Source organism: Stenotrophomonas sp. ZAC14D2_NAIMI4_7, assembly GCF_003086675.1.
In the GTDB taxonomy this organism is placed as follows: Bacteria; Pseudomonadota; Gammaproteobacteria; order Xanthomonadales; family Xanthomonadaceae; genus Stenotrophomonas.
Genome location: NZ_CP025995.1, coordinates 3,844,518 through 3,902,188 on the forward strand (window position 1 = coordinate 3,844,518; position 57,671 = coordinate 3,902,188).

Sequence of the window (57,671 nt, forward strand, 5' to 3'; positions counted from 1 at the left end):
GGCTTTTTTTATTGGGCGGGGCGGGTGGATTGCTCGGGACACGCCGCAAGTACGTCCATGTAGGCTCGTAGGCGCCATCCATGGCTTGTGTTGGCCGGGTGTGTGGGCGGGGGTTTTTTTATTTGGGTGGGGCGGGGTGGTGCCTGGGGACACCCCAAAGGTCCTCCATGATAGGCTCGTAGGCCCATCCATGGCGCCTGCGGTCCCGAGCAATCCACCCGCCCCGCCCTTCCCATTTCCGCGCGCGTGCCAGCGAAGTCAATATCCGCGCGCATGAGTTGAGTGGACATTGGATTTCATTGGTCCGCGGCCACTTCCACCCGGTTGCGGCCGGCGGCCTTGGCGCGGTAGAGCGCCTGGTCGGCCCTGCCCAGCGCCTGTTCGAGGGTGTCGCCGCCGTCGTCATGCCAGCGCGCCACGCCGATGCTGACGCTGACCACCGAGGCGGCATCGGAATCGGCATGGGCGATCGCCAGCGCCTGCACCTGCTGGCGCAACTGTTCGAACGGCGCCGACTGCGGCTGGCCCGGCTGCCAATGGCCCAGCGCCACGAACTCTTCGCCACCATAGCGCGCCACCACCGAATCCCTGTCATGCAGCTGCGCAGACAACGCCGCGGCCACCGCGTGCAGCACGGTGTCGCCGGCGGGGTGCCCGTGGTGGTCGTTGTAGCGCTTGAAGTAATCGATGTCGATCATGGCGATGCGCAGCGCGCCACGTGGGTGCGGCGTGCGCAGGTAGCGCTGGAAGATCTGCCGTGCACGACGGTCGAAGGCGCGGCGGTTCAGCAGGCCGGTCAGGCCGTCGTGGTTGGCCAGCGCGTCCAGCCGCTGCTCGGCAATGAAGGTGGCACGTGCCTGGCGCTCGGAGATGTAGCACCCCACCATGCCGGCCACGTGCGTGGCCAGCACGAACATCAACGCCTCGGCCAGGGCCGGCCCCGCGGGCAGCACGTTCACTTCGGCCAGCACGAAGGCGGCGCTGATGACCGTGCCGTTGAACGTGGCCACCCTGAAGCGCAATCCGCACAGGAAATAGTTGAACAGCAGGAACAGGCTGACGCCTTCGTAGGGGTAACCGGTTTCGGCGTGGTGCGCGGTCCACACCATGGCCACCAGCGCCAACCCGCTGCACAGCACCATGGCCCCGCCGATGTACTGCTGGTGGCGGCGCCAGGCCGGCAGATAGGTCATCACCACGCCCACCAGCAATGCCGGCAGCAGCACGCCCAGCCGCCAGCGCAGCACCAAGGCGCCGATGTCGGGCGGCAACCATTGCTGGTCCAGCGCAATGAACAGCAGCGAGAAGCAGGCCGCCACGGCGCAGGCCCAGCGCATGCGCCACAGCACCTGCGCATCGAAGGCGGCGGCAAACCCGGATTCGTCGATCGGTACAGCCGTAACGCGCCTGTCGGTGCTGGTCATCGCCGTCCCCATGCGTGGCCGCGCCAGCCTAGCGACACGCGGATCAACGCGGCGTCGGCAGCGGGTCGCCGCCGACGCGCCGCGTTGCGTCAATTCCCTGTCCCTGCCGCGCCGCTAGAATGGGCGGATGAAAGCCCTGCACTCCCTGTTCCTCGCCGCCGCGCTCGCCCCGGCCCTGCTGACTCTGTCCGCGCCCGCCCATGCCTGGGGCGCGCAAGGCCACCGCCTGGTGGCCGAGGTGGCCGAAACCCGCCTGAACCCCACGGCCCGTGCCGAAGTGGACCGCCTGCTGGCCACCGAACCCGGCGCCACCCTGGCCAGCATCGCGCCCTGGGCCGACCAGCTGCGCGCCAAGGACCCCGGCCTGGGCCGCCGCTCTGCCGGCTGGCACTACGTCAACATCGCCGAAGACGGCTGCCATTACGAAGCCCCCAAGCACTGCAGTAACGGCAACTGCATCGTGGAAGCCCTGAAGGCGCAGAGCGCGATCCTTGGCGACCGCCAGCTGACTGATGGCGAGCGCCTGCAGGCGCTGAAGTTCGTGGTGCACATGGTGGGTGACGTGCACCAGCCGATGCACGCCGGCTACGGCCACGACAAGGGCGGCAACGATTTCCAGCTGCAGTTCGGCAACCGCGGTACCAACCTGCATTCGCTGTGGGACAGCGGCATGCTCAATACCCGCAAGCTGGATGACAGCGGCTACCTGCCGGTGCTGCGCGCACTGCCGGCGCCGAAGCTGGCGCGCCAGTCCAACCCGCAGCGCGATCCGCAGCGCTGGGCCGAAGCCAGCTGCCGCATCTCGGTGCAACCCGGCGTCTACCCCGCTTCGCGCAAGATCGGCGATGAATACACCGCGCGCTACCGCCCGGTGGCCGAGGCGCAGCTGCGGCTGGCCGGTGAAAACCTTGCCCAGCTGCTGAACCGCGTGCTGGGCACACGCTGAGGAGGTTCCATGTCGGTCCAGGTCCAATCCTTCTTCCACCGTGACAGCAATACCTTCAGCTATCTGGTCAGTGATCCGGCCAGTGGCGAGGCGGCGTTGATCGATCCGGTCCTGGATTACGACCCGGACACCGACGCCAGCAGCGACGCGCCCGTGCGCCCGCTGCTGCAGGCCATCGAACAGCAGGGCCTGCAGCTGCGCTGGCTGCTGGAAACCCACGCCCACGCCGACCACGTGTCGGCCGGGCGCCGGTTGAAGGCGCGGTTCCCGCAGGCCACGCTGGCCATCGGCGAAGGCATCCGCGCGGTGCAGGCCACCTTCGCGCCGCGCTACGGCCTGGACTTACCGGCGCAGCACGCGCACTTCGACCATCTGTTCAGCGATGGCGAAACCTTCGCGCTGGGCACGCTGCAGGGCCGCATCATCGCGGTGCCGGGCCACACCGGCGACAGCATCGCCTACCTGATCGGCGATGCGCTGTTCACCGGCGACTCGCTGTTCATGCCCGATGGCGGCACCGCCCGCTGTGATTTCCCGGGCGGTGACGCGGCGCAGCTGTACCGCTCCATCCAGCGCCTGCTTGCGCTGCCCGATGCCACCCGCGTGTTCGTCTGCCACGACTACGGCCCGGGTGGCCGCGCGATCGCCAATGAAACCACCATCGGCGCGCAGCGTGCGCACAACATCCACGTGCACGACGGCGTGGATGAAGCCGCGTTTGTCAGCGTGCGGCAGGCACGCGATGCCACCCTGGCCGAACCGAAGCTGATGCAGCCGGCGGTAAAGGCCAACATCGTTGGCGGAGCCTGACGACAGCGGTGGAAAACCGCCGGGCGTGGCCCGGCGCTACCTTTACCTGCCCTGCGTGCGCACCACGTGCTGGCCCTTCACGATTTCGAAAGTGAAGGCGTACTGCAGGGTGACCGCCACCGGTTCGATGCTGTCGGCGCCCTGGCAGTCGCTGCGGTCCTTGGGCACCTTCCCGGGCGCGAAACGGCAGACCGCCGCCGAGGAATACTTCCACTGCGCGACCGCGTCCTGCGCGGCCTGCAGCAGCGGGGCATTCTCCGTCGCCGCACCCGCGCTGCATTCCGTGCGGTCGGTCAGCGGCATGCTGCGTTCAACCCCGCCCTGCGCGTCCACCACAACCTGCAGGCAGACCGTGGTTGGCGGCAACGCGGTGCGTGGATCGCGCTCGCCCACCACCGGGTCCGGTGCCGCATACAACTGCGGCATCCGGTAGCCCTCGCTGGCGGCCAGCGTGTACGGCTGGACCTGCCCTGCACCACCGGCCGCATCGGGCTGCAGGCGCTGGTGGCCGACGCTCTCGTTGCGCGTATCGACCGTGGTCAGGCGTTCATGGCTGGCGCAACCGGCCAGCAACGCGGCCAGCAGGCACAGCGGCATGCCTCTCACTTCCGGCCACCTTCGGAATCATCGTCATCCATGGCGAAGGTGATCGGCACCTTCACCGCGGCCGCCACGGGCACGCCGTTCTTCAGTGCCGGACGGTAGGTCCAGCTGCGCGCGGCGGCCTTGGATACCTCGTCGAACACGCCTGGATTGGTGGCGCTGAGGATCCGCACATCGGTCAGCTGGCCCTGTGCATCCACCTCCAGGCGCAGCGTGACCACGCCGGTCTGGCCGTTTTCAAACGCCGAGCGCGGATAGCTGGGCGGGGGCATCTTGTCGATCTGGATATCGCGATTGCCCGCGCCCGCTGCCGCGCCGCGCTCTACACCAGCGGCCCCCTGGCTGGCCCACGCCAACGCCGCCCCACCCATGCACAGACCCACCAGCAACAGCTGGCCCGACAACTTCGGCAATGCCTTCCGCTTCGACTGCTTCAACATGGCGATACGCTCCTTCAACACGGGTTGGCTGCGCCAATGGCAGGCCATCGGCGCAACCGGGTGGACCAGCTGCGCCTTCAGCAGCGTGCTGGCGTAGAGACGGCGCTGCGAGGGCTGTGCGGCAACGGTACGTGCGTCGCAGGCCAGTTCCTGGTCGCGCAGGAAACGGCGCGCGGCCCAGGGCAGCAACGGGTGGAACCAGAACACCGTGCGCGCCAGCAGCAGGGCCCCATTGGCCCAGTGGTCGCCATTGCGGCGATGGCTGCGTTCGTGCAGCAGGATAAGGGCCTGCTCGTGGGCATCGAACTGCTGGTCGAAGTGCGGGCCAACCACGATGCGCGGCCGCCACAGCCCCACCAGCGCGGGCAGGCCGGGGTCGGCGCTGGCCTGCCAGCTGCCATCGGCACGCGCCTGCAGTGGGCCCAGCGTCCGCTCGAAACGGCGTTGCGCACGCAGCGCGCGCAGCAGCTGCAGGCCGGCGCCCAGCCCCCAGGCCACGGCCAGCAGCCACGGCCACAGCAACACCTGCGCGGCAGGCCCTTCCACGGTGCCCGGCACCACTTTGAATGGCAGCGTGGGCACGTGCTGCAGCACCGGCAATGCCGGCACGGGCAGCAGCAGGGCCAGCAACAGCAGCGGCAACAACCACCAGCTGCGATAGGCCAGTTCCGCACCGCCCAGCGTTACCAGCACGGGCCGCACGGCCGCCAGCAGCAGCACGCCCAACGCCAGCCCCAGGCTGGCCTGCCACAGTCCATCGAGCAGCTCATTCATCGTCCATCTCCTGGATCAGCTTCTTCAGTTCGGCAATGTCCTGTGCGGTCAGCTGCCCGCGCTCGCTGAAGTGGGCCACCAGCGGCGCCACGCGGCCATCGAACACGCGGCCAATGAAGTCCTGGCTCTGCGTGTCCACCCACGCCTGGCGTTGCAGCAGGGGCAGGTACAGGTAGCGACGGCCGTCGCGTTCGGCGGCAATGGCGCCCTTGGTCAGCAGGCGGTTGAGCAGGGTCTTGATGGTCGGCTCGGCCCAGTCGCGGTGGGCCAGCGCGGCGACCACATCGTCTGCGCTGCGCGGCGACTGCTGCCACAGCACCTCCATCACGATGGCTTCGGCTTCACTGATCGGGCTCATTGTTTACATCCGTAATCGACAATTCGATTACGCGCGTAATCGACCCGGCTGTCAAGCCCCTCGACATGCGGTTCATCTGCCCCGGACCAGCATCGAAGCCACCGCCCACGGAGCCTGCATGAAGCCGCTGCGCAAGAAGGACTACCCCGTCGAGGACGCACGCCGGTACCTGGAACCGGGGCCGATCGTGCTGGTCAGCACCGCGGCGCAGGGCCACCGCAACCTGATGACGATGGGCTGGCACATGGTGGTGGGTTTCTCGCCGTCGCTGGTGGCCACCTACCTGTGGAGCGAGAACCACAGCTTCGCCCTGGCCCGGGACAGCGGCCAATGCGTGATCAACGTGCCTGGCGTGGATCTGCTGGACACGGTGGTGGACATCGGCAACTGCAGCGGCCGTGACCTCGACAAGTTCGCCCACTTCGGGCTGGACGCGCTGCCAGCGCGCGACGTGGCCGCGCCGCTGGTGGGCCAGTGCCATTCCTGCTTCGAATGCCGCCTGTACGACGACAGCCAGGTGCAGTCGAGCAATCTCTTCATCTGGGAAATCGTGCGCGCGCACGTGGCGCCGCGGCCGAAGCTTCCGCGCACGTTCCACTATCGCGGCGATGGCCAGTTCATGCTGTCCGGTGCCGAAGTCTCGCGTCGACGGCGGTTCAAGCCCGACATGCTGTAATGCCCGCACTCCCCCGCACGCAGGACCTTGCCGCATGACCGAACACCTGACCGACCTGGACGCCGCCGTTGATTGGCTGTTCGCGCGCGTGGACGGGCCGCTGCGGGTGGGGGCGCCGCTGGCGCTGGGCAAGCCGCACCGGCTGTTGAATGCCTTGTATGCACGGGTGGAGGCGGATCCGTCGCGGCCGCTGCAGCTGTACACCGCGCTGTCGCTGAACCCGCCCAAGGCGCGCGGCGATGGCCTGGAGGCGCGCTTCATGGCGCCGTTCGTGCAGCGCCATTTCGGCGAGGATTTCCCGCGCCTGGCTTACGCCGATGCCATCGCCCGCGATGCGCTGCCGGCGCATGTGCAGGTGGAAGAGTTCTACATGCAGTCCGGCGCGCTGCTGGGGTCGCGGCAGGCGCAGTCCAGCTATACCAGCCTGAACTACACGCACGCGGCCGATGCGGTGGCCCAGCGCGCGCCGCAGGTGATCGTACAGAAAGTGGCCATGCGCCCGGATGATCGCCGGCTGTCGTTGTCCTGCAACAACGACATCACCCAGGACACGCTGGATGCGATGGCCGCACGCGGCCTGCCGCGCCCGTTGCTGGTGGCCGAGATTGATCCGCAGCTGCCCTACCTGGGCGGTTCGGCCACGGTGGATGTGTCCTTCTTCGACCTGGTGATCACTCCGCCGCCGCCTTACCCTGCGCTGTTCGGCCTGCCGCGGCAGCCGGTGGCCGACGCCGACTACGCCATCGGCCTGTACGCCAGCACCCTGGTGCGCGATGGCGGCACGCTGCAGATCGGCATCGGCACCCTGGCCGATGCACTCAGCCACGCGCTGGTGCTGCGCCATACCGACAATGCGCGCTACCGCCGCGTGCTGCATGCGCTGGACCCGCAGCTGGCCAGCCATCCGCTGGTGCAGGAAATCGGCGGGCTGGAGCCGTTCGAGGTCGGCCTGTATGGCTGCAGCGAGATGCTAAATGAAGGCTTCCGCCGGCTGGTGCAGACCGGGGTGATCAAGCGCAAGGTGCACGACGACCTGGCCCTGATGCAGCGCATCGAAAACGGCAGCACGCTGTCGATCGACCACGCCACGCTGGCTGCCGAGGGTGAATACCTGCACGGCGCGTTCTACCTGGGTTCGCCGGAATTCTACGAATGGCTGCGCACCCTGCCCGAAGACGAATGCCGCGCGATCGGCATGCGCCGCATCAGCGAGATCAACCAGCTCTATGGTGGCAACGAGACGCTGGAGCGCCTGCAGCGCCGCCATGCGCGCTTCTTCAATTCCTGCATGATGGCCACCGCGCTGGGCGCTGCCGTATCCGACGCGTTGGACGATGGGCGCGTGGTCTCGGGCGTGGGTGGGCAGTACAACTTCGTGGCCATGGCCCATGCCTTGCCGGAAGCACGCAGCGTGCTGATGTTCCGCGCCGCACGCGACGACAAGGGCCAGCGCGCATCGAACGTGCGCTGGAACTACGGGCATACCACCATTCCTCGGCACCTGCGCGACATCTATCTGAACGAGTACGGCATTGCCGATCTGCGCGGATTGACCGACGAGGACTGCGTGCAGGCGATGACCGCCATTACCGAAGCGCCGTTCCAGGCGGGGCTGCTGCAGCAGGCGCACGCCGCACGAAAACTGCGTGCCGCGCAGCAGCCGGATCCGCAGCGACTGCAGCGCAACACGCCTGCCGCGTTGGCAGCGGCACTGGCGCCCTTCCGCAGTGACGGCACCCTGCCCGACTACCCGCTCGGCAGTGATTTCAACGAGATCGAACAGGTGTTGGTGAAGGCGCTGGGCTGGCTGAAGGCCAATACGCAGACACGCGGCGCGACGTTGCGCACGGTGTGGGACGCGCTGCGCCAGCCGGCCGGCGATGGCGATGCGGTGTATCTGCAGCGCATGGGGCTGCAGGCGCCGAAGGATTTCGGCGAGCGCTTGAACGCGCGGCTGCTGCGGCTGGCGTTGGCGCGTACCGCGTAATCGCGCGTACGGTGGCGCCGAGGCATGCCCTGCGGAACGGTAGCGCCGGGCCATTCCCGGCGGAACATCTTCTGTGCCAACCAAAGTTGGCACCTACCAGCCTGCAGCGGCGCGCTATGCTGTGCCGATGAACGACGATTCCCGTTTCCTGCACGACCTGCAGCAACGCCAGGCCGCAGGCGAAGACCTGCGCTATCTGTGTTTCTGGGGCCACCAGCCACCGCGTAGCGGCGTGTCCGCATCCTGCTTCAGCCAGTGGTACGACGCCGGCTTCGACATCGATGGCGTGCACTACCGCACCGCCGAGCACTACATGATGGCCGGCAAGGCGCGGCTGTTCGGCGCAACCGCCCTGCTCGAAAAGATCATCGCCAGCGCCACGCCGGACAAGGCCAAGGCGCTGGGCCGCCAGATCGAAGGCTTCGATGAAGCGCGCTGGGTGCAGGCACGCTACGACCTGGTGGTGGCCGGCAACCGCGCCAAGTTCAGCCAGAACCCCGAACTGGGCGCCTTCCTGCGCGCCACGGCGAGTTGGGTGCTGGTCGAAGCCAGCCCGGTCGATTTCATCTGGGGCATCGGCCTGGCCAAGGACCACGCCGACGCGCACAACCCGGCGCAGTGGCGCGGGCTGAACCTGCTGGGGTTTGCATTGATGGATGTGCGCGAGGCGATGTAGCGTTCATCCACGCATGGCGTGGATCTACTGCGGGCGGTTCAATGCTTCGGGGAGATCGAGACGCGCGATCGCAGGATGTTCGCGATGTTCTGCCTGCCAGAGATCGTAGGCCGCTTGCATCGCCAACCACATCCGGGCATTTCCCAGACCGGCCAGTTCCAAGCGGTACGCCAGCTCGGCAGAAATGCCTGCATGGCCGTTGATGACCGTCGACAACTGCCCACGTGAGTACCCGAGGTGGTGCGCGAGCGCACTGATGGACATCTTGATCGTCGGCAGGATGTCTTCGCGTAGCGCTTCCCCAGGATGGGGCGGATCATGCAGCGGCATCGGGCATCCTCGGTCCAGCCATCAGGCAACCCCTGACATCGCACTGTTATTGCAGAGTTCGCCGTACCGGCGGAAGAGGCCATCGCGTCATCGACATCGACACGGCGGTCAGTGCCGATCGGAAAACAAGAAAGGCCGGCTTGCGCCGGCCTTTCCCTTTCTGCTTCGCGACGCGGCTTACAGCGCCTTGGCCGCTTCCACCACGTGCGTGGCGGTGATGCCGAAGTGCTGGTACAGCTTGTCGGCCGGGGCCGAGGCGCCGAACGTGTCGATGCCGATCACGGCACCGTCCAGGCCGACGAACTGGCGCCAGAAGCCGGTGACGCCGGCTTCCACCGCCACGCGCTTGCGCACGGCGTTGGGCAGCACCGATTCACGGTAGGCCGCATCCTGGCGCAGGAACACGTCGGTGGACGGCATGGAGACCACGCGGGTCTTCAGGCCGGCGGCATCCAGCTGCGCCTTGGCTTCGGTGGCCAGCGACACTTCCGAACCGGTGGCGATCAGGATCACGTCCGGGGTGCCGGCCGCATCGGCCAGTACGTAGCCGCCGCGTTCGATCTGCGCGATCTGCTCGGCATCGCGCGGCTGGTGCGGCAGGTTCTGGCGGCTGAACACCAGGCAGCTCGGGCCATCCTGACGGGTGATCGCAGCCTTCCAGCTGACCGCCGACTCCACCGCATCGCAGGGACGCCACACATCGTTGTTCGGGATGTAGCGCAGCGAGGCCAGGTGTTCCACCGGCTGGTGGGTCGGGCCGTCTTCGCCCAGGCCGATCGAGTCGTGGGTGTAGACGTGGATGGCATGGGCCGGGATCAGCGCGCTCATGCGCACGCCGTTGCGGGCGTAGTCGCTGAACACCAGGAAGGTGGCATCGAACGGAATGAAGCCACCGTGCAGAGCCAGGCCGTTGGCAATGGCGGTCATGCCGAACTCGCGCACGCCGTAGTACACGTAGTTGGCGTTGGCGTCGTCGCTGGCGACCGACTTGCTGCCCTTCCACAGGGTCAGGTTGGAGTGCGCCAGGTCAGCCGACCCGCCGACCATTTCCGGCAGCAGCGGGGCGAAGGCTTCGATGGCCAGCTGCGAGGCCTTGCGCGAAGCGATCGTCGGGCCTTCAGCGGCCACCTGGGCGATGTAGGCATCGGCCTTGGCGACGAAGTCGGCCGGCAATTCGCCGTGCGAGCGACGGGTCAGTTCGGCGGCTTCGGCCGGGAACTGCGCGGCGTACTTGTCGAACTGCTGTTCCCACTCAGCCTGGCGCAGGGTGCCGGTACCGCCGGCACGCCAGCCGGCGTAGATCTCTTCGGGAATCTCGAACGGACCGTAGTTCCAGCCCAGCTGCTTGCGGGTGGCTTCCAGTTCGTCCTTGCCCAGCGGCGCGCCGTGGCTGGATTCCTTGCCGGCCTTGTTCGGCGAACCAAAACCAATCGTGGTGCGGCAGCAGATCAGGGTCGGCTTGTCGCTCTGCGACAGCGCGGCCTCGATGCCGGCCTTGATGCTTTCCGGGTCATGGCCGTCGACATCGCGCACCACGTTCCAGCCGTAGGCCTCGAAACGCTCGGGGGTGTTGTCGGTGAACCAGCCTTCGACGTTGCCGTCGATGGAGATGTGGTTGTTGTCCCAGAAGCAGACCAGCTTGTGCAGGCCCCAGGTGCCGGCCAGCGAAGCGGCTTCATGCGAAACGCCTTCCATCAGGCAGCCATCGCCCATGAACACCCAGGTGCGGTGGTCGACGATTTCCAGCTCCGGGCGGTTGAAGCGCTGTGCCAGCAGCTTCTCGGCCAGGGCAAAGCCCACGGCGTTGGCGAAACCCTGGCCCAGCGGGCCGGTGGTGGTTTCCACGCCCGGGGTCTCGTGGCGTTCCGGGTGACCGGCGGTGTGGCTGCCCAGCTGGCGGAACTGCTTGAGCTGTTCGATCGGCAGGTCGTAGCCGCTCAGGTGCAGCAGGGCGTACTGCAGCATCGAGCCGTGGCCGTTGGACAGCACGAAGCGGTCGCGGTTGAACCACTGCGGGTTGTTCGGGTTGTGCCGGAGATAGTCGTTCCAGAGGACTTCGGCGATATCGGCCATGCCCATGGGCATGCCGGGATGGCCGGACTTTGCGGTTTCAACCGCATCGGCGGCAAGGAAGCGGATGGCGTTGGCCAACTGGCGACGGGTAGGCTGCGTCATGGTTCTGTCGGAATCGGGAGGCGGCCGCGGACGTGCGGGCCCCCCATTGTCCCACAGACCCGGGGCCGGGTTCAGGCGTAGGGCCAGATCCCTTGCCAGAGAAAGGGATCTGGCCCCGCCCGCCGCTTACTTCGGGGCGGCGGCCTCGATCACGGCGCACATCGACTTCTTCTGGAAGTCCTCGCCGGTGGCGTAGGTGGCCGGGGTGGTCTTGGTCACGGTGATCTTCGAGCCCTTGCCCTCGGCCTCGATCAGCACGTTCCACGGCAGGGTGGTCTGGCCGCCGTTGAACTGGACGTTCTGCTCCATGGTGAGCATGCCCAGGTCCTTGTCCACGGTGGCTACTTTCAGGCCCGACTTCACGCCTTCGATCTGGATGCGCTTGAGCGCGTCAGCCGGGGTCGCGTTGGGCACTACGTCCCAGGTGGTGAAGGTGCGCCCGGCGAAGAAGCTGCCGGTCTTGGTGTAGTTGGTTTCACAGGCCTTCTGGGCACTGGCGTCGAAGGCCAGCAGGCCCAGGGCGGCGACCATCACGTACGAAATCCTCATTTCTGCTCCCGTTCGCACGGCGCCAATCCCGACGCCTTCCATGCGTCGGGATAGTATCCATGGCATTCAGGGCGCGTTCAATCGCGCGGCGCTGCCGGCTCCGGGCCATCGTGCGCTTCGCCCTTGGCCACCAGGGTGGTCAGGGCCAGGTCGCCGGTCACGTTCAGGGCGGTACGGCACATGTCCAGGAAGTGGTTCACGCCCAGGATCAGGCCGATGCCCAGCGGGTTCACCCCGACCATGGCACAGATCATCGCCACCACCGGCAGCGAGCCGGACGGCACGCCGGCCGTACCGATGCCGCCCAGGATGCACACGGCCATGACCATGATCTGCTGGCCGATGCTCAGGTCCACGCCGAAGAACTGGGCCAGGAAGATGACCGTCACGCCCTCGAACAGCGCGGTGCCGTTCTGGTTGGCGGTGGCGCCCACGGTCAGCACGAAGCGCGACACGCGCTGCGGCAGGCCCATCTGGTCGGCCACGCGCAGGGCGGTGGGCAGGGTCGCGTTGCTGGAGGCGGTGGAGAAGGCCATCACCGTCGCTTCCTGGGTATCGCGGAAGAACGACAGCGGCGAACGGCCCGACAGCCACACGGCGGTACCGTAGGTCACCACCATGTGCAGGCCCAGGGCCAGCACCACCACGCCCACGTAGGCGCCCAGGCGGATGATCAGCTCGAAGCCGAACAGTGCGGCCAGGTTGAACATGAAGCATGCCACCGCATACGGGGCCAGGCGGATGACCAGGTTGATCAGGGTCATCGAGATTTCGAACACGCCCTCGATGGCGCGGCGCAGCGGCGCAACCTTCTCATCGTCGGTCAGCACCATGCCGATGCCGAACATCAGCGCAAAGAACATCAGCGACAGGATGGCGCCGTTGTCCGAAGCGGCCTGCAGCACGTTGCTGGGCACGATCGACAGCAGCATGTCCATGCCCTTGGGCGTGCCATGGATGCCGGCCACGATTTCCTTGCTGCGCTCGGCGTTCTCCGAAAGCATCAGTGCGGCGGTCTGCGGGTCCACGCCGGCGCCGGGCTTGAGCACGTTCACCAGCACCAGGCCGATGCCCACGGCAATACCGGACAGCAGCACGGTGTAGGCCAGGGTCTTCCAGCCGATGCGGCCGAGCGCGCGGATATCGCCCATTTCCGACACACCCATGATGAGTGCCGAGAAGATCAGAGGCACGATCAGCATGAAGATCAGGTTCAGGAACAGGCCCGAGGCGGGCGTGGTGATGTAGTCCATCACCCACTTGGCGCCGGTCTGCAGGCCTTCCACGCTGCCACCCAGGGCGTGCACGATCAGTCCCAGGACCAGGCCGATCGCGAAGCCGATGCCCATCTTCCAGTGCAGGGGCAACTTCTTCTTGCCGGCAGCAGCTGCTGTCATATGCGGGGTTCCTCGAAAAATGAATCTACTCTAACAAAGCGCGCCGGCCGCGCTGGTTCAGGGTTGCCGCGTGGGGTACAGCGGCGCCAGCCCAGTGTCGCCGTCCGCGTGCGGGGCCGACCAGTGCGGCCCGGCACGGAAGGCCACCCGCAGGCGGGCCCGCAGCGCGCCCAGTTCGCCCTGCCCGCCCCAGCGCGCCTGCTGCAGGTCCCGCAGCACCTGGCGCTGTTCGGTGTCGGCCAGGCGATCGATCACCTGCTCCAGGCGCTCCACGCCGGCCATCGCGCACAGCTGTGCTTCTACCTGGTCGAAGCCGTCGGCATCCAGCGCGCGGCGCAGGTCGGCCGTGCTGCCGCCCCCGTGGCGGACCGGAGATGCCGCCGTGCCCGCCGCTGCACCGGCAGGCGCCGCTGCCCTGCGGCCACGCCGCCAGCCCCACAGCAGGGTCAGCAGCCACAGCACGACCAGCCCCACCACGGCGGCCACCCACGGCCATGCCGGCACCGCGCGCGCCGTCGCGGCCAGTGCCGTCTGCGCCGTCGGGGTCGCATCCTGGCCAGGCAAGGCCGATTGCGTGTCGATGGGCTGCGGTGCGGGCACCCCGCCACGCCCGGCGCTGACCGCTAGGCGCAGTTCGGGCAGGCGCGCCTGCTGCGCCGTACCACTGTCCACGTTCCACCAGGCCACATTGGGCCCGGGCACCAGCAGTTCGCCCGGCGTGCGCGGCACGATCGAATAGCGGCGGGTGATCTTCAGCCGGGGCGTGCTGCCGGTGAAGGTTTCATCGTATTGCGCCGGTTCGGCGAACACCTGCGCCGCATCGCCCAGGTCGGGCACCGGCAGGTCGGTGAACTGCGCGCGCGTGGCCCCGTTGGCCACCGCTTCAACCACCACGGTGGCGGCTTCGCCGGTACGCGCGGTGTTCGGCGCACTGGTATAGCGCAGCTGCAGGCCGTGCAGCGGCAGCCACGGCTGTGGCGCCTGCGCCGGTTGCTCGCGCACCTGCAGGGTGCGCTCGGGCGCGACGGCATTCATGCGGCCATCGCCCCCGTTGCCGAAGAAATCGTCAAAGAAACCGCCCGCGCTGCGGCCACTGAAGCGTGCGCCCGGCAGGCGCAGCGCACCGCTGCGTTCGGGAATGAGCAGGAAGCGCCGCTCAACAACGTTGTAGCGACGGCCATTGATCTGCCGCACGTCGGTGCGGTCCTCGCCCACCCGCTGCAGCGATGCGCCCTGCGGTGTATCGAGCACCAGCTCGCCCGAAGCCAGCTGCGAGGCGAAGTACAGCCGCACCACCACGCCTACGCTCTGCTGTACGTAAGGCGTGTCATCGTCCACTTCGGTTTCGACGAAGGCGGCGGCATTGGTCTGCGCTGTCGCCACCGCGGCGGCATTCACCTGCAGGGTAAGCGGCACCGTACGCGCGGCGCCGACCTGCAGCGAGGGCACCTGCAGCACGCCGGTGCGGCGCGGCGTCAGCAGCACCGTATACACATCGCGGCGCTGCATGCCGCCATTGCTCCACTGCACCTGGCGGCTGCTGCTCTGTGCGCCCAGCGCGAAATCAACGTTCAGCGGCGTGTAGTCGGGCGTGCCCTGGTCGGTTTCCACATTCAGGGTGACCGAGTCGCCGGCGGCGATGGTGTCCGGCTCCAGCCACGCACGGGTCTGGGCCATGGCGGCCAGCGGCAGCCACAACAGCCACAGGGCCAGCGCCGGCAATGCCCAACGTTCATGCACGCGCGCCTTGCGCTTCATCGCCCTTCCCTCTTTCTACGTTCGTTTTCCAACTGGAACTTGGTGCGCAGCAGCGCCCCCGGATCATCGGGAACGCGGCGCATCCACGCTTCCACGGCCTGTTGCTCCTCGCGCTGCTGCGGGGTGCGGCCGTCGCTGCGTGCGGCGACCTTGCCGGCCTGGTCGGCGCGCTGCGCCTGCTGCAGGGACTGCTGCATGCGCTGGCGCTGCTGGGCATCGGCCTGCGCCTGCGCCTTGGCGTCGGCAGACTGTGGCGGTTGCTGTGAATTGCCCGCGCCCGAACCGTCCTGCTGCTCACCCGGCTTGCCGTCCTGCGGACGTTGCGGTTGGCCCTGCTGGCCCTGCTGGCCTTGTTGACCCTGCTGGTCTCGTTGACCCTGCTGGCCCTGCGACGGCTTGGTTGGCTGCGATGGGTTCTGCGACTTCGGCGGCTGTTTGCCCTGCCCCTCGTTCTTGCCCGGCGGCGGCTTGCGCTTGCGCGCGGCATCGACCACCGCGCGGTTGGCCGCGGCATCGGCCATGCCCGGGTGCTTGGCCAGCGCCTTGTCATAGGCGGCGATGGCACCGTCATAGTCGCCTTGGCGTGCCAGTGCGTTACCCAGGTTGTACCAACCGGCATCGCTGTCGATGCCTTCGAACTTCTGTCGGGCCGCCGCGAAATCGCCGTTGTGGTACGCCTGCACGCCATCGGCCAGGCGCTCGTGTTCGCGCTGGTCGCTACGCTGCCACAGCGTGCCGTGCTGGGCAGGGTTGGGAGCGGCAGGCTGAGCGGCCTGCACCTGCCCGCTCAGCGGCAACAGGCCCACGGCCAGCACGGCGGCCAGCAGCGCGCGGCGACGGAACGCCAGCAGCGCCAGCAGCATCACCGGCGGCAGCAGCCAGTAGCCTTCATCCTGCCACTGCCGGCTCTGGCCGGGCCGCGCCTGCGCCTGCGCGCCGCTGCCGTCCAGCACATCCAGCGCCTGCAGGTCGCGATCATCGGCGGCAATGCGCTGGTAGCGACCGCCACCGGCCGTGGCCACCGCGCGCAGCCCGGTTTCGTCCAACGCGGCCTGCTCGATCTGGCCGCTGCTGTCGCGGTAAGCGGCACCGGCGGGCGTGCCCAGACCCAGCACCGACACCTGCAGGCCGAGTGCGCGCGCCTGCGCCGCGGCCAGTGCCGCTTCGCCGTTGGCCTGATCGCTGATCAGCAGGATGCGCCCGCGCAGCGCGCCGGTCTGCCGCAGCAACTGCGTGGCCCAATCGATGCCGCGGTCGGCACGCTGGCCATCACGCGGCATCACATCCGGCGCCAGCGCATCCAGGTACAGCGCCACGTTGGCCACATCATCGGTCAACGGCGCCACCGTATAGGCATCGTCGGCGTAGACCACCAGGCCCACTTGCCCGCCCTGTCGCGCCCGCAGCAACGCGCCGATCTTGGCTCGTGCCTGCAGCAGGCGCGACGGCGGCAGATCGGTCGCGGTGATGCGGCTGGACAGGTCCAGCACCACCACCAGGGGCGCACTGGACTGGAACAAGGGCTGCGCCTGTTGCCGCCAGCTGGGCCCGGCCAGGGCCAGCACGGCCAGCGCCCAGCCCAACACGATGGCCCACGGCAACCGCAGCCGCCGGCGCCCTTCGGTGGCCAGCAGGTGTGGCAGCAGATGCGCGTCCACCGCCTGCCGCCAGCCCTCGCTGCGGCGCTGCCGCCACAGGGCGAAGGCGATGATCACCGGCAGCGCCACTAACGCCCACAGCCAATCAGGCCGCAGGAAATGCAGCGCGTTCCAGTCCGGCAGGGCCAACGACAGGGCGATCATCGGCGGCGCTCCGGCCACAGCCAGGCCAGCGAACCCAGCAACAGCGCCAGGGCCAGCGGCCAGGCGTAGCGTTCGTCGCGCGGGCGCGTGCTCGGGCCCTTGCCGGCAATCGGCTCCAACCGGTCCAGTTCGGCATAGATGCCCACCAGTTCGTCGGTATCGCGCGCACGGAAGAAGCGGCCCCCGGTCTGCTCGGCGATCCGCCGCAGCGTGGCCTCGTCCACCGGGTCGCGATCGGCGGCGATGGGAATACCGAACAGGCGCATGCTGCCGTCGCCACCGAAGGCCACGGTGTGCACCCGCACGCCTTCGGCCTTGGCCAGCTCGGCCGCGCGCAGCGGTTCCAGCACGCCGGCATTGCTGACACCGTCGGTCAGCAGGATCAGCACCCGCTGTCCTTCCGGCTGCGCGCGCAGGCGCTTGACCGCCAGTGCGATGGCATCGCCGATGGCCGTCTCGCGCCCAGCCAGGCCGACCACACTGTCGCGCAACTGGTCGCGCACGCTGGCCAGATCTGCGGTGATGGGGGTAAGCGTGTACGCGCGGTCGCCGAACACCAGCAGGCCCACGCGGTCGCCGGCGCGGCGGTCGAGGAAGTCAGCCAGCACCGCCTTGGCCGCGGTCAGGCGTTCCACCGCCTGCGGGCCCAGCACCATGTCCGGTTCGCTCATGCTGCCCGATACGTCCATGGCCAGCATCATCTGCCGGCCCTGCTGCGGCGGCGTGATGGCTTCGCCCAGCTGCTGCGGGCGGGCCATCGCCACGCACAGCGCGGCCCAGCCCAGCCACAGCAGCAGGGTGCGCAGCCACGAGGCATCCACCCGCCCACCACCGGCCAGGGCCTGCAGTTCGGCGGCGGCATACGGTACGCGCAGCGCCGCGCCCGGCAATGCGCGGCGCGGCCAGAAGTGCATCAGCAGCGGCAGCGGCAGTGCCAGCAACGCCAGCGGCCACGCCAGTTGCAGATCCGGCCAGGGCCAGTAGGAGGCCAGCAGATTCATCGGCGGCGCTCCTGCAGCAGCTGCACGTAGCGCTGCCGTGCCCACGCGCGGACGTCGTCCAGTTGCGAGGCCTCTATCTGCGGACGGTATGGGCCTTCGGCCAGCAGGGTGCGCTGCGCATCGGGCAAGGCGTTGTGCGGATCGACGCGCGTCCACCAGGCCGCATCCTGCAGCGCTTCGCTGCCCGGTTGCGCCTGGCGTGCCGCACGCCGAAGCAGACCGGCAATCACCGCCAGCTCGGCCGGAGCGTTCGCGGCGGCCCGTAGTTCCGTGTCGAAGGCGTGCAACCAGCGCTGGCGGCGACGGTGACGCCGGACCACGATCACCACGATGACCGCCAGCACCGCCAACACGGCGGCCATCACCATCAGCCAACCCGGCGCAGGCGGCCACCAGGACGGCGCGGGCGGCAGCGCGACGTCGCGCAGCGGCAGCGCGGCGCTCATGCCGGCAACTCGGTGACGGCCGGCGCCAACCAGGCATCGCTGGCGGCATCGGTGGAGAGCATCTGCACATCGATGCGGCGCGCCACCAGGTGCCGTCGCAGCGCATCCACCGGCGCGACGAAATGGGCGTGCCAGTGCGCCTGCACATCGCTGCGGCGCAGGTCCAGGCTGACCCGCTGCTGTGGCGAGAGGAACTGCAGCGCGGCCGACGGTGGCTGCAGTTCCAGCGGATCCACCAGCAGCAGCAACGTCACGTCATGGTGTTGCGCCAACGCGCCCCAGCGCGCAGGTGCGATGCGCAGGGCCTGCTGCGGATCGGCCAGCACCAGCAGCCGCGCACCGGGGCGCAGCACGCGGCTGGCGTGGTCCAGCGCGCGCTCCAGGCCCAGATCGTCGGCGGGCGGCTGCGCGTACCAGCGGGTAAGCGCGTCGAGCACGCGCAGCACACCGCGCGGCCCGCCAGCGGGGGCCACCGGCGGTTCGCGATCGCTGCCGCGCAATGCCCCGATGCGGTCGCCACGGCGCTGCGCGGACCACGCCGCAATGGCGCCGGCACGCGCGGCCTGCACCGATTTGAAGCGCACGCGGGTGCCGAAATACAGGGCCGGCGCGGTGTCGGCCACGATCAACGTGACCCGCTCGCGCTCGGCCTGGAACAGCTTGGTATGGGCGCGCCCGCTGCGGGCGGTCACCCGCCAGTCGATATGGCGCGCATCATCACCGGCCACGTACTCGCGCGATTCGGCGTATTCCATGCCACGGCCGCGCAGCGGCGACGGTGCCTGCCCGGCAAGACCGGTGCGACCGCGTCGCGGCGCCGGCGGGCGCTGCGCCAGGCCACGCAGGGCCACCAGTTCGGCCAACTGCGGTCGCAGGCCGTCACCGGCGCTGGGCGTGGGGAGATCGGTCATGCGCAGACTCAGGGCGCGGGCACGCGGGCCAGCAGTTTCTGCACCAGGCGCTCGCCGTCCCAGCCTTCGGCAGTGGCTTCATAGCTGGGCAGCACCCGGTGGCGCAGCACGTCGGCGGCCACCGCCCGCACGTCGTCGGGGGTGACGAAATCGCGACCAGCTAGCCAGGCGCGCGCACGCGCGCAGCGTTCCAGGGCGATCGACCCCCGCGGACTGGCGCCCCATGCAATGCGGCGGCCCAGTGCCGGGTCGTAGCGGCCGGGATCGCGCGAGGCCAGCACCAGTTCCACCAGGTAGCGTTCCAGCGCCGGCGCCATGTGCAGGTCGAGCACCTGCCGGCGTGCATCGAACACGTCCTGCATCGGCAGCTTGTCCGGTGCCGGCGCCGCTTCACCCAGCGCGCCGCGCGCACGCTCGCGCGCCAGCCGCAGGATCTCCGCTTCGGCGGCCTGGTCGGGGTAGCCGATGCGCACGTGCATCAGGAAACGGTCCAGCTGCGCTTCCGGCAGCGGGAAAGTGCCTTCCTGCTCGATCGGGTTCTGCGTGGCCATCACCAGGAACAGCGAGGGCAGCGCATAGGTGTGGCGGCCAACGGTCACCTGGCGTTCGCCCATGGCTTCCAGCAGCGCCGACTGCACCTTGGCCGGGGCACGGTTGATCTCGTCGGCCAGCAGGATGGGATGGAAGATCGGGCCGGGCACGAATTCGAAACGGCCTTCCTGTGGGCGCCAGATCTCGGTGCCGGTCAGGTCGGCCGGCAGCAGGTCGGGGGTGAACTGCACGCGCGCGAACTCGGTTTCCAGGCGTGCGGCCAGCGCGCGGATGGCGGTGGTCTTGGCCAGGCCGGGCGCGCCTTCCACCAGCAGATGGCCGTCGGCCAGCAGTGCAATCAGCAGGCGCTCGACCAGCGCGGCCTGGCCGACGATCTCGGCCGACAGCGCATCGCGCAGGCTGGTGAAGGCGGCATGCAGCCGCGACGTGGCAGGCGCAGGCGGCGGGGAGATGGATTCGGGCATCGGCGGTGGCAGGTTCATGGGGGCCTTTGACCGGCGCAGAACGGCACGGGTTCCCCACATCATCGCAGGCTGGTCCGGGGATTGGATCAAGGATGGATGAATGGCCCTCCACGCATGGCGTGCATCCACAACGAAAAGGGGCCGCACGTGGCGGCCCCTTCTCGTACATCCGGTGGCACCGATCAGCTGCGCTTGGCCACGCGCAGCACCTTCGGGGTCACGAACACCAGCAGTTCCGCCTTGTCCTTGTTGCGGCCGCGCTTCTTGAACAGATTGCCCAGGAACGGCACGTCGCCCAGGAACGGCACCTTGCTGACGCTGTTGCGGTCTGTGAACTCATACACGCCACCGATCACCACGGTCTGGCCATCTTCCACCAGCACGGCGGTGTTGACCTCGCGACGGTTGATTTCCGGGATTTCACCGTAGCCGGCCAGGGTGATGTAGCGCTGCACTTCGTCCTTCTTCACCGCCATGTTCAGGAACACGCGGTTGTCGTCGGTGATGGTCGGGGTGACCTTCAGCTCCAGCACCACTTCCTTGAACTGCACGTTCGGGGTCTGCGCACCGCCGGCGGCACCGCCACCGCTGATGGTGACGTAGCCGATTTCCTTACCCTGCTTGATCAGGGCTTCGCGCTGGTTGGTGGTGACCACGCGCGGGTTGGAAATGACTTCACCACGCGACTCTTCCTGCATGGCCGACAGTTCCACGTCCAGCAGGTAGCCGGCGTTGAGGATCGACAGTGCCAGCGAACCGGGGTTGCTGGTGGACGCCACCGGCAGGTTCCAGTTCAGACCGCGAGTGATGGCCGGCGCCAGCGGCACCGGTGCGGCACCGACGCTGCCACCAGCGATCCACTCGTTGTAGGCGGTCTGGTTGGCGCGCGCGGTATCGATCTGCGACGAGCGGGTCTCCGAGTTGGCATCAAGGTCGCCGCTGAAGTACACGTTGTCGCGGCTGCCACTGATGCCGAACTTCGCACCCAGTTCGCGGGCGAAGGTATCGGTGGCGATCACGATGCGGCTTTCGATCAGCACCTGGTCGACCGGGCGGTCGATCACCCCGATCAGCTCACGCATGCGCGCGATCTTCTTCGGAATGTCGCTGATCATCAGCGTGTTGGTGCGTTCGTCGGCCACGATGCGGCCGCGCGAGGACAGGAAGCCACTCTCTTCCTGCGACGACGAACCACTGCCACCCTGGCCACCACCACCGCCACCGATGCCCTTGGCTTCGGTCAGCGCTTTGAAGATCTGCGTGGCGCTGTGGTAGTTGATCTGCACGTAATCGGTCACCAGGTCTTCGCGGTTTTCGATCGCGATGCGCGCGTCTTCTTTTTCCTGCTCGAACTTGGCCAGTTCGGCCTGCGGCGCCACCCAGATCACGCTGCCGTCGCGGCGCTTGTCCAGGCCCTTGGCACGCAGCACGATGTCCAGTGCCTGGTCCCACGGCACATTGACCAGCCGCAGGGTCACGTTGCCCTGCACCGAATCGGAGGCCACCACGTTCAGGTTGGATTCTTCGGCGATCAACTGCAGCACGGTGCGCACCGGCACGTCCTGGAAGTTGAAGGTGACCGGCTTGCCGCTGTAGCCGCGCTGCGGCACACCCTTGGCGGCCTGGCTGACGCTGCCGGCGGTAACCGCACCCACTGCGGCCGGGGCCTTGCGCGGGGTGATCTCGACCACGTATTCGTTGCCGCTCTGGTAGGCCAGCGATTCGACCGCACCACCGGTGCTGAGCACCAGCTGGGTGCCGGCACCGGACGGCTTGGCGTCGATGCGCTGCACCGGCGTGGCGAAGTCGGTCACGTTCATCGGCTTCTGCAGGTTCGCCGGCAGGCTTGCGTTGCCCACATCCACGATCACGCTGTTGTCCTGCGTGCGCAGATCCGGGATGGCGCCCTGGCCGTCGAACTGCACGATCAGGCGGCCGCTGCCGTCGTCACCGCGCTTGAAGTCGATGCGCGACACCGCAAGGCTGGCCGGCGCGGTGGCCGGCGCAGCAACGGTGGTGCTGGCCGGCTTTGCAGCCGGCGCGGCAGCCAGCGCCGGAGCGCAGGCCAGCATCAACGCGACTCCCAGCGCGCTGATGCGGTTCAAGGTAGAGCGCCGGATGGGTCGCAGCCCCTTGGCTTGGTGAAAAGTCATCGTGCTATCCCCAGTAAACGATCATTGATCTTCCAGCGCGAGCGTAGCCGGACGTTCCAGCCAGCCACCCGCGCCATCCGGCACCAGTTCGATCAGCTCCACGCGGTCTTCGAAGACCGCGGTGACCCGCCCGTCGCTCTGCCCCAGGTAACCGCCCGGGCGTACCCGGTAGGTCACCTTGTCCGGCCCCATCACCAGCGCGACGGTACCGCCGCCGGTGCCGATGGTGCCGACCATGTCCAGTGCATCCAGCGGGAACCCTTCCAGCGGTTCCTTGCGCCGGTTCGGATCCGGGCGCAATCCGCCAGCCCCCTGCTGTGGATTGGTCCAGGCATCGGTGAACGGATCGCGCATGCCCTGCGCGGAATATTCGAAGGTCTCGAACTGCTGCATCACGGGCAGCGGCTCCAGCGGCTGCGCCGGTCGGGCGCGTTCGCTTTCGACCCACTTCTCAAGGTTGGGGGCATCGCCCGGCGTGCTGGTCACACCGCGGCCGCAGGCGGCCAGCAGCAGTACCACCATCGCCATGCCACCGCGTGCAATGAAGGAACGGATCACTTCTTCGCCTCCTTGCCTGCTGCACCCGCTTCAGCCTTCTGCTGTTCCGCCACCTCGTTTTCATCCAGGTAACGGTAGGTCTTGACCGTACCGGACAGCACCAGCGCACCGGCGCGGATGTTGCCGTTGGTCTTGTCAGCCGGCTTCAGGTTGATGTCGTGCATGGTCAGGATGACCACGCGCGGCAGCGAGGCCACGCCACTGACGAACGCACCGAACTGGTGGTAGCTGCCCACCATGCTCAGCTTGATCGGCTTTTCGGCGTAGAACTCCTTCACCTGTTCTTCTTCCGGCTCGAACAGCTGGTTGGCCAGGCCGCTGGACAGCGCGGTCTGCGAGATGTCGATGATCAGATCGGGCATCTCGGTCTTGCTGGGCAGCTGGCGCAGCATCTGCTGCAGAACCTGCTCCATCTGTGCCAGCTGCTGCTTCAGCGGTTCCAGGTTGACCGCGCGTTCCTGTTCCTTGGTGAATTCCTGGCGCAGGGTGGTTTCCTGGCTTTCCAGGGTCTGCAGCTCTTCACGCTTGCCGCTGATCAGCAGCATCCACAGCACGAAGATGATGACCACGGCGATCAACGAGCAGAAGACAATCTTGGCGTTGCGCGGCCAGTTGCCGATGTCGTTGAAATCCAGGTTCTTCAGTTCGACTTTCTTGCTCATGCGCGGTCCCCCTGCGGCAGGGCATGGAAGGCCTGCGGCGGCTGGGCCAGGCGGCTACCCTCGGTCTTCGGCGCGGCCGGTTGTGCCGGTTGCGCTGCGGGGGTAGCCGGTGCGGCCGGTGCCTGCGGTGCCGGTGCCGGTGCATTGCCCGGTGCCGGTGCCGGCGCCGGCGCTGCGCCCGGAGCTGCCGGTGCCGCAGCATCCGGACCCGCACTCAGTGGCGCCACGGTCGGCGCGGCCGGTGCACCGGTTGCCACGCTGCCGTCGGCGTTCAGGCCCGGAGTGGTCGACTCCTCGCTTTGCGCCGGCAGCTTCACCGTCACCTTGAACACGTACGGCAGGGCCTTGATGTCAGCCACCGGACCCACCGGTGCGGCGTCCTTGTCTTTCTCCGGCTCGCTGGCCTTGATGATCGACAGTTCCGGGTTGGTCATCCAGCCGGACACTTCCAGGTTGCGCATGTAGGCGGACACGCGCGCGTTGGACTGCGTGCGGCCTTCCAGAGTGAGGGTGTCGCCATCCTGCTGCAGGGCGGTCAGCACCACGCCATCGGGAATGGTGCGGACCAGGGCGTCGAACAGGTGAACCATCTGCGAGCGCTTGGCCTGCAGCTGTTCGATCACGGCCTTGCGGGCCAGCAGGCGGTTCTTCTGCTCGTCCAGGCGGTCGATCTCGGCGTTCTGCGCCTTCACCTTGGTGATCTCGGCCTGCAGATAGGCGTTGCGGTCCATCTGGCCGCTCACCTGCATGTCGTAGTAGAACCACACCAGCAGCGACAGCAGCACGCCGCCCAGTGCAGCCATGCCCAGCATGACCCCGAACTCGCGCTGGCGTTGCTTGCGCCGCTCGGCGCGCCAGGGCAATAGATTGATGCGTGCCATCAGTCGAAGCTCCTCAGTGCCAGACCGGTGGCGATCATCAGCGCCGGGGCATCCTGGGCCAGCGCCTGGGCCTGCACCTTCGGACCCAGGGTCATCTGTGCCAGCGGGTTGGCGACCACAGTCGGCACGCCCAGCTGTTCTTCGACCATTTCCGGCAGACCGGCCAGCGCAGCGCAGCCGCCGGCCAGCACGATGTGATCAACCCGGTTGAATTCGCTGCCCGCGTAGAAGAACTGCAGCAGGCGGCTGATCTGCTGCACCGTGGCTTCCTTGAACGGCTCCAGCACTTCCATTTCGTAGCTTTCCGGCAGCCCACCCTGGCGCTTGGCCAGACCGGCTTCCTCGTAGCTCAGGCCGTAGCGGCGCATGATCTCGTCGGTCAGCTGCTTGCCGCCGAACACCTGTTCGCGGCTGTACAGGCTGCGGCCAGCGCGCAGGACGTTCAGGGTGGTCATGGTTGCGCCGATGTCCACCAGGGCCACCACGCCATCGCTGGACACCGGCAGTTCGCTGGCCACCAGGGCGAAGGCGTTCTCGACCGCGAAGGCCTCCACGTCCATCACCTTGGCCTGCAGGCCGCCCAGTTCCAGCGCCGACTGGCGCAGTTCCACGTTTTCCGAACGCGACGCGGCCAGCAGCACCTGGACCATTTCCGGGTTGTTCGGGATCGCCCCGATCACCTCGAAATCCAGGTTCACTTCCTCGATCGGGTACGGAATGTAGTTGACCGCTTCCAGCTCGATCTGGGCTTCCATGTCGTTTTCGTCCAGATCGGCAGGCATCGGGATCACCTTGGTGATCACCGCCGAGCCGGCCACGGCAGCGGCGGCCAGCTTGGCCTTGCTGCCGGAACGGTTCATCGCACGGCGGATGGCCTCACCCACGGCCTCCACTTCCACGATGTTCTTCTCCACCACCGCATTCGGCGGAAGAGGTTCCACGGCGTAATGTTCCACGCGGAAACGGCTACCGCTGCGGGAAAGCTGCAAGAGCTTCACCGCAGTCGAACTGATGTCGACGCCTATGAGTGGCGACTGACTTTTTGGGATAAGCCCCACGGTTTCTCCCCTGCCGACGGGCACTTGGACACAAGAGCTGTGTCCGCGCATTAATAACGTATTCTTAGCAAATGGCAACCACCCTGCTGTGAAGTCCCTCACAGGTTCACGATGCAGCCCCTAGCGTTTGTCGTTGCGTCCCCTGGTAGCGACCCCAGCCGCCACCGTGCGTAATCTATACTCTGCGACCACGAAATTCGCAATCGGAATCTGAACCCGATGACTCGACTCCGCCGCTGGCTGCGCTGGATCTTCCTTGTTGTACTGGTCCTGGCGCTGGTCGGAGCGGCCGCCGTGGGCGGCCTGTACTACGCTGTGTCCTCCAAGCTTCCCGACGTGCAGACCCTGCGCGACGTGGAAATGCAGGAGCCCATGTACGTCTACGCTGCCGACGGCAAGCTGATGGCGGTGTTCGGCGAGACCCGGCGCACCCCCATCACCATGAAGGACGTGCCGGACAAGCTGAAGAAGGCCTTCCTGGCCACCGAGGACGCCCGCTTCTATGAACACGGGGGCGTGGATTACAAGGGCATCGGCCGTGCGGTATGGCTGCTGGCCACCACCAACGACAAGCGCGTGCCCGGTGGTTCCACCATCACCCAGCAGGTGGCCCGCCAGTTCTTCCTCAGTTCCGAATACAGCTACACCCGCAAGCTGGCCGAGATCCTGCTGGCCCGCAAGATCGAGTCGGAGCTGAGCAAGGATGAGATCTTCGAGCTGTACCTGAACAAGAGCTTCTTCGGCAATCGCGCCTACGGTGTGGCCGCCGCGGCCGAGTTCTACTACGGCAAGAAGCTGAACGAGCTGGACCTGGATGAAATGGCCTCGCTGGCCGGCATTCCCAAGTTCCCCTCCTCGGGCAACCCGATCTCCAACCCGGAACGTGCCCGCCAGCGCCGCGACAACTACGTGCTGCAGCGCATGGCCGACCTGAAGTTCGTCACCCAGGCCGAGGCCGACGCGGCCAAGGCCGTGCCGATGCACGCCACCGCGCACGAACCGCCGGTGCAGGTGGAAGCGCCCTACGTGGCCGAGCTGGTGCGCCAGGAAATGATCGCCCGCTTCGGCGGCGACGTGGTCAACAAGGGGTACCACGTCACCACCACCATCGATGCCACCCTGCAGACCGCGGCCAACCTGGCCGTGCGTGACGGCCTGCTGCTGTACGACCACCGCCACGGCTGGCACGGCGTGGAAAAGCAGGTGACGCTGGGCGCCGGCGACGATGCCGCGGCCCTGGCCGAGCACCTGCGCGGCATGTATGGCCAGGCCGGCCTGCTGCCGGCGATCGTGGCCAGCACCGGCGCCGACGGCAGCGCCACGGTGGTCCTGGCCAACCGCAGCGAGATCGTGCTGCCGGCCGGTGCCGCCAAGTGGACCAACAAGACCCCCGGCAAGCTGGTGCAGCGCGGTGACATCGTGCGCGTGCGTGCCGGCGCCAAGGAAGGCGAGTGGCTGCTGGACCAGATTCCGCGCGGCCAGTCCGCCCTGGTCTCGCTGGACGCCCACAGCGGCGCGCTGAAGGCGCTGGTGGGTGGTTTCAGCTTCTCGGGCAACAAGTTCAACCGTGCCACCCAGGCCCGTCGCCAGCCCGGTTCCAGCTTCAAGCCGTTCGTCTATGCCGCCGCCTTCGACAAGGGCTACAACCCGGCCTCGATTGTGCTGGACGCCCCGGTGGTGTTCCGCGACCGCCGCGGCAAGACCTGGGCGCCGCAGAACGATGGTGGCGGTTTCCGCGGCCCGATGCGCCTGCGTGAAGCGCTGGTGCAGTCGCGCAACCTGGTGTCGGTGCGCCTGCTCGACGGCATGGGCGTGGACTATGCACGCAAGTACATCAGCGAGTTTGGTTTCGCCGAATCGGAACTTCCGCCGAACCTGTCGATGTCGCTGGGTACCGCCTCGCTCACCCCGCTGTCGGTGGCCCGTGGCTATGCCGTGTTCGCCAACGGCGGCTCGCGCGTGGACACCTGGCTGATCGACCAGGTGAACGACCGCGACGGCAACCTCGTGTTCAAGGAAAACCCGGCGCTGGCCTGCCGCGAGTGCGCCGGCAGCAGCGACCAGCCGGTGAACCAGGTGGTGGACGGCTTCAACTTCGGCGCCCCGGCCCCGAAGGTGGACCCGAGCGCTGCCACCAAGCCGGCCACCGAGATCCCGGCCGCGCCGGCCAACCCGGACGCCCGCACCGCCCCACGCGCGATCGACGCCCGTACCGCCTACCAGCTGGTGTCGATGATGCGCGACGTCGTGCAACGCGGCACCGGCACCGCCGCCAAGGTGCTGGGCCGTGAGGACGTGGGTGGCAAGACCGGTTCCACCAACGACCACCGCGACGCCTGGTTCTCCGGCTTCGGCGGTCCGTACGCCACCACCGTCTGGGTGGGCCGCGACGACTTCCGTTCGCTGGGCTACCGCGAATACGGCGGCAAGGCCGCCCTGCCGATCTGGATCGACTACATGCGCGTCGCGCTGAAGGACACCCCGATCGCGCAGAACGAACCGCCGGCGGGCATGGTGCAGACCACGTTGAACGGCGCCACAGAGTGGGTGAAGGTGGAAGACATGGACCGCCTGACCGACTACGACCTGGACCTGCAGAGCACCCCGCAGGCGGACGCCGCCGCGTTCGATATCTTCTAAGGCACGCATGGGTGGGGGCCAACGTGTGTTGGCTCTTCCACAGCCTGGTAGCTTCGTGCCGACCAAGGTCGGCACCTACCAGAGCAGCCCGCAGCCCGGTAGCGGGCCAACCTTGGTTGGCCCTTCGTGCCGACCAAGGTCGGCACCTACCAGAGCAAGGCCCGCAGCCCGGTCGCTTCGTGCCGGCCGAGCACGCGCATGTCACATCCCTGCGCTACTCTGTACCCAGGTCGCAACAGGAGTCATCGCATGCATCGCGCACGCCAGCATGCTGCCAGCCAGACCCGCGAGCGCCGCCATCGCCTCGCCCACGAAGCCGCCCGCCTGATGGCCGAAGGCGGTATCCGCGACTACCACCAGGCCAAGTTGAAGGCCGCCAGCCGGCTCGGCATCCACGACGACGCCTCCCTGCCCCGCAATTCCGAGATTGAACACGCCCTGCGCGAGCACCAGCGGCTGTTTGCCGGGCCCCAGCACAGCACCCAACTGCAGCGCCGCCGCGAAGCTGCGCTCAATGCACTGGATTTCCTGCACGGCTTTGCCCCGCGCCTGATCGGCCCCGTGCTGGACGGCACCGCCGATGGCAACAGCCCCGTGCAGCTGCACCTGCACAGCGACGATGCCGAGGCCGTGCACCGCTTCCTGGACGAACACCGCATTCCCGCCGAATCGCGCACGCGTCGCCTGCGGCTGGACCGCGAGCGCAGCCTGGACGTGCCGGTATGGGTGTTCAGCGCCGAGGAACTGACCTTCGACCTGGCCGTGCTCCCCTACGACGCCCTGCGCCAGGCGCCGCTTTCCCCGGTGGATGAAAAGCCGATGCGGCGTGCTTCAGCCGCGCAGGTGCGGCAGCTGCTGGCCGAAGACGAGGCCAGCAGCTACTTCAGCGGGTGAGGCAGCGCCGGACCTGATCGGCGCCGCCTTCACCCACGGCTCGCTTCTACCACCGGCTGGGCGGCTGCTGGTCGCGAAGCACCACCCGCGCCAGCAGCGGCCATGGCTCCCGCGCCCGGGCCTGCAGCATCATGTTGCCGTGCATGCGGCGCAGGTCATGCAGTATCCACAGGTGTGCGTCCACATCATCGAAACTGTCCGCCCAGCCGTGGGCCAGTCGAGCACGCTCTCCCTCCAGCGCAGGCACCACGTGCTCGGGAAGCTCCAGCACGGGCTGCAACGCCTGCTGTACCTGCAGGCTGCGTTCGCCGGCCTCATGCAGGGTCTGAACGTACTCACGCACCACCTCGCAGGGATACGGCGCGCATACTCCGGTCATGCCGATGTAGTCGGCAATGTCGGCCAGCATGTCCGACTGCAGCTGCAGCGCCGCCGGGACCTGAAGCGCCTGCCGCACCCGGATGGCCCGCTCCGCACCGGCCACGATGCGCGCGTGGGTGGTGAATGGGGTGAGGCCACGACCGTCGGCATAGCGCACTGCCCCCATCCGCCGATACGCCTCGAAAGACAGCGCTTCCATGCGCACCTGCGCCGCCTGCGGATGGATGCGTGGCACCGTGGGATTAAGCGCGCGCCACTGCACCCAGCACATGGTGGCCAGGCACAGCCCCATGAACGCGATGAGGAGCGTGGTCTTGTTGACGTAGCGCCAGTAATAGTGGAATTTCGCACGCCACGCGTAATATCGCCGGTAGCTGATGAAGCGGCTCACGTAACGATAGTTGCGCATTTCCTGTTCCAGCAGGCTGTAACGCCGGCCAGGTCCGGGCTTCTGCTTGTCAGTACTCATGATTCACCAGCCGATGCCCACACCCACGCCCATGCTGCGTTCACCGCTGTTGGTGAACGCACCATTGAGGCTGAAGGTGGCCGAGCCCTTGTCGTTGAGTACGCGCTGGTAGCCCACCGCCATCGCCGATTCGCCCTCGGCATAGCCCACGCCCGCGCCGAGGCGGTTGTAGGTGGCCAGGCCGGCGGTGTTCATCGCCATCGCGCTCTGCGCACTGTTCATCGCCGCCATGCGGTTGAAGCGCTTGTCCATCTTTTCCAGGCGACGCTCGATGCCGGCGGTGGCCTGGTCGGTGTACTGGTTGGCGCGCTCCAGCATCTGCTCCAGGTCGCGGGTGCTGACCTGCGGTGCGGGCGACTCGGCCGCTGCGGGCTTGCCACCGTCGGCACTGGCGATCTTGCCGGTGGGGGTATCGCCTGCGGATGCGGGCGTGCCCGAGGCCTTGCTGCCCTGCTCGTCCGGCGTGACCGGCGCGGTGGGTTCGGCAGGTGCATCGGCACTGGCCATCATTCGCCCCTGTGCCTGCGGCTGATCATCGATGCGCTGCTCGATGCCGTCGATGCGGCCGTCCAGGCGCTGCTGCATGGCGTGCAGCTGACCACCGTTGACGGCATCGCGGCTACCGGCAGCGATCATGCCGTTGGCAACGTTGCCCAGGACCATGCCGTTGGCGCCGGCCAGGTTGAGCTGGGGGAGGCCGTCGCTGCGGGTGGAGGGGGTGTTCTGGAAGACGGAGCGGAGTTGGTGTTCGATGGTGTTTACGCGGGAGGCGTTGGTGGTTACGGCGCCGTCGAGTGACTGCAGGGCAGCGTCGAGCGTGGACTGGGTGCCGCCTTGCACGTTGAAGTGAGGGCCGATGATGTTGCCGTTGGTGTCGACATCACCGCCCAGTGTTGCAAGGGCGCCGCGGAGCTGACCAACGGTGGCGGCGTCGGTGGCCGATTTGCCATTAGCTACATTGACGAGACGGCGCGTGGAGTATCTATTCCCAAAGGAGACTACGTTCGCCTCGTTCGCTACTGAGTAAGTGCCGATAGCAACTGATGACGTTGCGCCATCCAGTATTCTGCTGTATGCGCCGATCGCGACGCCCTCCTGCTCCGAAACCCTGGAGGCAACCCCCAATGCGAAGCCTTCATTTGCATGCTCTTCAACGAAAGACGCTCGGCCAAGCGCAACGGAATTGCGGCCCCTGGCATTGGCAAATGCGCCCAAAGCAGTACCCCCTTCACCACCCACGGTAGCAACTGATGAGTCGCCGATGGCTACACCAAACATACCTGCTTGCGCTGGCTTGTTTTCACCGTCGTGACCAATGGAGATGAATGCAGAATCGCTTTCCAGTTGATGGATCCGAGCATTTGTGGCAAACAGCTGACCACCGTTGACCGCATCTGAGCTTTCAATCGAACTGATGTCACCAGCACTCACCCCTGTCAAACGTGCGCCACCATAGTCAATAACGCTGGAATCAACTGAAGCAGATGCGGAAGCCGCTGGCCGCCGCTCATCCCACAGCAAATCCAGATCGGACCGGTTGCGGTCGATCTGCTCCTGCGCCGCGTGAAGCTGATCACCATTGACCGCATCACGACTGCCAGCCGCGATGCGGCCGTTCGCAACATTTGTCAGCACCATTCCGTTGGCACCAGCAAATACCAGCTGATTCGATCCATTGCCCAGTGGGCCATAACCCTCCTGGAACAACGCGCGGTACTTGTCTTCCACGTTCTCAATGCGGGCATCGCTTCTGATCACAGCCCCGTCCAGAGCAGTGAGTGCGTCACCCACCGTGTTGTGGACAGTGCCTTGTATCCGATAATTGGGGGCGATGACGTAACCATTGGAGTCAATCCCCGCTCCGCCTCCGAGCAGTTCGGCGTTATCCCTCAGTTGTGAAACCGTCGCAGCGTCGCTGCCATCCTTTCCTCGGCTGACGTTAACCAAGCGCCTCTCCAGATTTTCGTTTCCCAACGACACCGTATTTGTCTCTACGGCCACAGAGAAATTCCCCAAGGCAACGGCTCCGTCTGCACCAGCACTCACCATACTGAACGCACCAACGCCGACACCGTCCTTTGAGTAGACGTTTGCACCGGTACCAAGCGCAAAGCCGTTCTTGCTCATTGCATCCACAAACGAGCCGCGGCCCAGTGCCACTGATCCACTTGCACGGGCCCTCGCAAAACTCCCGATCGCAGTAGCACCGTCCGCATCGATTGATGCCTCGGCAGATTCACCGATTGCGACGCCTTGCTGCCCCGCTTTGGCTTCCACGCTTTCATCGTTGGAATCCACCGCAAGGAAACGAGCACCTGCCTCGACCATCGAAATGCGGTGATTAGTAGCAAACAACTGCCCACCATTCACCGCATCCGTACTGGCAGCCGAACTGATATCCCCGGCCGCAACACCTTCCAACCTCGCGCCTTCCAGGTCCACATAACTCCGGTCATCACTGAACTTCACCACCCCTTCCAGATCCGGATCGAAGTTGTCCACATCCTCCCGCAGCCTGTCCAAATCACTGCGGTTGTCACCGATGCGACCATCCTGTGCGAGCAACTTCTGTGCGTGCCCCTTCAGCTGGCTGGCGTTTCCCTCTACCAACGTATTGGTGGCAAACAACTGCTGGCCGGTCACGGCGTCGGTGCTGCCAGCGCTGAGTACGCCGTTGGCAATGTTGTAGATGCGTCGCTTCACTCCAGTCTTGTTGGCCACATCCAGCTCGGTGCCGGTGTTCTGCGCACCCAAGCGAACATTGCCGCTGGCCGAGGTCTGGCCCACCAGCCCCTCCAGCGCTGTTGCCTTGCGCAGTGCGCTGTCGGCGACGGTGCGTGCTCCCGTGGCGGTCGTCTGCGCTGCGGTGGCGGTGTTCTGCGCGGCAGTGACGTTGCTGTTGGTCGCCGTCAACTGGCGACCACTGACCGCGTCTGTGCTCGTGCTGCTTAGCGTGGCGTCTGCTACACCGCTGATCTTGCGGCTGGCGTTGCTCTTGTTGCGCACGTCCAGCACGGTGCCGGTGTTCTCGGCGCCGAGGCGCACGTTGCCGGAAGCAGCGGTCTGACCGACCAGGCCGGACAGTATGTTGGCTTTCGCCAACGCCGAATCCGCGGTGGTACGGGCTGTGGTGACCGCTTGATTGGTGGTGTGCAGCTGATTGCCGGTAACGGCCTCATTGCTGCCGGCGCCCACCGCGCCATCGGCAAGGTTTACGATCTTGCGCTTAATGGACGCGCTGCCCACCGAGACCTGATTGGCAGCGCTGGTCTGTGACCCGTTGCCAAGCGCCACACTGCCACTGTGCTGCGCCAGTGCACGATCGCCAACGGCGACGGCGCTGGTCTGCGTGGCTTGGGAAAGATTGCCAACTGCGGTCGAGAAACTGCCAGATGCCACTGACTCGCGACCCAAGGCGGTTGCTTGGCCCGCAATGGCTTGCGCGCGGTAGCCGAGCGCCGTCGTATGCGTTCCATCGGCCTTCGCCATATTGCCCATGGCAGCGGCACCACCACCAACGGCGCTGGCCAATGCACCGGCCGCCAGCGCGCCGCTACCGGAGGCCGCAGCCTTGTTGTTGCCCGTCATGGCCGTGCCGGAAGCCACCGCGTAGGTAGCCGCGTCCAGGCGCGTATTGGTGGCATGCAACTGCTTGCCGGTCACGGCGTCGGTGCTCGTTGCAGACAGCCGAGCATCGGCCAGGTTGATGACACGGCGCTTGATGCTGCTGCTGCCGACGGACACGGCATTGGCTTCCGTTGCCTGGGAGTTCGTCCCCAACGCCACCGCGCCAACCGCTGCCGCCTTGGAACCATAGCCCAATGACAGGCCGTCGTACTCGGCGCGCGCATTTCCGCCCAACGCGGTCGCACCGGTATAGCCCGACGTGCCTGCGTAGGCGTCGCCTCCGATGGCAATGCGCGAGTTTCCCGAGCCGTAGTAGCTACTGGATCCACTGCCAATGGAGATCGAATTGAGCGTGTAGGACTTCGCGTTGTTTCCCAGTGCAACCGAACCCACACCCGCAGCGAGCGTACTGCCGCCGACGGCGGTCGCGTAGCCGTTGGGCGTAGCGGCGCTGAAGCCGATGGCTACGTTGTGCTCCCCGTGAGCTCCAATGTTGTTGCCGAATGCCACCGACGTGGAACCGGTAATCCAGGAACGCGACCCTACTACCAGAAGATTGTCACCCGTGAGGATCGAGTTCTTGTAATTCGTGTCGCTCACCAATGCAAACTGGCTGTAGGTAGCTGTAATCGGAATCACCAACCCAGGCAGTCCACTGGGCATGCCCTCGAATCTCGCAGCGGCACTACCGAACACAGTCTGCGACGTCCTGTTCGCGGTGTCGGAAGATTCCTCTCCGGCTGCATCTACATCAATGGATTCGACGTCAGCTGCAACTGCCAATCCTGGCAGCGACAGCACCGCCACCAACATGGGCGCGGTTACGCTGCGGGACGCCTTGCCCCGCGCCGGGCTCAGTTCACTGGCAACGACCCAGCAGCGCCGGGCCGTGGACCAGATACGGCGATAGATATGATTCATCGTGAATCTCCTTAACATCAGAAGGAAAGAAAACCCACCCGCGCCCTATGCGCGGTGGGCGCTGGAAATCAAAGGGAAATGCTGTGCACGTGCTCGCGGTAGCCGTCGTTGGTCAGGCGGTAGCGCAGCTGCAAGGTGTGGCCGGGTACGGGCTGAAAGGGCAGATCAACGGCGGTGCCGGGATACAGGCTGCTGCGTAGTTCGTGCGCGGTGCACGCACCACTGGCAGTGCAGTCGGCCACGCTGGTCAGACCCACGCGCAGCGTGCCGGTGTTGTGCACCGTGGCGTCGCGCAGATCCAGGTTCACCACGCCGTCGGCGGGCACTACGTTCACCAGCGCGCCCCACACCAGGCTGACACCCACATTGGCGCGCGCGCCATCCACCGCAATATCCAACGGACGATCATCCGGCCCGCGCACGCCTTCGAAGTACACGCGGTAGGCCTGTTCCTCCTGCACCGGCTGCAGCGGAATGACGCGGATCAGGCGGTTGCCACCGCCACTGAGCGCGAACTTGCCCGGGGTGATGGCGATGGCGGCTTCACTCGGATCCAGCTCCACCTCGCGCTCATCTGCCGCGGCCGGGTTGACGATGCGGCGCATCGCCACCTGCACATACTGGGCGCGGGTGGATTGCGAGTACACGCGGATCTGCGTGCCTTTTTCCGGGCCGACCGCAGACCGCATGGGATGCACGGTCAGATTGGCCGAGGCCGGGGTGGCCAGCAGCAGCGACAAGGGAATGAAGTAACGGGTACGGAGGTTCATCAGGTTGCCTCGCAACTCAAGGGCGGGAGGTGGGCAGGCGTAGCTCAACCTGGAGCTCGCCTTCGTAGTGGCCATGGCGTTTGCTGCTCGCATCGAATGACGGTGTCTCCAGCGTCAACGGGGTGGGCACGCAGAACACTGGCTGGGTCATGCCAGGCAGCACCACCAGCCGCAGCTTTGGCGGTGTCGATGCCGCGCAGTTCCTGTTCGACGCCGTTGCCCATGCGCACCTTGCGGCCGTCATGGTCGAGGCTGACATTGAGGTCGACGCGATCCCGGTCTGTGTTGGCGCCGTCCTGGTGCCAGACCGAGAATCCGCTGGGCCCTGGCGGGCGCGGATCGCGATTGCGTACCGTCACGCCGAGGAACTCGCTCTGCGAGCCCAGGCCGTCATACAGGCACATATCCAGCACGGTGCTGCCGCCAATGCTGGGCGGGCGGCTGATCGGGTTGTATTGCAGGTTCAGATCGACCAGCGGGGCTGAGAAGTCGAACAGCGGGAAGTAGATCGCAACGTTGTTGTGATCGGTGATGGTGAGGTCGAAGGTGAAGGTGTAGGTGGCGAGAATGGGCCCGGCCGGATCAGCGCGCAGGTTGAGAACCAGTTCGGCGTCCCAGTGGCCAGCAACCAACTTCGCAAGCTGTTCCGAGCCAACGCTTACGTCGAGACCTGTTCCAGTAGTTGGGTCCCCGGCGCAACGCTCATGCGAACTCGTCCACAGAGGTCGCTCGACGCCCATCCAATAATCCGGACCGCACGCCTGAGTTTTCAACAAACGTGTCAATGAGCCTGAAGCATCTATCGTTGTGCGATAGCCTGATCTCCGCTCCACGAAACGCAGTGAAATGGGCGCTTTGCCGCTCGATGAATTGTCGGCGCCTTCAGTTGGGCAGGCACCCTTGGACGGATCTGATCCAGACAGGCAGGTCAGGTGCAGCCTTCCATACTGCAGAGACTCATCCATGCTGTACCCCAACACCGTTCGCGGCGCCCAAAGCACCACATCCCCAGGTGGGGAAGATCGGTCAAACGTTGCGGTGATCCTCTGGTGGTCACTGCTTGGGTGCGTCTCCGGCGGCCGCTGCGCCGAAGCACGCGGCACCACCACCAGCGCCCCCACCAACATCACCACCCAAACCCACAAGCGCTTCACTTCGTCTCTCCCACAGCAGCAGTCTGCGGCGTGGCCGCGATCAAGGCGTTTTCCTGCAGCAGTCGCTGCACGCGTGCCTGTTGGCGGATGGCCGGCGGCAGCTGGGCCACGGCAAGCGGCTCGCACTGCACTGTTCCCACCAGCAGCACCACGCTGCGGCGCTCGCGCACCTGCAGCGGGCACTGCAGCAGCTGCTCGTTGCGCAGCAGGTAGAGCGTGGTTTCGCGGCGCGGGAAGTCGGCCACGAAGCCGCCGCTGGGGCCGACGGCGGGCACCGGTGCATTGAGGATGCGGGCGCCCCCCACGGGTATGCCGGCGATGTCACGCGCGTTGCCGATGAAGGTGTAGGTCACCTCCAGTGGCACCGGCATGCGCGCCACCTTGCCCGGCGCCAGGAACAACGGCTGCGCGCCACCACCGCTGCCCACGCGTACGGCGGCCTGGCCATCGTGTACGGTGGCGTCCTGCACTTCGGCGCGATGCACCTGGTAGGCCGCCAGGGGCAGCAGGCGGCGTTCGCCGATGCGCAGGCGCTGGCGGCGCAGGCCACCCACCTGCAGTTCAGCGGCCACGCCGGTCAGGTCAAGATCGTCGGTATCGGCCACCTGCACAGCCAGGCCGGCATCGGCGCCGGATTGGCCGCCCCAGAACAGGCCATTGGCAGTGAGCGCCAGGCCGGAGGTGTGGCTGGCGCTGTAGGACAGCTGGTTGCCATTGCGCTGCTGGTACCAGCTGGCTGCGCCGCTGGTCTGGCCGTGCGCGCCCTGCAGCTGGCCGCTGATGCCGGCGCTGTAGCGATCCTGGTTGTTGCCGCGCAGGTCCAGCGAGAGCTCGCGTGCACCGCCGATGCCATCGCGTCGATAGGTCTGGCCGGCGTTGTACTGCACATCCGGGCGCGCATGCTGCGGCTGCCGCACATCCAGCGCGTAGCGGTGCTGGTGGCTGTTGCCACCGCGCACCTGCAGGCGTGACAGGGTGAAGCTGAGGAACACGCCACGGTCGCGCGGAGTCACGCTGCTGCCTTCGTTGCGCTGCTGCCACACGCCCGCGCGCAGGCCCAGGTTGAAATCGCGCCAGCGCTGGCTGCGGCTGTAGCTGGCCTGCAGCGCGCGGCTCAGATACGCCGGGCGCAGCTCGGGAATGAAGCCGGGCGGCGGCAACACGCCGGGCAGCGCCTGCCAGCGGTCGTCGTCACTGCCGGGCAGCACCCAGCTGGGGCGATAGGTCTGGCGCCGCGTGTAGCCCATATAGACATTGCCGCCGGCCAGCGGCAGCGCCACCGACACGCTCAGCGCGTCCACACAGCCGATACGCTCAAGGCTGGGCGTCGTGCGCTGGCAGGCGGCGCCACGCAGGCGTTGGTGGTACACGTTCCATGATGCCCAGCGCCGGTACGACAGCTGGCTCTGCACGCCATGGCTGCCATCGCTGCCGCGCAGCACGCTGGCACTGCCGCGGTATTCCTGGGTACGGAACTGGCGGCGCGCGTCCACGCGCAGCTCGCCGTAGCTGGCACTGCTCATGTCGGCCACGCCGACGGTCATCGCCAGGTCGCGCGCGAACGGGATGCGGATGCCGGCCTGCGCGGCCATCTCGCCGTTGAAACCATCGTCGCGGCGCTCATGGCGGCGGCCGGCCTGCAGGAACCACTGCACGCTGGTATCGGTCCAGTCGCCGCCCTTGTTGAAGGGCGCGTCTTCGCTGCGCACCAGCACGCCATCCTCGTAGATGCGCAGGGTGACGGTATAGCTGCCGAACGGAAAACGGCGGGTATCGAGCTGGTTCACGCCCGCCTCCAGGTAGAAGGTCTGCAGCAGGCGGTCGCCATCGAAGGCGTCCACCCGCGCATTGCGGGCCAGCAGCACGGTGACCGGCAGCGCATCGACGGCACCGTCCGGGTCCAGGTAGGCCTGGGTGGTGCCCAAGCGCAGGCCCTGGAAGCGGTCCAGCGGCAGCATGCTGAAACCGAAGGTGCCGCCCTGCGGGCTGGCCAGGTTGCGGCGGTCCATGCGCCCGGCCTGCAGGTAGTGCTGCTGGCCCAGGTCGTTGCGGTAATAGGCGCTGTCGATCTGGAACTGATCGCGCGTGTGCTGGTGTCGTTGCTGCTGCCGGCTGTAGTTCCATTCCACGCCCACGTGGCCGTCGCTGAGCACGCCCAGCGTGCCGGTGCCCTGCGCCGCCAGCGCCTGGTAACCGTCGCCGCCGCTGACGTTGAGCACGTGCTGGTGGATGAACGCGTTCTGCGCGTTGGCGGTGACCGTGCGGAAGCGGTGCGCGGCCGGGTCATCCACCGGCAGCCACTGCGGTGCGAAGAACAGCACGATGGCGCCCTGCCCTTCGTCGTAGATCGCGCGTACGCCATCGGGTTCTTCCGGCGGCGGCAGGTAGCCGCAACCGGTGCTCTCCTGGCCATGACGGCAGGCGCGGTGGCTGTTGCGTGGCAGCGGTTGCGACAACGCGGGCAGCAACGCGGCCTGCGCTTCAGGGCTGAGATCCAGTGCCTGCAGTGCCTCGGCCGGCGCCTGCAGCTGCACCGTATCCAGGGTGACCAGCACGGGCGACAACCCCGCCGAGCGACCCGGCAGGCGGATATCAAGCTGTTCCAGCTGGCCTTCCACCAGATCTTCAAAGCCTGGCGGAACGTTGCGGGCGACAACGGCGGGCGCCGCCAACGCCAGGGCGAGCGCCACCGCCAGCCGGGTGACGGCGGGTGCGGAATTCTTCATAGGGGGGCGTGCCTGAAACCGGTCGGCCCGGGCAGGGCCGACCGAGGGGGAGGTGCGTTACGGCTTCTGGTTCAGCACGATGTTGATCACGCCTTCGTAGTAACCCTTGGCGGTGATCGGCGCCTGCGTGGCCTGCGCCACGCGCAGCGGCATTTCAATCGAGGCACCCGGGATGTTCGAGCCCGGGAACAGATCGGTGGCCAGGAACTCGGCCGTGGTGGTGGTCAGCGCACGGTTGTTCAGGGAGACGCTGAGCGGAACGTTGGCCGTGCCCGGTGCGCCGGCGGTGGCCACCAGTTCAGCGGCGTGGCCCAGGCGGACTTCCACGTCGGCATCGACGTCGTTGCTGAAGATGCGCACGCTCTCGGTGAACGGGGTCAGGCCGCTGATCGGGTTGTGGCTCATTTCTGCCGCGTCGGTCAACGGCGTGCCGTCGGACTTCAGCAGGGCCAGCGACGGATCCACGTTGGCGCGCAGGGTGATGTTGGCTTCGATGGCGTGCGCGGACAGCGATGCGGTGGCCAGCGCTGCAGCGAGCGCGGCCTTCTTCAGGAGGATATTCATCGGGTTGTCTCTCTCGGACAGTAACAGGAAGAAGCTCCCCTCCCGGAGGAAGGAGGGTGGGAGGGGAGCATCGCTACGCCGGAGGTAGGCGGCGGCGACGGAGAGAATGGTAGGAAGCCCTACCCCCGCTGACCATTCAACGATTCCTAAAGGTCTCGTTGTTAAGGAGTTTTGGCGATGACGATCAAGATTTGAGAGAGATACAACTTTTCGCTGTTTGTTTTGCAATTAACCTCATTGCACAAGAAGAAACATCCACGCACGGCACTGCCCTGCGCTACCCGAAACACATCAGGCCGCCTTTCGGCGGCCTGATGCTGGCTTACTCGACAACGTGGTGTCAGAAGAAAATCGCGTACAGGATCAACAACGGAATCGGCACGCCCAACAGCCAAAGCAGAATCATTTTCATGGCAGGTCTCCTTGCATGGAATGCGGGTTACAGGTCGCGGCGGCGGCCGCCCCAGGTGGCGCTGAGGCTGGCGAAGAACGCGCCGATCAGCAGGGTGATGAACAGCCACAGTGCGGCATAGGCGGTCGCCTTGCGGGCATCATCGGCGGCCTGCTTGGCGGTGTTCTTGGCCTTTTCCAGCGCTGCGCGCATGCGCGTCTGCACATCGGTGACGCGGGCCTGTGCCTCGGCCGGGCTCATCCCGGTTTCGCGAGCGATCAGCTGCGACAGGTACTGGGTGTCCGCCGGATCCAGGCCATCGCCCTGCAGGCTGTTGACGATGATCCGGTTCACTTCGGCGCGAACTTCGCGACGGTCACCCATCGGGCCATGGCCCGGCATCGGGCGCGGCGGCGGCGCCATGCGCGCATCACGCGGGCCGGCACTGGCGGCCGGCGGCGGCGCGGTCGGGTCCATCGGCGCAGCATCTGGTGCCGGCGGTGCAGCCGCAGCCTCGGGGCCCGGGCTGGTGGCGTTGCGGAACAGCGAATCGACCCAGTAATTGAGGTCGCCTTCCGGCGCAGCAGCCGCCGCGCTGCCAGCACCTGCAGCGGCGACGCCTGCGGTGGATACGGCGGCACCTGCAGTAGCACCTGCGACCTTGGCACCGGCACCCAGCACGCCCCCGATGGCCGAAGTCAGCAGGCCCGCGGAGAGCAACGTGGCCACGGCCCACGACACGAAGCCGTGCGCGGTATCGCGGAAGTAGGTTTCATCGCCGTGGATCTGCGTCCACCTGGTGCGCAGGCGACCGGCGAGGTAGCCACCGAGGCCCGAAGCAGCCAGCGCGGTGAAGGTGAGCCAGGCGATGCTGGACCAGCCGAAGGTTTCCTTGCTGACGCCTTCGAACGACCACGGCGACACCGAGGACAGGCCCAGGCCCACGCCAAGGATCAGCAGGATGAGGGACAGCGCAGCGGCGGCCGCGGCACCGGCGAAGATCGCAGCCCACGACACCGCGCTCTCGCTGGCGGGGGCAACGATGGGGGCGGTGACGACGGTTGCGATATCGCTGCCGAGCGGGCCGCGCTCGGGTGGATCGAATCGGGTACTCATGGGTGGACGCTCCGTATCAGTGCTGCGGGTGCAGCTGGCGTCCTGAGGCTGCGCGAGCGGTTGTGAAGCTGGTGAGACCCTTGAATCACGCGGCCTTGGCACAGTGATGGTGCGGTCAACAGCGTGCCAACCAAGGTTGGCAACTACCAACAGCGGGCCCTTGTAGCGCCCCACCTTGGTTGGCACCGGCCAGGCGCGCGCAGAAAAAACGCCCCGCGGATGCGGGGCGTTCTCGGCCACGTTGCAGATTCAGCGTGCGCCGACGATACGGACGATCTCGACGTCGATGTCGGTCGGCTTGAAGCGGTGCGTGTCCACTTCACCGTGCAGTTCGACCAGAGTGTCGGCACCAATGGCCTGGTGGTTGGGCAGGTCGTCATCGTCGATCTCGACTTCAATTTCGCCGCTGGCGTCCTTGAAGCGGTAGCGTTCGTGCCCGACCTTGGCGATCAGTTTGCCTTGCAGCACAACAGGCTGGTCGTCGCGCTGGCTGCGGGCCTCGGCAACCGTGGTAACGGCGCTGGTGGCGCCCGGGCCGGTGTACTGGGCCTGCGCGGGAGCGATGGCAGCAACCAGCGGGGCGGCGATCAGGGCGATCGTGAGCAGATGCTTCATGGGGAGCTCCTGGGGGTAAATGGGATGTCCTATGACGCAATCAGCTTGTACCGCGGCAACCGTGATGCCCATGCAATTTGTCCGAAAACGCGTGAAAACCGTGTTCCGCCGCCATGCATGGCCCGACGCGCGAGCAAAAAAAAACGCCCCGCGGATGCGGGGCGCCTTCAGCACAACTACGCCGGGCGGTCAGCCCTGGTAGTCGCGCACGTCGCTGCCGGTGTAGACCTGGCGCGGACGGCCGATCTTCATTTCCGGGTCGACCTGCTGTTCCAGCCAATGCGACACCCAGCCGGAGGTACGGCCCAGGGCGAACATGACGGTGAACATTTCGGTCGGGATCTGCAGCGCCTTGTAGATGATGCCGCTGTAGAAATCGACGTTCGGGTACAGCTTGCGGGCGACGAAGTACTCGTCCTGCAGCGCGGCCTGTTCCAGCTTCACGGCCACGTCCAGCAGCGGATCCTGCACGCCCAGCTGCTTCAGCACCTTGCCGGTCATCTCACCGATGACCTTGGCGCGCGGGTCGAAGTTCTTGTACACGCGGTGGCCGAAGCCCATCAGGCGGAAGCCGGAGGTCTTGTCCTTGGCCTTGACCACGGCGGACTCGACGTTGTCGGCGGTGCCGATCTCTTCCAGCATCTTCAGCACGGCTTCGTTGGCACCGCCGTGGGCCGGACCCCACAGCGCGGTGACGCCAGCGGCGACCGACGCGTACGGGTTGGCACCGGTCGAACCGACCAGGCGCACGGTCGAGGTCGAGGCGTTCTGCTCGTGGTCGGCGTGCAGGATGAACAGCAGGTCCAGCGCCTTGACCACGTCCGGGTTCAGATCGTACTGGCCGTCAGCCGACTCGAAGGTCTGCTTCAGGAAGCGGCTGACGTAATCCAGCGAGGTGTCCGGCTTGTTGGCCGGCAGGCCCTTGCCGTGGCGGTAGATCAGCGCCGACAGGGTCGGCACCTTGGCGATCAGGCGCACGGCGGCCTGGCGGCGCTGTTCGGCGTCGGACAGGTCCAGCGAAGCGTGATAGATGCCCGACAGCTGCGCGATGGCGGCGGTCAGGATGGCCATCGGATGGGCATCCTTGGCGAAGCTGCCGATCAGGGTATTGATCGAGTCATCGACGTTGGCTTCGGCAGCCAGCTCGTCGGTGAAGGCCTTCAGCTGCTCGGCGCTCGGGCGCTCGCCGTTGATCAGCAGGTAGGCCACTTCGACGTAGCTCGACTTTTCCGACAGCTGTTCGATCGGGTAGCCGCGGTACAGCAGCACGCCCTTGTCGCCATCGATGTAGGTGATGGCGGACTTGCAGCTGGCGGTGGCGGTGAAGCCGGAATCGTAGGTGAAATACCCCGTTTCCTTGGTCAGCTTCGCAATGTCGACGCAGTCGTTGCCAAGGGTGGGTTTGATGACGGGCAGAACGACCGACTTGTCGCCGGCGTTGAGCGTGACCTGATCAAGATCGGACACTGTGTGCGCTCCTTCATGGGAAGGCGCCTGCCCAAGCGCATTGGTCAGGCACGTGAATGACGTCCTCGGCCTGTGCCGGGGATCAGGTCATTATCGCACAGCAGCATTTGTCGGGTGCTAGACGGAAGTCGTAGACGACGGGCAGGGGCAACCCTGCCGGCAAGCGGCCTTGATGGGCAAAGACACCATCCCCTGAACGGTCTGTTCCGCCATTCCAAACGCCCGTTGGGTGGGCGCCGGACAAAAACAAACGGCCGCGCAAAGCGCGGCCGTCGGTTCGAAGCTGGATCGACGGATCAGCGCGCGTAGCGCTTCTGGAACTTGTCGATACGGCCCGAGGTGTCGATCACCTTGTGCTTGCCCGTGTAGAACGGGTGCGAAGCCGAGGAAATTTCGACCTTGACCAGCGGGTATTCATTACCGTCGGTCCAGGTGGTGGTTTCCTTGGTCGCCATGGTGGAGCGGGTCAGGATCTTGAAATCGGAAGTGACGTCTTCGAAGACGACGTCGCGGTAGTTCGGATGGATATCGGCCTTCATGGGCTCACACCGTAAATGGGCTGGTGGTCAAGAGCGGCATTATAAGCACCGGTTGCCGCTCGGGGCAACCGGTGCGTGGGCCTTGACCTCAGACCGCGCCCAAGGCCTGGCGTACCAGAGCCTCGAAACGGGCCTGGTCGTAGGCCATCAGCAGATCGCAGTTGTCGGGCTGGCCTGTCTGGCGGTTCCAGTCGACGATGGTGGCGCCGCGGCTGAACGTGCCGTTCAGTTCCACGTTCAGCGGACGCGATTCCACCTGCAGCTGCCCTTCCGGGTTCAGCGCCCAGGCCATGGCCACCGCGTCGGCGGTGTACCAGCGGCCGCCCTTGGCGTCTTCGGACAGGGCGCGGGTCTTGCGCGAAATCAGCTCGTAGAAGCGCGCGCGGTCGGAATCAGCCTGCAGCCACTGCTCGGCCTGCTCCAGCGGCAGGCCGTGGGCAACGGTGGCTTCCCAGTCCGACACCAGCAGGTGCTTGAACGAGGTGAACACCACGTGCGCCGCTTCCGGGTCGAAGGCGATGTTGAATTCGGCCGCCGGGGTGATGTTGCCGTGGCGGGTGACCGCGCCGCCCATCACCACGATGCGCTTGATGCGCTGGGGCAGGGTCGGGTCCAGCTTCAGCGCCAGCGCGAGGTTGGTCAGCGGGCCGAGCATGACCAGCATCAGCTCGCCGGCGTACTGATGCGACAGGCGCAGGATGGCCAGCGCGGCGTGTTCGGCCTCGGCCTGGCGGCTCGGCGGCGGCAGGTCGACATCGCCATAACCGTCGCGGCCGTGCACGTGGGCAGCGTCCATCGAGGGGTGGATCAGCGGATCGGGGCTGCCAGCGAACACCGGCACGTCGGTGCGGCCGACGATGTCGCAGAGCTTGAGGGCGTTGCGGACGGTGTAGTCGAGGCCGACATTGCCGGCGGCGATGGTCAGGGCGACCACGTCGTGCCGTTCATCGGCGAAGGCCATCAGCAGGGCCAGGGCGTCGTCCACACCGGGGTCGGTGTCGATCAACAGCGGGATCTTGTGGGTCATCGTTGCCGTCTTCAGATCGGCAACGAAGTGTGGACCGGGTTGATGACCGTTGCAAGTATGGGGGTGGGGGTGTCTGGCAGGGCTGCGCCCTGCCCCCCTGTAGAGTCGAGCCATGCTCGACTGAAGCAACGTCAAAAGCCTGCATTCCGTGGGATGGCGGGATGGGCCCGGTTGCGGGGGACGCCGTCTGTCGGAACGGCAGTGGGGTCGGATCCCGTTGCCTTGCAACGGGCTCCGACCCCGTTCTGAAGCCATTCGATGTGTCGCAAATGCCTGCTTTGAAATGGATGTCGTGCGCTTGCACGGAATTCGAGGTTTCAATCTTTCCTCATTGAGGCGGCAGGGTCTTCGTGGAAAACATGGGGCGCCATCGACAATGGATGGCAGGCGTCCAATGCCGTTTGACTACCTTGTTGTTTACGCTTGCCTGCCGGCGTTGCGCGCTCATTCCCGTGTGGCGTCCGGCAGGCAATCCGTCCGTGCGCCGTATGGCGGGTGGTGCGTGGGGGCCTCGTGTCCGCCGGCGTTTGCGAGATGGTCACCGCTATTGGAACCACGCACCGCCTGCCACCGACCCAATGATCCACGCCCCGGGTCGATGGGCTTTTTGTAGAGTCGAGCCCTGCTCGACTCACGCCCGCCACGCAAACGGCAGCCAAGCATGGCTTGGCTCTACAACGCCGCCGGGCATGGCCCGGCGCTACCGGGTAGATCCACGCCATGCGTGGATGGGCATCGTGGGCCATGGGGTCAGAGCCCTTTGCCGCGCGAAGGGATCTGACCCCATGGCCCTTATGCCGAGGCGTAGCGCACTGCGGTGCCGATCCAACGGTTGACCAGGCGGTCGGCCAGCGCCGGCTGCTGGGCCAGCAGGCGTTCGGCCAGGTCGTGTACGCCCGGCAGCAGGCCGGCGTCGCGGGCCAGGTCGGCAATGCGGAAACCGGCCAGGCCGGTCTGCCGGGTACCCAGCAGCTCGCCGGGGCCGCGCAGTTCCAGGTCCTTTTCGGCGATGACGAAGCCATCGTTGGTTTCGCGCATGGTCTGCAGGCGCTCGCGCGCCATCTGCGAAAGTGGTGCCTGGTACAGCAGCACGCAGCGCGATACCGCCGAACCACGCCCCACCCGACCGCGCAGCTGGTGCAGCTGGGCCAGGCCGAGCCGCTCGGCGTTCTCGATCACCATCAACGAGGCATTGGGTACGTCCACGCCCACTTCGATGACCGTTGTAGCCACCAGCAGATCGATCTCGCCGGCCTTGAACGCAACCATCGTGGCCAGCTTTTCCGCAGCCTTCAGGCGGCCATGCACCAGGCCCACGCGCACGCCGGGCAGCAGCGCCTGCAGCGATTCGTAGGTGGCCTGCGCCGGCGTGGCATCCAGCTCTTCGCTTTCCTCGATGAGCGTGCAGACCCAGTACACCTGGCGCCCTTCCTGGCAGGCCAGCGCGATGCGCTCGATCAGTTCGGGGCGGCGATCGTTGTTCAGCGCCACGGTCTGCACGGGGGTGCGGCCGGGCGGTAGTTCGTCGATGGCCGAGACATCCAGGTCCGCGTATTCGGACATCGCCAGCGTGCGCGGAATGGGCGTGGCGGTCATCACCAGCTGGTGCGGCACGCTGTGTGCGCCAGCACCCTTGTCACGCAGGGCCAGCCGCTGGTGCACGCCGAAGCGGTGCTGCTCATCGACGATGGCCAGGGCCAGGTCCTGGAACACCACTGCTTCCTGCATCAGTGCGTGGGTACCGACCACTACCTGCGCCTCGCCGTTGGCCACCTGCTCGATCACCTTGGCGCGTGCCTTGCCGGTGACCTTGCCGGCCAGCCAGCAGACGCGCACGCCCAGCGGTTCAAGCCAGCCACGCAGATTGTTGAGGTGCTGTTCGGCCAGCAGCTCGGTGGGCGCGGCCAGGGCGACCTGCTTGCCCTGCTCCACCGCCAGCATGGCGGCCAGCGCGGCCACCACGGTTTTGCCAGAGCCGACGTCGCCCTGCACCAGCCGCAGCATCGGGCTGGGCCGCGCCAGGTCTTCGCGGATCTGCTTGAACACCCGTGCCTGCGCGCCGGTCAGGGCGAACGGCAATTGCTTCAGCAGGGCCTTGGCCAGCTTGCCCGGGCCTGCCAGCGGCGGCGCGTGGTGGGCCTGCAGGGCAATGCGCTGGCGGCGCAGGCTGAGATGGTGGGCCAGCAGTTCTTCCATCGCCAGCCGGCGCTGGGCCGGGTGGGTGCCAGCGGCCAGCGCGGCCAGGTCGGCATCCGGCGGCGGCCGGTGCACGGTCAGCAGCGCACTGCGCAGCGAGGGCAGCCCCAGGCCATCCAGCCAGCCAGTGGGCAGCAACTCCAGCGTGTCTTCCTCGGGAAGGCGGTCCAGGGCCTGGCCGATCAGCTTGCGCATCGTCATCGGCCCCACGCCTTCCACGGTGGGATAGACCGGGTCCAGACGATCGCCCAGATCCGGATCGTCATGGCGGCCCAGCACCTGGTAGCTGGGGTGGACGATTTCCAGGCCCAGGTGGCCTGGCTTGGGCGTGCCGAAGCAGCGCAGCCGGTTGCCCACCGCGAACTGGCCCACCTGCTGCTGGCGGAAGTGGAAGAAGCGCAGCACCAGCGTGCCGCGGCCTTCATCTTCGACCGCCACCTTCAGCATGGGCCGGTGGCGCATGCCACGTTCGACCGCCACCACGCGCACGTCCACCTGCGCCGGCACGCCGTTGCGCAGGTCTTCGATCAGGGTCAGGCGGGTACGGTCTTCATAGCGCAGTGGCAGGTGCAGCCACAGATCCTGCAGAGTGGCCAGGCCACGCGCCTGCAGTTTGGCGGCCACGGCCGGGCCCACGCCGGCCAGCATCGCCAGGGATGCTTCGCCGGACGGTGACAGTACCGGGGTGACCGCCGCCTTGCGTGCCACGTGGCGGTCAGTCGATGACCATCACCGCGTCGACCTCGAAGTTGGCGCCCTTCGGCAGGCCCGAGACTTCGATGGTGGAACGGGCCGGGAACGGGGCCTGGAAGTAGTCCTGCATGACCGCGTTGACCTTGGCGAACTCGCCCAGGTCGGTCAGGTACAGGCCCAGACGCACGACCTTGTCCAGCGAACCACCGGCGGCTTCGGCCACAGCCTTCAGGTTGTCGAAGGCGCGGCGGGCCTGCGCTTCGATATCGCCGGCACCAACGATGTCACCGGTGGCCGGGTCCAGCGGAATCTGGCCGGAGAAGTACACGGTGTTGCCGGCGCGCACGGCCTGCGAGTACGGGCCGATGGCGGCGGGTGCCTTTTCGGTGTTGATGATCTGGCGGGACATGGTCGCTCCGGTGCTTTGGGAAAACAGAGCGGTGATTGTACCGGGTGGGGATGCATCCACGCATGGCGTGGATCCACGGCCATGGGGTCAGAGCCCTCTCCGTTGGAGAAGGATCCGACCCCGGGTTTGCGTTACTGGCGGCGTACCGACTGCACCACCGACAGGCGGCGCAGGCGGCGCATCACTTCGGCCAGGTGGTTGCGATCGCGTACCTGGATGTTGAACGCCAGCACGGCGGCGTTGAAGTCGCGGTCCAGGTAGTCCACCCGTTCGATGTTGGAGTGGCTCTGGGCGATCGCGGCGGCCAATTGCGCCAGCACGCCGGTGCCGTTCTCCACTTCGACCACCAGCGCGGTGTCGTAATCGCCGGACACGGTGGTGTCCCAGCCGATCGGCACCCAGCGCTCGGGCGATTTGCGCAGCTCGGCCAGGTTCGGGCAATCCATGCGGTGCACGACGATGCCCTTGCCGGCGGTGTGGTAGCCCATGATCTCGTCGCCGGGAATCGGCTGGCAGCAGCCGGCGAAGGTGACCACGCCGCGCTCGCTGCCGTTGATCAGGATCTTTTCCTGCGAATGGTGCCGCGGGCCGCCACGCAGTTCGGCGTAGGACATCAGCGCCTGCGCGGCCTGGGTTGGCATCCAGTTGCCCAGTGCCACTTCGGCCAGCAGCGCTTCCAGGCGCGGGTAGCGGTGCTCGGCCAGGAAGGCGTCCAGACGGCCCTTGGGCAGGCGTTCCAGCGACGAATCCATTGCTTCCAGCGCGCGGTCCAGCATGCGATGGCCCAGCTGCACGGCGTCTTCGTGTTCCAGCTGTTTCAGCTGGTGGCGGATGGCGGTGCGCGCCTTGCTGGTCACCACGAATTCCAGCCACTGCGGCTTGGGCGTGGCCGAACGCGCGGTGATGATTTCCACCGACTGGCCCGACACCAGCTTGGTGCGCAGCGGCACCAGCTTCTTGTCCACGCGCGAGGCCACGGCCATGTTGCCCACGTCGGTATGCACGGCGTAGGCGAAATCGAGCGCGGTGGCGTTGCGCGGCAGGGCCAGGATCTTGCCCTTCGGGGTGAACAGGTACACCTCGTCCGGGAACAGGTCGACCTTCACGTTGTCGAGGAATTCCAGCGACGAACCGGCGGCGCGCTGCGAATCGATCAGTTCCACGATCCAGGCATGGGCCCGGCTCTGCGCGCTGTTGGGGGTGTCGCCGCCGAACTTGTAGGTCCAGTGCGCGGCCACGCCGCGTTCGGCGATCAGGTCCATTTCCTCGGTGCGGATCTGCACTTCGATGGGCGAACCGTAGGGGCCGAACAGCACGGTGTGCAGCGACTGGTAGCCGTTGGCCTTGGGAATGGCGATGAAATCGCGGAAGCGCCCGTCCAGCGGCTTGAAGGTGGCGTGCACCGCGCCCAGCGAGTGGTAGCAACTGGGCACGCTGCGCACGACCAGGCGGAAGCCGAACACATCCATTACCTGGTCGAAGGATTTGTTCTCGTCGCGCATCTTGTTGTAGATGCTCCACGGGGTCTTGATGCGGCTGACCAGGCGGTGTTCCAGGCCTTCTTTGGCCAGCCGCTGCGACAGCTGCACTTCCACCTGCGCCATGGCCTCGCGGCGCACCACCGGCTGGCTGCGGATGTGTTTTTCGATGATCGCGTGGCGCCACGGGTACAGCGCCTTGAAGCCCAGATTCTGCAGTTCGCTCTTGACCAGGCTCATGCCCAGGCGCTGGGCGATGGGCGCGTAGATTTCCAGCGTTTCGCGGGCGATGCGGCCGCGCGCTTCGCGGCTCTGCGCGCCCAGCGTGCGCATGTTGTGCAGGCGGTCGGCCAGCTTGATCATGATCACGCGCAGGTCGCGCGACATCGCCAGCAGCATCTTGCGGAAGCTTTCGGCGGCCGCCTCCTGGCGGTCGCGGAACTTCAGCTTGTCCAGCTTGGTCACGCCGTCGACCAGCTCGGCCACGGCTTCGCCGAACTCGGCGGCCAGTTCCTCGCGGGTCAGCGGGGTGTCTTCGATGGTGTCGTGCAGGATCGCAGCGATCAGCGCTTCCACATCCAGGCCCAGCTCGGCCAGCACCTGCGCTACGGCCACCGGGTGGGTGATGTAGGGTTCGCCCGACTTGCGCGTCTGCCCAGCATGTGCCGACGCACCGACTTCCCAGGCCCGGCGCAGCAGTGGCAGCTGCTCGGGGGGCAGGTAGTGGGCGGCACGTTCAAGCTGGAGGACGTAATCAGGTACGGCCGCGGCGGTGGGCGCGGCTACCTTGGCAGTGGGGCCTGGGTTCATGCCCGAAGCCTATTCCAGCGCGACGTTTACGGCAAACCCTGAATGCGAAACAGCCCGCACGGGGCGGGCTGTTCGGCTGTCCAGCAATGACCTTGATCGATGCGATCAATCGTCGTTCTTGGACATGTCTTCGTCGGCAACCACTTCGGCGGCGGCCCATTCCAGCGCTTCGCGCTCGGCACGCTCGCGCTCGGCCTTCTCGACTTCGTCGATCAGCGCGTTGTCGATCTTGCGGGCAGCGATTTCACGCAGCGCCAGCACGGTCGGCTTGTCTTCGGTTTCGCTGTTGTCCAGCGTGGCCTGCACGCCATTGGCGAGCTGGCGGGCGCGCTTGGAGGCCATCATGACCAGGTCGAAACGGTTGTTAACGACTTCCAGGCAATCTTCTACGGTAATGCGGGCCATACGGGCTCCCGGCGACCGGTCGGCCGCTCAGTCGAATGAGGGAAAGGGGACGGAGTGTACGGCCAGGGGCTGGACAAAATCAAGCCAACCCCTGGCGGAGCCTTTTGGAATCAGTCAGTTGCGCCCGAATCCGGGGTCAGCAGGGCCTGGATCAGGCCGGCGTGGCGGACCTTCTGGGCTTCACGGCGCAGGCGGCTGGCAGTGAAGATGGCGCACAGCTCGTTCACCGCGGTATCGAAGACTTCGTTCACGATCACGTAGTCGAAGTCGTTGAAGTGCAGCATTTCCTCGCGCGCCGCACCCAGCCGCTGGGCGATCACCGCCTCGCTGTCCTGGCCGCGCTTGCGCATGCGGTCCTGCAGGGCCTGCTTGGACGGCGGCAGGATGAACACCGTTACCGTGCCGGGCACCAGCTGGCGCACCTGCTGGGCGCCCTGCCAGTCAATCTCCAGCAGCACGTCCTGGCCGGCGGCCAGCTGCGGTTCCACCGACTGCCGGGCGGTGCCCTTCCAGTCGCCGTGGACCCAGGCGTGTTCGAAGAAATCGCCGGCGGCGATCATTTCCTCGAACTTCTCCGCGCTGACGAAGTGGTAGTGCTCACCGTTCACTTCGCCCGGGCGCATGGCGCGCGAGGTGAAGGAGATCGACAGCGCGATCTGCGGGTCGCGCGCCAGGGTGGCGTTGACGATGCTGCTTTTGCCGGCGCCGGACGGCGCGGCCACGATGTACAGGGTGCCGCGCGCGGGCGCACCGATGGGGGTGGGCTGGCTGGTCATTCGATGTTCTGCACCTGTTCGCGGATCTGGTCGATCAGCACCTTCAGTTCCACCGCTGCGTTGGAGGTGCGGCTGTCCACCGACTTGGAACCCAGGGTGTTGGCTTCGCGGTTGAATTCCTGCAGCAGGAAATCCAGGCGGCGGCCGACCGGCTCGCGCTGCTTCAGCACGCGGCGGATTTCCACGATGTGGCTGCCCAGCCGGTCCAGCTCTTCATCCACGTCCAGCTTCTGCAGCCACATGACCAGTTCCTGCTCGGCGCGGCCGGGGTCGACCGGGTGCGGCAGGTCGGCCAGGCGGGCGGCGAGCTTGGCGCGCTGCCCGTCGCGAATGGCCGGAATGAGCGTGCGCACTTCGGCGGCGATGCGCTCGATCGCGTCCACGCGCTCGGCGATGGCGGTGGCCAGCTTGTCGCCTTCGCGCTCACGGGCGGCCACGAAGCCGTCCAGTACCTGCTCCAGCAGGGCCAGCGCTTCCACCTGCAGGGCGGCGGCATCGGTGGCCTCGCCCTGGGTCACGCCCGGCAGCTGCAGCAGCTCGGTGAAGCTGACCTGCAAGTTGGGGAAATCCGAGGTGAGGCGGTGCGCCAGCTGGCCCAGTTGGCCCAGCAGCGCTTCGTTCACCTGCAGGCTGGCGGCGGCTTCCGGTGCGCGCAGGCGCATCACCAGGTCCAGCTTGCCGCGGCTCAGGCGCGCGGCGATGCGTTCGCGCAGCTGCGGTTCCAGCGCACGCAGTTCCTCGGGCAGGCGGGTGCCCACTTCCAGGAAGCGGTGGTTGACCGAGCGCAGCTCGCAGCCCAGCGTGCCCCAGGCCGTGGCGCGCTCGCCACCGGCATAGGCCGTCATGCTTCGAATCATCAGCGTTTCCGATGCTCTCAAAGGGGGAATGGTACCCTAGCGGCCCTATTCGAGCCTCCCTGCCTGCCCCTGACGGGTGCGGGCATGGCGGCGTACCTGCCTGTCTTACCCTCCAGGGAATTCGCACCATGTCCGATGCCCGCCCCAGTGGCCGCCAGCCCGACCAGCTCCGTCCGGTCGTCATCCAACGCGGCTTCACCCGCCACGCCGAAGGCTCGGTGCTGGTCTGCTTCGGTGAAACCCGCGTGCTGTGCACCGCCAGCGTGGAAAACCGTGTACCCGGCTTCCTGCGCGGCAAGGGCGAAGGCTGGGTGACTGCCGAATACGGCATGCTGCCGCGCGCCACCCACACCCGCAGCGACCGTGAAGCCGCGCGTGGCAAGCAGGGCGGCCGTACGCTGGAGATCCAGCGCCTGATCGGCCGCAGCCTGCGTGCCTGCGTGGACCGCAACGCGCTGGGCGAACGCACCATCACCCTGGACTGCGACGTGCTGCAGGCCGACGGTGGCACCCGCACCGCGGCCATCACCGGCGCCTACGTGGCCCTGGTCGACGCGGTGAACGTGCTGATGAAGCGCGGCGACATCAAGCGCAACCCGATCCTGGGCGCGGTGGCTGCCGTGTCGGTGGGCGTGTACCGCGGCACCCCGGTGCTGGACCTGGATTACGCCGAAGACAGCGACTGCGACACCGACATGAACGTGGTCATGAACGATGGCGGCGGCTTCATCGAACTGCAGGGCACCGCCGAAGGCCATGCCTTCCGCCGCGATGAACTGGATGCGCTGCTGGGCCTGGCCGAAAAGGGCGTGGGCGAACTGCTGGCCGCGCAGCAGGCGGCGCTGTCGGCATGAACCGTCGCATCGCCCTGACCACCCTGGTGGTGGCCGACTACGACCAAGCCATTGCCTGGTACACCGGCAAGCTGGGCTTTGCCCTGCTTGAGGACATCGACCAGGGCAGCAAGCGCTGGGTGGTGGTCGGCCCGACCGACGGCAGCGCCGCCGCCCTGCTGCTGGCCCGCGCCAGCAACGAGGAGCAGCGCAGCCGCATCGGCAACCAGACCGGCGGCCGCGTCGGCTTCTTCCTGAACACCGATGATTTCCGCCGCGACCACGCCGCCATGCTGGCCGCCGGGGTGGAATTCCTGGAAGCCCCGCGCGAAGAACCCTATGCCACCGTTGCGGTGTTCCGCGACCTGTACGGCAACACCTGGGACCTGCTGGAGCCCCGCGCATGAAGACGCTCGTGCTTGCCAGCCACAACGCCGGCAAACTGGTGGAAATGCAGGAAATCCTGGCCGACCTGCCGCTGCAGATCACCTCGGCGGCCGAGCTCGGCCTGGGCGATGTGGACGAAACCGGCCTGACCTTCGTCGAGAACGCGCTGCTGAAAGCGCGCGCGGCCTGCGAGGCCACCGGCCTGCCGGCGCTGGCCGATGATTCAGGCCTCATCGTCGATGCCCTGGGCGGTGCGCCCGGCCTGTACAGCGCGCGCTATGCCGGCCACCCGACCAACGCGGCGGCCAACAATGCCAAGCTGCTGCAGGCCATGGCCGACGTGCCCGATGGCCAGCGCAGCGCGCGTTTCTATGCGGTGATCGTGCTGCTGCGCCACGCCACCGACCCGCAGCCGCTGATCTGCGAAGGCCGCTGGGAAGGGCAGATCATCCGCGAGCTGCGCGGCACCAATGGCTTTGGCTACAACCCGGTGTTCCTGGATACCGCCCACGGCCTGACCGCCGCGGAAATGGAGCCGGCGCTGAAGAACGCGATCAGCCACCGCGCACTGGCCCTGCAGCAGCTGAAGCTGCAGCTGGCTGCCGCGCTCTGACCCACACCCGCACGTAGTTCTGCCGTCATGTCCCACGCCCACGATCACTGCAACCACCTGCCCGGCGAAGCCTGCGACGGCGACCACGGCCACCCTGCACCGGTGCGGCTGGTGCCGCCGCCGCTGTCGCTGTACGTGCACCTGCCCTGGTGCGTGCGCAAATGCCCGTACTGCGATTTCAACTCGCACCAGGCCAAGGGTGAGCTGCCGTTCGAGGCCTACATCGACGCCCTGCTGCGCGACCTGGACCAGGATCTGCCGCTGGTCTGGGGCCGGGTGGTGCACAGCGTGTTCTTCGGCGGCGGTACGCCCAGCCTGTTCCCACCCGATGCCATCGACCGCTTCCTGCAGCAGGCCAGCGCGCGCCTGCGCTTCGCGCCCAATGCCGAAATCACTCTGGAAACCAACCCGGGCACCGCCGAACACGGGCGCTTCGACCGCTACCGCGCGGCAGGCGTGAACCGCCTCAGCTTCGGCATCCAGAGTTTCGACGATGCCGCGCTGAAGCGACTGGGCCGCATCCACGACAGCGGCGAGGCCGAGCGCGCGGTGAAGATGGCCCAGGACGCGGGCTACGACAACTTCAACATCGACCTGATGTACGCCCTGCCGGAACAGACCCTGGCCGGTGCCGAGGCCGACCTGGAACGCGCCTTCGCGCTGCAGCCGGCGCACATCTCGCACTACCAGTTGACCCTGGAACCGAACACCGTGTTCTTCGCGCGGCCGCCGCAGGGCATTCCCGATGAAGACAACGCCTGGGACATGCAGGAACACTGCCAGGCCTTGCTGGCCCAGGCCGGTTACGGCCAGTACGAGGTCAGCGCCTATGCCCGCCCCGGCCGGCAGAGCGCGCACAACCTGAACTACTGGCGCTTCGGCGATTACCTGGGCATCGGCGCCGGCGCGCACGGCAAGATCAGTTCCGGTGCCGAAGAACACGTGCTGCGGCGCTGGAAGGTCAAGCACCCGCAAGCGTACCTGGACAGCGCCGGCAGCCCGGCCTCGTTCGGCGGTGACGAGGTGATCGCTGCCGAGCGCCTGCCGTTCGAGTACATGCTGAACCTGCTGCGCCTGCACGAAGGCTTCAGCCTGCGCGATTTCGAATCGCGTACCGGCCTGCCACGCACCGTGCTGGACGCGCCGCTGGCGCAGGCCCGGCAGCGCGGCTGGCTGCAGGTGGCCGACGGCCATGTGCAGCCCACCGAGCTGGGCCGGCGCTTCACCAACGATGTGGTGAGTCTGTTCCTGGAAGATTGATCGGACGCCCTGGATGGTTCCGGGCGATACCCGGCGGCTGGCGCCCTGCCCTGCCGACACGGTAGATTGCTGCAACGATCCGCGGGAATCCGGAACCCCTCGTCGATGTCTGCCGTTTTTTCATTGTCCAGCGCGGACTCCGCGCGCCTGGCCGCCGCCGACCTGCCACCGCGGGTACGCGAGGTGCTGGGCGCGTTGATCGGCCTGTGCCACCACACCCTCACCGCGCCGTTGATCCTGACGGTGGAGGCGCTGGAACAGACCCTGCTGCACGACGCCGACCACGCGCGCAATCCGCAGCAGCAGGCCGACCTGCTGGCCCAGCGCGGGCAACTGCACGCCTTCGCCGGGCACTTCAGCGAGCGCATGCTCGATGCCCTGACCGATGCACTGGTGCGCTTGCGCGAACCGGCCGCCGCGCCCGCGTCTCCGGCGACGCCGCCACCGCTGCCAGCCATGATGGGCCTGTCGCTGGTTGCCGAACACGAGGTGGACCGCGACCTGCTGCTGGTTGAAATGGTGCGCAGGGAAACCCTGCGTTCGGCCAATGCGCTGAACCTGCTGGGCCAGCGCATGGGTGTGCTGGCCGCCGCGCCGGCCTTCGATGCGGAAACGCTGCCGCTGGCGCCGCAGGCGCTGTGCGCGATGGTGCGCCGCCTGGCTGAACGCGATGGCCTGAGCATGGAGGTGCAGCTGGCGCTGTACCGCAGTTTCGAGCGGCAGTGCCTGGAACGGCTGGGCGATACCCTGGACCGCGCCAATGCGCTGCTGGCCCAGCACGGCGTGCTGCCCGGCCTGGTCTACACCCCCTACCTGGCCCGCTCGTCGGCCACCCGCCGGGTGATCACCCGTTCGGTCGGCTACGAACGCAGCGGGCGCCCTGCGCCGCGCACGGTGACCCCGATGACCGGCTGGGGTGGTTCGGCACCGGCCGGTTCGTGGTCGAACCTGATGCAGGACGCCTTCGCCGGCGCCGACGCGGCCGCCGCCGGGCTGACCGTGCCGGCCAACACCGTACTGCACGAACTGCTGCAGCAGGCCCGCCGCCTGCCGCCGCAGCCGCTGGCACTGGAACCGGCCGCGCTGCCCACCGCTGCGGTGGATGCCGTGCTGGCGCGCCTGCAGGGCCAGGCCAGCGCCGCCACCAGCGTGACCGACCTGCAGGGCGCCCTGCTGGCCCAACTGCGCAGCGAACATGGCGCGCAGGCGCAACTGGCCGGGCACGACCGCGACAACCTGGACCTGCTGCGGCTGCTGTTGCAGCAGGTGCAGCAGCAACAACGGCCCGACCCGGTACCGGCGGCCCTGCTGGCGCGCCTGCAGGTGCCGCTGGCCCGCGCGGCCATGGCCGACCCGGCCTTCTTCGTGCGCGACGAACACCCGGCGCGCGAACTGCTGAACACCGTGGCCGAAGCCGGCGCACGCTGGCTGGGCGACGACGACGTGGACCCGCAGCTGCTGCAGCGGCTGGCGCAGAGCGTGCAGGGCCTGCTGGGCCAGGATGCGCGCACGCCGGAGGCGTTTGCCGCCGCCAACGAGGACATCCAGCAGCACCAGCGCGCCGCCGCGCACCGCGCCGAACTGGCCGAACGCCGCCACGTGGAAGCCGCACGGGGCAAGGAGCGACTGGAACTGGCCCGGCGCGAGGCCACCACCCAGATCGACCACTGGTGCCAGGCCACGCAGCCGCCGCGCTTCGTGCAGACCCTGCTGCGCCAGGCCTGGGCCGATGCTCTCACCCTGACCCGCCTGCGCCACGGTGAGGATTCGCCGCAATGGCGCGAGCGCCTGCAGCAGACCGAGCGCATCGCCACGGTCACGGCCGCACCGGCCAGCGCCGCCGGCGTGACCGATGCGCCGCTGGCCGCCGACGTGGAAGCGGCGCTGCTGCAGGTGGGCTACCACGCCGACGAAGCGGCCGCCGTGGCCCGTCGCCTGGCGACCCCGGGCGGCGAAGACGAAAGCACCTCGCGCACGGAACTGAGCGCGCGCCTGAAGGCCCGTGCTCGCCTGGGCGAACAGAACGACGGCAGCGCTGACAGCCAGGCCGAGGCCGGGCGCGGCGCGCGCAGCGACAGCGAGGAAGCCTGCTACCAGCAGCTGGTCACGCTGCCCTTCGGCGCATGGTTTGACATCGACCAGGGCGAAGGCGCACAGCGGCGCCAGCGCCTGTCCTGGTACAGCCTGCTGACCGGGCACGTACTGCTGGTGAACGCCCGTGGCCAGAAGATCGGCGAAACCACGCTGGATACGCTGGCGCGG

The 57,671-nt window shown here is 67.2% G+C and carries 48 protein-coding genes and 1 pseudogene (1 of these 49 only partly in view); 12 read left to right on the forward strand and 37 right to left on the reverse strand.

Annotated elements, in window-relative coordinates; all coding sequences use genetic code 11:
* Nucleotides 1–296: 296 nt before the first annotated feature.
* Nucleotides 297–1,424 carry a diguanylate cyclase gene (locus tag C1922_RS17530; protein WP_159092020.1) on the reverse strand — a complete coding sequence of 376 codons (1,128 nt, stop codon included), beginning with the start codon at nt 1,422–1,424 and terminating at the stop codon, nt 297–299.
* Between the two features lie 127 nt (nt 1,425–1,551).
* Here C1922_RS17530 and C1922_RS17535 point away from each other — a divergent pair, with 127 nt between their 5' ends.
* Nucleotides 1,552–2,370 carry a S1/P1 nuclease gene (locus C1922_RS17535; protein ID WP_108750940.1) on the forward strand — a complete coding sequence of 273 codons (819 nt, stop codon included), beginning with the start codon at nt 1,552–1,554 and terminating at the stop codon, nt 2,368–2,370.
* Nucleotides 2,371–2,379: 9 nt separating this feature from the next.
* On the forward strand, nt 2,380–3,180 hold the full coding sequence (locus C1922_RS17540; RefSeq protein WP_108750941.1) for an MBL fold metallo-hydrolase: 801 nt from the start codon (nt 2,380–2,382) through the stop codon (nt 3,178–3,180).
* Nucleotides 3,181–3,222: 42 nt separating this feature from the next.
* Here the strand turns inward: C1922_RS17540 and C1922_RS17545 are convergent, their stop codons facing one another.
* From C1922_RS17545 to C1922_RS17555, 3 genes are read right to left on the reverse strand one after another with little or no spacing between them, the layout of a single operon-like run.
* Nucleotides 3,223–3,786: a hypothetical protein gene (locus tag C1922_RS17545; protein WP_108750942.1), complete on the reverse strand. Its 564-nt coding sequence runs from the start codon at nt 3,784–3,786 to the stop codon at nt 3,223–3,225.
* The gene (locus tag C1922_RS17550) at nt 3,783–4,997 is read right to left on the reverse strand and encodes a TonB family protein (RefSeq protein WP_108750943.1); all 1,215 of its coding nucleotides are present in this window, start codon (nt 4,995–4,997) and stop codon (nt 3,783–3,785) included. The genes C1922_RS17545 and C1922_RS17550 overlap by 4 nt, the downstream gene beginning before the upstream one ends.
* On the reverse strand, nt 4,990–5,355 hold the full coding sequence (locus tag C1922_RS17555; protein WP_108750944.1) for a BlaI/MecI/CopY family transcriptional regulator: 366 nt from the start codon (nt 5,353–5,355) through the stop codon (nt 4,990–4,992). The genes C1922_RS17550 and C1922_RS17555 overlap by 8 nt, the downstream gene beginning before the upstream one ends.
* 118 nt (nt 5,356–5,473) lie before the next feature.
* On the opposite strand from C1922_RS17555, the gene C1922_RS17560 reads away from it, so the two are divergent.
* The 3 genes from C1922_RS17560 (at nt 5,474) to C1922_RS17570 (ending at nt 8,694) form a co-directional block, all read left to right on the forward strand.
* Nucleotides 5,474–6,031, forward strand: a complete 558-nt coding sequence (locus C1922_RS17560) for a flavin reductase family protein (RefSeq protein ID WP_108750945.1) — start codon at nt 5,474–5,476, stop codon at nt 6,029–6,031.
* Nucleotides 6,032–6,065: 34 nt separating this feature from the next.
* A complete protein-coding gene (locus C1922_RS17565; RefSeq protein WP_108750946.1) occupies nt 6,066–8,018 on the forward strand; it encodes an acetyl-CoA hydrolase/transferase C-terminal domain-containing protein in 1,953 nt (650 codons plus the stop codon).
* 127 nt (nt 8,019–8,145) lie between these two features.
* Complete coding sequence (locus C1922_RS17570) at nt 8,146–8,694, forward strand: NADAR family protein (RefSeq protein ID WP_108750947.1); 549 nt, start codon at nt 8,146–8,148, stop codon at nt 8,692–8,694.
* A 24-nt stretch (nt 8,695–8,718) separates the two neighbouring features.
* Here C1922_RS17570 and C1922_RS17575 read toward each other — a convergent pair whose 3' ends face one another.
* From C1922_RS17575 to C1922_RS17645, 15 genes are all read right to left on the reverse strand, one after another.
* Entirely contained in the window at nt 8,719–9,024 is a 306-nt protein-coding gene (locus C1922_RS17575; RefSeq protein ID WP_108750948.1) for a HigA family addiction module antitoxin, read from the reverse strand.
* Between the two features lie 177 nt (nt 9,025–9,201).
* Complete coding sequence (tkt, locus tag C1922_RS17580) at nt 9,202–11,199, reverse strand: transketolase (RefSeq protein ID WP_108750949.1); 1,998 nt, start codon at nt 11,197–11,199, stop codon at nt 9,202–9,204.
* A gap of 126 nt (nt 11,200–11,325) precedes the next feature.
* Nucleotides 11,326–11,748, reverse strand: coding sequence for a hypothetical protein (locus tag C1922_RS17585; protein ID WP_233614725.1), 423 nt, complete (start codon nt 11,746–11,748; stop codon nt 11,326–11,328).
* 77 nt (nt 11,749–11,825) lie between these two features.
* Complete coding sequence (locus tag C1922_RS17590) at nt 11,826–13,145, reverse strand: dicarboxylate/amino acid:cation symporter (protein ID WP_108750951.1); 1,320 nt, start codon at nt 13,143–13,145, stop codon at nt 11,826–11,828.
* 57 nt (nt 13,146–13,202) lie between these two features.
* Nucleotides 13,203–14,903, reverse strand: coding sequence for a BatD family protein (locus C1922_RS17595; protein ID WP_108750952.1), 1,701 nt, complete (start codon nt 14,901–14,903; stop codon nt 13,203–13,205).
* Nucleotides 14,900–16,705 carry a VWA domain-containing protein gene (locus tag C1922_RS17600; RefSeq protein WP_108750953.1) on the reverse strand — a complete coding sequence of 602 codons (1,806 nt, stop codon included), beginning with the start codon at nt 16,703–16,705 and terminating at the stop codon, nt 14,900–14,902. Before C1922_RS17600 ends, C1922_RS17595 begins: the two co-directional genes overlap by 4 nt.
* On the reverse strand, nt 16,702–17,706 hold the full coding sequence (locus C1922_RS17605; RefSeq protein ID WP_108750954.1) for a VWA domain-containing protein: 1,005 nt from the start codon (nt 17,704–17,706) through the stop codon (nt 16,702–16,704). Before C1922_RS17605 ends, C1922_RS17600 begins: the two co-directional genes overlap by 4 nt.
* Entirely contained in the window at nt 17,703–18,152 is a 450-nt protein-coding gene (locus tag C1922_RS17610; protein ID WP_108750955.1) for a DUF4381 family protein, read from the reverse strand. The genes C1922_RS17605 and C1922_RS17610 overlap by 4 nt, the downstream gene beginning before the upstream one ends.
* The gene (locus C1922_RS17615) at nt 18,149–19,063 is read right to left on the reverse strand and encodes a DUF58 domain-containing protein (RefSeq protein ID WP_108750956.1); all 915 of its coding nucleotides are present in this window, start codon (nt 19,061–19,063) and stop codon (nt 18,149–18,151) included. The genes C1922_RS17610 and C1922_RS17615 overlap by 4 nt, the downstream gene beginning before the upstream one ends.
* 8 nt (nt 19,064–19,071) lie before the next feature.
* Complete coding sequence (locus C1922_RS17620; RefSeq protein WP_108750957.1) at nt 19,072–20,097, reverse strand: MoxR family ATPase; 1,026 nt, start codon at nt 20,095–20,097, stop codon at nt 19,072–19,074.
* A gap of 164 nt (nt 20,098–20,261) precedes the next feature.
* Entirely contained in the window at nt 20,262–22,232 is a 1,971-nt protein-coding gene (locus C1922_RS17625; RefSeq protein ID WP_108750958.1) for a type IV pilus secretin PilQ family protein, read from the reverse strand.
* A 21-nt stretch (nt 22,233–22,253) separates the two neighbouring features.
* Nucleotides 22,254–22,790, reverse strand: a complete 537-nt coding sequence (locus C1922_RS17630; protein WP_199912194.1) for a pilus assembly protein PilP — start codon at nt 22,788–22,790, stop codon at nt 22,254–22,256.
* Complete coding sequence (gene pilO, locus C1922_RS17635; RefSeq protein ID WP_108750959.1) at nt 22,787–23,452, reverse strand: type 4a pilus biogenesis protein PilO; 666 nt, start codon at nt 23,450–23,452, stop codon at nt 22,787–22,789. Before pilO ends, C1922_RS17630 begins: the two co-directional genes overlap by 4 nt.
* Nucleotides 23,449–24,333, reverse strand: a complete 885-nt coding sequence (locus tag C1922_RS17640) for a PilN domain-containing protein (protein ID WP_108750960.1) — start codon at nt 24,331–24,333, stop codon at nt 23,449–23,451. The genes pilO and C1922_RS17640 overlap by 4 nt, the downstream gene beginning before the upstream one ends.
* Nucleotides 24,333–25,391: a pilus assembly protein PilM gene (locus tag C1922_RS17645; RefSeq protein ID WP_108750961.1), complete on the reverse strand. Its 1,059-nt coding sequence runs from the start codon at nt 25,389–25,391 to the stop codon at nt 24,333–24,335. The genes C1922_RS17640 and C1922_RS17645 overlap by 1 nt, the downstream gene beginning before the upstream one ends.
* Nucleotides 25,392–25,610: 219 nt before the next feature.
* On the opposite strand from C1922_RS17645, the gene C1922_RS17650 reads away from it, so the two are divergent.
* Nucleotides 25,611–28,031: a penicillin-binding protein 1A gene (locus C1922_RS17650; protein ID WP_108750962.1), complete on the forward strand. Its 2,421-nt coding sequence runs from the start codon at nt 25,611–25,613 to the stop codon at nt 28,029–28,031.
* Between the two features lie 249 nt (nt 28,032–28,280).
* Nucleotides 28,281–28,925 (forward strand): hypothetical protein, encoded by a 645-nt coding sequence (locus tag C1922_RS17655; protein WP_108750963.1) that lies wholly within the window; start codon nt 28,281–28,283, stop codon nt 28,923–28,925.
* 46 nt (nt 28,926–28,971) lie between these two features.
* Here C1922_RS17655 and C1922_RS17660 read toward each other — a convergent pair whose 3' ends face one another.
* From C1922_RS17660 to C1922_RS17740, 18 genes and pseudogenes are all read right to left on the reverse strand, one after another.
* Entirely contained in the window at nt 28,972–29,775 is an 804-nt protein-coding gene (locus C1922_RS17660) for a hypothetical protein (protein WP_108750964.1), read from the reverse strand.
* Nucleotides 29,776–29,778: 3 nt separating this feature from the next.
* Complete coding sequence (locus C1922_RS17665; RefSeq protein ID WP_108750965.1) at nt 29,779–34,323, reverse strand: ESPR-type extended signal peptide-containing protein; 4,545 nt, start codon at nt 34,321–34,323, stop codon at nt 29,779–29,781.
* Nucleotides 34,324–34,391: 68 nt separating this feature from the next.
* Complete coding sequence (locus C1922_RS17670; RefSeq protein WP_108750966.1) at nt 34,392–35,093, reverse strand: pilus assembly protein; 702 nt, start codon at nt 35,091–35,093, stop codon at nt 34,392–34,394.
* A 16-nt stretch (nt 35,094–35,109) separates the two neighbouring features.
* A complete protein-coding gene (locus C1922_RS20785) occupies nt 35,110–35,352 on the reverse strand; it encodes a CfaE/CblD family pilus tip adhesin (RefSeq protein WP_325051575.1) in 243 nt (80 codons plus the stop codon).
* Nucleotides 35,330–36,220 (reverse strand): annotated as a pseudogene (locus tag C1922_RS20835) (CfaE/CblD family pilus tip adhesin); the annotation flags it as partial. The pseudogene C1922_RS20835 and the gene C1922_RS20785, both read right to left, overlap by 23 nt.
* Before the next feature lie 23 nt (nt 36,221–36,243).
* Nucleotides 36,244–38,973: a TcfC E-set like domain-containing protein gene (locus C1922_RS17680; protein WP_108750967.1), complete on the reverse strand. Its 2,730-nt coding sequence runs from the start codon at nt 38,971–38,973 to the stop codon at nt 36,244–36,246.
* Nucleotides 38,974–39,030: 57 nt separating this feature from the next.
* Complete coding sequence (locus C1922_RS17685) at nt 39,031–39,537, reverse strand: CS1 type fimbrial major subunit (RefSeq protein WP_108750968.1); 507 nt, start codon at nt 39,535–39,537, stop codon at nt 39,031–39,033.
* 439 nt (nt 39,538–39,976) lie between these two features.
* Entirely contained in the window at nt 39,977–41,044 is a 1,068-nt protein-coding gene (locus C1922_RS17690; protein WP_108750969.1) for a hypothetical protein, read from the reverse strand.
* A gap of 249 nt (nt 41,045–41,293) precedes the next feature.
* On the reverse strand, nt 41,294–41,659 hold the full coding sequence (locus tag C1922_RS17695) for a NirD/YgiW/YdeI family stress tolerance protein (RefSeq protein WP_108750970.1): 366 nt from the start codon (nt 41,657–41,659) through the stop codon (nt 41,294–41,296).
* 189 nt (nt 41,660–41,848) lie between these two features.
* The gene (locus C1922_RS17700; protein ID WP_108750971.1) at nt 41,849–43,126 is read right to left on the reverse strand and encodes a citrate synthase; all 1,278 of its coding nucleotides are present in this window, start codon (nt 43,124–43,126) and stop codon (nt 41,849–41,851) included.
* Nucleotides 43,127–43,422: 296 nt separating this feature from the next.
* The gene (locus C1922_RS17705) at nt 43,423–43,665 is read right to left on the reverse strand and encodes a type B 50S ribosomal protein L31 (protein ID WP_079223041.1); all 243 of its coding nucleotides are present in this window, start codon (nt 43,663–43,665) and stop codon (nt 43,423–43,425) included.
* Between the two features lie 88 nt (nt 43,666–43,753).
* Entirely contained in the window at nt 43,754–44,692 is a 939-nt protein-coding gene (locus C1922_RS17710) for a nucleoside hydrolase (protein ID WP_108750972.1), read from the reverse strand.
* A 792-nt stretch (nt 44,693–45,484) separates the two neighbouring features.
* Nucleotides 45,485–47,596: an ATP-dependent DNA helicase RecG gene (gene recG / locus C1922_RS17715; protein ID WP_108750973.1), complete on the reverse strand. Its 2,112-nt coding sequence runs from the start codon at nt 47,594–47,596 to the stop codon at nt 45,485–45,487.
* A gap of 7 nt (nt 47,597–47,603) precedes the next feature.
* Nucleotides 47,604–47,990, reverse strand: coding sequence for a RidA family protein (locus C1922_RS17720; RefSeq protein WP_108750974.1), 387 nt, complete (start codon nt 47,988–47,990; stop codon nt 47,604–47,606).
* A gap of 131 nt (nt 47,991–48,121) precedes the next feature.
* The gene (locus C1922_RS17725; RefSeq protein WP_108750975.1) at nt 48,122–50,278 is read right to left on the reverse strand and encodes a bifunctional (p)ppGpp synthetase/guanosine-3',5'-bis(diphosphate) 3'-pyrophosphohydrolase; all 2,157 of its coding nucleotides are present in this window, start codon (nt 50,276–50,278) and stop codon (nt 48,122–48,124) included.
* A 105-nt stretch (nt 50,279–50,383) separates the two neighbouring features.
* On the reverse strand, nt 50,384–50,683 hold the full coding sequence (gene rpoZ, locus C1922_RS17730; protein WP_108750976.1) for a DNA-directed RNA polymerase subunit omega: 300 nt from the start codon (nt 50,681–50,683) through the stop codon (nt 50,384–50,386).
* 110 nt (nt 50,684–50,793) lie between these two features.
* Nucleotides 50,794–51,459: a guanylate kinase gene (gmk, locus tag C1922_RS17735; protein ID WP_108750977.1), complete on the reverse strand. Its 666-nt coding sequence runs from the start codon at nt 51,457–51,459 to the stop codon at nt 50,794–50,796.
* Nucleotides 51,456–52,316 carry a YicC/YloC family endoribonuclease gene (locus C1922_RS17740; protein ID WP_108750978.1) on the reverse strand — a complete coding sequence of 287 codons (861 nt, stop codon included), beginning with the start codon at nt 52,314–52,316 and terminating at the stop codon, nt 51,456–51,458. Before C1922_RS17740 ends, gmk begins: the two co-directional genes overlap by 4 nt.
* Before the next feature lie 128 nt (nt 52,317–52,444).
* Here C1922_RS17740 and rph point away from each other — a divergent pair, with 128 nt between their 5' ends.
* From rph to C1922_RS17765, 5 genes are all read left to right on the forward strand, one after another.
* Nucleotides 52,445–53,170: a ribonuclease PH gene (rph, locus tag C1922_RS17745; RefSeq protein WP_108750979.1), complete on the forward strand. Its 726-nt coding sequence runs from the start codon at nt 52,445–52,447 to the stop codon at nt 53,168–53,170.
* Nucleotides 53,167–53,556 carry a VOC family protein gene (locus C1922_RS17750; protein WP_108750980.1) on the forward strand — a complete coding sequence of 130 codons (390 nt, stop codon included), beginning with the start codon at nt 53,167–53,169 and terminating at the stop codon, nt 53,554–53,556. Before rph ends, C1922_RS17750 begins: the two co-directional genes overlap by 4 nt.
* The gene (rdgB, locus tag C1922_RS17755; protein ID WP_108750981.1) at nt 53,553–54,149 is read left to right on the forward strand and encodes an RdgB/HAM1 family non-canonical purine NTP pyrophosphatase; all 597 of its coding nucleotides are present in this window, start codon (nt 53,553–53,555) and stop codon (nt 54,147–54,149) included. The genes C1922_RS17750 and rdgB overlap by 4 nt, the downstream gene beginning before the upstream one ends.
* 27 nt (nt 54,150–54,176) lie before the next feature.
* Entirely contained in the window at nt 54,177–55,409 is a 1,233-nt protein-coding gene (gene hemW, locus C1922_RS17760; protein WP_199912196.1) for a radical SAM family heme chaperone HemW, read from the forward strand.
* A gap of 105 nt (nt 55,410–55,514) precedes the next feature.
* Nucleotides 55,515–57,671, forward strand: partial view of a DUF1631 family protein gene (locus tag C1922_RS17765; RefSeq protein ID WP_108750982.1) — the 5' portion only. The gene runs 129 nt beyond the window's last position; only the first 2,157 of its 2,286 coding nucleotides appear in the window; it begins with the start codon at nt 55,515–55,517; the stop codon falls past the right edge of the window.

Coding starts and splice junctions, on each gene's coding strand:
- C1922_RS17690 (WP_108750969.1), bottom strand. CDS start 41,044: ATGAGTACCCGATTCGATCCACCCGAGCGCGGCCCGCTCGGCAGCGAT.
- pilO (WP_108750959.1), bottom strand. CDS start 23,452: ATGAGCAAGAAAGTCGAACTGAAGAACCTGGATTTCAACGACATCGGC.
- C1922_RS17665 (WP_108750965.1), bottom strand. CDS start 34,323: ATGAATCATATCTATCGCCGTATCTGGTCCACGGCCCGGCGCTGCTGG.
- C1922_RS17725 (WP_108750975.1), bottom strand. CDS start 50,278: ATGAACCCAGGCCCCACTGCCAAGGTAGCCGCGCCCACCGCCGCGGCC.
- C1922_RS17560 (WP_108750945.1), top strand. CDS start 5,474: ATGAAGCCGCTGCGCAAGAAGGACTACCCCGTCGAGGACGCACGCCGG.
- rdgB (WP_108750981.1), top strand. CDS start 53,553: ATGAAGACGCTCGTGCTTGCCAGCCACAACGCCGGCAAACTGGTGGAA.
- C1922_RS17585 (WP_233614725.1), bottom strand. CDS start 11,748: ATGAGGATTTCGTACGTGATGGTCGCCGCCCTGGGCCTGCTGGCCTTC.
- C1922_RS17565 (WP_108750946.1), top strand. CDS start 6,066: ATGACCGAACACCTGACCGACCTGGACGCCGCCGTTGATTGGCTGTTC.
- C1922_RS17620 (WP_108750957.1), bottom strand. CDS start 20,097: ATGAACCTGCCACCGCCGATGCCCGAATCCATCTCCCCGCCGCCTGCG.
- tkt (WP_108750949.1), bottom strand. CDS start 11,199: ATGACGCAGCCTACCCGTCGCCAGTTGGCCAACGCCATCCGCTTCCTT.
- C1922_RS17655 (WP_108750963.1), top strand. CDS start 28,281: ATGCATCGCGCACGCCAGCATGCTGCCAGCCAGACCCGCGAGCGCCGC.
- C1922_RS17535 (WP_108750940.1), top strand. CDS start 1,552: ATGAAAGCCCTGCACTCCCTGTTCCTCGCCGCCGCGCTCGCCCCGGCC.
- C1922_RS17570 (WP_108750947.1), top strand. CDS start 8,146: ATGAACGACGATTCCCGTTTCCTGCACGACCTGCAGCAACGCCAGGCC.
- C1922_RS17600 (WP_108750953.1), bottom strand. CDS start 16,705: ATGATCGCCCTGTCGTTGGCCCTGCCGGACTGGAACGCGCTGCATTTC.
- gmk (WP_108750977.1), bottom strand. CDS start 51,459: ATGACCAGCCAGCCCACCCCCATCGGTGCGCCCGCGCGCGGCACCCTG.
- C1922_RS17540 (WP_108750941.1), top strand. CDS start 2,380: ATGTCGGTCCAGGTCCAATCCTTCTTCCACCGTGACAGCAATACCTTC.
- C1922_RS17590 (WP_108750951.1), bottom strand. CDS start 13,145: ATGACAGCAGCTGCTGCCGGCAAGAAGAAGTTGCCCCTGCACTGGAAG.
- C1922_RS17650 (WP_108750962.1), top strand. CDS start 25,611: ATGACTCGACTCCGCCGCTGGCTGCGCTGGATCTTCCTTGTTGTACTG.
- C1922_RS17720 (WP_108750974.1), bottom strand. CDS start 47,990: ATGTCCCGCCAGATCATCAACACCGAAAAGGCACCCGCCGCCATCGGC.
- C1922_RS17550 (WP_108750943.1), bottom strand. CDS start 4,997: ATGAATGAGCTGCTCGATGGACTGTGGCAGGCCAGCCTGGGGCTGGCG.
- C1922_RS17615 (WP_108750956.1), bottom strand. CDS start 19,063: ATGACCGATCTCCCCACGCCCAGCGCCGGTGACGGCCTGCGACCGCAG.
- C1922_RS17625 (WP_108750958.1), bottom strand. CDS start 22,232: ATGACTTTTCACCAAGCCAAGGGGCTGCGACCCATCCGGCGCTCTACC.
- C1922_RS17575 (WP_108750948.1), bottom strand. CDS start 9,024: ATGCCGCTGCATGATCCGCCCCATCCTGGGGAAGCGCTACGCGAAGAC.
- C1922_RS17680 (WP_108750967.1), bottom strand. CDS start 38,973: ATGAAGAATTCCGCACCCGCCGTCACCCGGCTGGCGGTGGCGCTCGCC.
- C1922_RS17740 (WP_108750978.1), bottom strand. CDS start 52,316: ATGATTCGAAGCATGACGGCCTATGCCGGTGGCGAGCGCGCCACGGCC.
- C1922_RS17695 (WP_108750970.1), bottom strand. CDS start 41,659: ATGAAGCATCTGCTCACGATCGCCCTGATCGCCGCCCCGCTGGTTGCT.
- C1922_RS17530 (WP_159092020.1), bottom strand. CDS start 1,424: ATGACCAGCACCGACAGGCGCGTTACGGCTGTACCGATCGACGAATCC.
- rph (WP_108750979.1), top strand. CDS start 52,445: ATGTCCGATGCCCGCCCCAGTGGCCGCCAGCCCGACCAGCTCCGTCCG.
- C1922_RS17705 (WP_079223041.1), bottom strand. CDS start 43,665: ATGAAGGCCGATATCCATCCGAACTACCGCGACGTCGTCTTCGAAGAC.
- C1922_RS17605 (WP_108750954.1), bottom strand. CDS start 17,706: ATGAATCTGCTGGCCTCCTACTGGCCCTGGCCGGATCTGCAACTGGCG.
- C1922_RS17710 (WP_108750972.1), bottom strand. CDS start 44,692: ATGACCCACAAGATCCCGCTGTTGATCGACACCGACCCCGGTGTGGAC.
- C1922_RS17670 (WP_108750966.1), bottom strand. CDS start 35,093: ATGAACCTCCGTACCCGTTACTTCATTCCCTTGTCGCTGCTGCTGGCC.
- C1922_RS20785 (WP_325051575.1), bottom strand. CDS start 35,352: ATGTCAGCCTCGACCATGACGGCCGCAAGGTGCGCATGGGCAACGGCG.
- hemW (WP_199912196.1), top strand. CDS start 54,177: ATGTCCCACGCCCACGATCACTGCAACCACCTGCCCGGCGAAGCCTGC.
- C1922_RS17640 (WP_108750960.1), bottom strand. CDS start 24,333: ATGGCACGCATCAATCTATTGCCCTGGCGCGCCGAGCGGCGCAAGCAA.
- C1922_RS17610 (WP_108750955.1), bottom strand. CDS start 18,152: ATGAGCGCCGCGCTGCCGCTGCGCGACGTCGCGCTGCCGCCCGCGCCG.
- rpoZ (WP_108750976.1), bottom strand. CDS start 50,683: ATGGCCCGCATTACCGTAGAAGATTGCCTGGAAGTCGTTAACAACCGT.
- C1922_RS17750 (WP_108750980.1), top strand. CDS start 53,167: ATGAACCGTCGCATCGCCCTGACCACCCTGGTGGTGGCCGACTACGAC.
- C1922_RS17660 (WP_108750964.1), bottom strand. CDS start 29,775: ATGAGTACTGACAAGCAGAAGCCCGGACCTGGCCGGCGTTACAGCCTG.
- C1922_RS17555 (WP_108750944.1), bottom strand. CDS start 5,355: ATGAGCCCGATCAGTGAAGCCGAAGCCATCGTGATGGAGGTGCTGTGG.
- C1922_RS17685 (WP_108750968.1), bottom strand. CDS start 39,537: ATGAATATCCTCCTGAAGAAGGCCGCGCTCGCTGCAGCGCTGGCCACC.
- C1922_RS17595 (WP_108750952.1), bottom strand. CDS start 14,903: ATGAAGCGCAAGGCGCGCGTGCATGAACGTTGGGCATTGCCGGCGCTG.